Source organism: Caldibacillus debilis DSM 16016, assembly GCF_000383875.1.
GTDB classification, from domain to species: domain Bacteria; phylum Bacillota; class Bacilli; order Bacillales; family Caldibacillaceae; genus Caldibacillus; species Caldibacillus debilis.
This window is the reverse complement of sequence record NZ_KB912883.1, coordinates 1-57,671: the sequence shown is the minus strand read 5'-3', so window position 1 is coordinate 57,671 and position 57,671 is coordinate 1. Positions and strand designations below refer to the sequence as shown.

The 57,671-nt window shown below is 52.9% G+C and carries 44 protein-coding genes and 3 pseudogenes (1 of these 47 running past the window's edge); 14 read left to right on the top strand and 33 right to left on the bottom strand.

What is annotated here, in order from left to right:
• The 8 genes from A3EQ_RS0106725 to A3EQ_RS0106675 all read right to left on the bottom strand — a co-directional run.
• A protein-coding gene (locus A3EQ_RS0106725) for a hemolysin family protein (RefSeq protein ID WP_244874565.1) crosses the window boundary here: on the bottom strand, positions 1–235 show its beginning. It extends 1,100 nt beyond the left edge of the window; the window shows 235 of its 1,335 coding nt (coding positions 1–235); the start codon lies at positions 233–235; its stop codon lies off the left edge, out of view.
• 494 nt (positions 236–729) lie between these two features.
• Positions 730–1,296, bottom strand: a complete 567-nt coding sequence (locus A3EQ_RS0106710; RefSeq protein WP_020154416.1) for a TetR/AcrR family transcriptional regulator — start codon at positions 1,294–1,296, stop codon at positions 730–732.
• Between the two features lie 93 nt (positions 1,297–1,389).
• The gene (locus A3EQ_RS0106705; RefSeq protein WP_020154415.1) at positions 1,390–2,097 is read right to left on the bottom strand and encodes an MBL fold metallo-hydrolase; all 708 of its coding nucleotides are present in this window, start codon (positions 2,095–2,097) and stop codon (positions 1,390–1,392) included.
• Positions 2,098–2,559: 462 nt separating this feature from the next.
• Entirely contained in the window at positions 2,560–3,459 is a 900-nt protein-coding gene (locus tag A3EQ_RS0106695; protein ID WP_020154413.1) for an ABC transporter permease, read from the bottom strand.
• A gap of 46 nt (positions 3,460–3,505) precedes the next feature.
• Positions 3,506–4,510 carry an ABC transporter permease gene (locus A3EQ_RS0106690; protein WP_026499798.1) on the bottom strand — a complete coding sequence of 335 codons (1,005 nt, stop codon included), beginning with the start codon at positions 4,508–4,510 and terminating at the stop codon, positions 3,506–3,508.
• A 134-nt stretch (positions 4,511–4,644) separates the two neighbouring features.
• Entirely contained in the window at positions 4,645–6,243 is a 1,599-nt protein-coding gene (locus tag A3EQ_RS0106685; protein ID WP_020154411.1) for an ABC transporter substrate-binding protein, read from the bottom strand.
• A 60-nt stretch (positions 6,244–6,303) separates the two neighbouring features.
• The gene (locus A3EQ_RS0106680) at positions 6,304–7,269 is read right to left on the bottom strand and encodes an ABC transporter ATP-binding protein (protein WP_020154410.1); all 966 of its coding nucleotides are present in this window, start codon (positions 7,267–7,269) and stop codon (positions 6,304–6,306) included.
• Positions 7,244–8,257: an ABC transporter ATP-binding protein gene (locus A3EQ_RS0106675; RefSeq protein ID WP_020154409.1), complete on the bottom strand. Its 1,014-nt coding sequence runs from the start codon at positions 8,255–8,257 to the stop codon at positions 7,244–7,246. Before A3EQ_RS0106675 ends, A3EQ_RS0106680 begins: the two co-directional genes overlap by 26 nt.
• Positions 8,258–8,588: 331 nt before the next feature.
• Between A3EQ_RS0106675 and A3EQ_RS0106665 the strand changes: the two genes are divergently transcribed.
• Positions 8,589–9,983, top strand: coding sequence for an L-cystine transporter (locus A3EQ_RS0106665; protein WP_020154407.1), 1,395 nt, complete (start codon positions 8,589–8,591; stop codon positions 9,981–9,983).
• A 237-nt stretch (positions 9,984–10,220) separates the two neighbouring features.
• Here A3EQ_RS0106665 and A3EQ_RS0106660 read toward each other — a convergent pair whose 3' ends face one another.
• Positions 10,221–11,954 carry an ABC transporter ATP-binding protein gene (locus A3EQ_RS0106660; protein ID WP_020154406.1) on the bottom strand — a complete coding sequence of 578 codons (1,734 nt, stop codon included), beginning with the start codon at positions 11,952–11,954 and terminating at the stop codon, positions 10,221–10,223.
• A 1,012-nt stretch (positions 11,955–12,966) separates the two neighbouring features.
• Between A3EQ_RS0106660 and pepT the strand changes: the two genes are divergently transcribed.
• Positions 12,967–14,199 (top strand): peptidase T, encoded by a 1,233-nt coding sequence (gene pepT, locus A3EQ_RS0106645; protein WP_026499797.1) that lies wholly within the window; start codon positions 12,967–12,969, stop codon positions 14,197–14,199.
• 215 nt (positions 14,200–14,414) lie between these two features.
• On the opposite strand, the gene A3EQ_RS0106640 is transcribed toward pepT, so the two are convergent.
• The 4 genes and pseudogenes from A3EQ_RS0106640 to A3EQ_RS22450 form a co-directional block, all read right to left on the bottom strand.
• Complete coding sequence (locus A3EQ_RS0106640) at positions 14,415–15,119, bottom strand: hypothetical protein (RefSeq protein WP_120667365.1); 705 nt, start codon at positions 15,117–15,119, stop codon at positions 14,415–14,417.
• Positions 15,091–15,906 (bottom strand): ABC transporter ATP-binding protein, encoded by an 816-nt coding sequence (locus tag A3EQ_RS0106635; RefSeq protein WP_211212059.1) that lies wholly within the window; start codon positions 15,904–15,906, stop codon positions 15,091–15,093. The genes A3EQ_RS0106640 and A3EQ_RS0106635 overlap by 29 nt, the downstream gene beginning before the upstream one ends.
• Before the next feature lie 69 nt (positions 15,907–15,975).
• On the bottom strand, positions 15,976–17,514 hold the full coding sequence (locus A3EQ_RS0106630) for a M1 aminopeptidase family protein (RefSeq protein ID WP_020154400.1): 1,539 nt from the start codon (positions 17,512–17,514) through the stop codon (positions 15,976–15,978).
• A 554-nt stretch (positions 17,515–18,068) separates the two neighbouring features.
• Positions 18,069–18,197, bottom strand: a pseudogene (locus tag A3EQ_RS22450) (transposase); the annotation flags it as partial.
• Positions 18,198–18,734: 537 nt separating this feature from the next.
• Here A3EQ_RS22450 and A3EQ_RS22775 point away from each other — a divergent pair.
• Together A3EQ_RS22775 and uraA are read left to right on the top strand one after the other, a co-directional pair.
• Positions 18,735–19,040: a hypothetical protein gene (locus tag A3EQ_RS22775; protein ID WP_020154398.1), complete on the top strand. Its 306-nt coding sequence runs from the start codon at positions 18,735–18,737 to the stop codon at positions 19,038–19,040.
• Between the two features lie 355 nt (positions 19,041–19,395).
• Positions 19,396–20,673: a uracil permease gene (uraA, locus tag A3EQ_RS0106615; protein WP_020154397.1), complete on the top strand. Its 1,278-nt coding sequence runs from the start codon at positions 19,396–19,398 to the stop codon at positions 20,671–20,673.
• 418 nt (positions 20,674–21,091) lie between these two features.
• Here uraA and zupT read toward each other — a convergent pair whose 3' ends face one another.
• Positions 21,092–21,895 (bottom strand): zinc transporter ZupT, encoded by an 804-nt coding sequence (zupT, locus tag A3EQ_RS0106605; RefSeq protein ID WP_020154394.1) that lies wholly within the window; start codon positions 21,893–21,895, stop codon positions 21,092–21,094.
• 418 nt (positions 21,896–22,313) lie between these two features.
• Here zupT and A3EQ_RS0106595 point away from each other — a divergent pair, with 418 nt between their 5' ends.
• Positions 22,314–23,177, top strand: a complete 864-nt coding sequence (locus tag A3EQ_RS0106595) for a VOC family protein (RefSeq protein WP_020154392.1) — start codon at positions 22,314–22,316, stop codon at positions 23,175–23,177.
• A 138-nt stretch (positions 23,178–23,315) separates the two neighbouring features.
• On the opposite strand, the gene A3EQ_RS0106590 is transcribed toward A3EQ_RS0106595, so the two are convergent.
• The 11 genes from A3EQ_RS0106590 to A3EQ_RS0106520 all read right to left on the bottom strand — a co-directional run bounded on the left by A3EQ_RS0106590 (position 23,316) and on the right by A3EQ_RS0106520 (position 34,207).
• A complete protein-coding gene (locus A3EQ_RS0106590) occupies positions 23,316–24,257 on the bottom strand; it encodes a manganese-dependent inorganic pyrophosphatase (protein WP_026499795.1) in 942 nt (313 codons plus the stop codon).
• 179 nt (positions 24,258–24,436) lie between these two features.
• Positions 24,437–25,180 carry an SIS domain-containing protein gene (locus A3EQ_RS0106580; RefSeq protein WP_020154389.1) on the bottom strand — a complete coding sequence of 248 codons (744 nt, stop codon included), beginning with the start codon at positions 25,178–25,180 and terminating at the stop codon, positions 24,437–24,439.
• A 4-nt stretch (positions 25,181–25,184) separates the two neighbouring features.
• A complete protein-coding gene (locus A3EQ_RS0106575) occupies positions 25,185–25,904 on the bottom strand; it encodes a KDGP aldolase (protein WP_020154388.1) in 720 nt (239 codons plus the stop codon).
• Positions 25,891–26,631, bottom strand: coding sequence for a creatininase family protein (locus A3EQ_RS0106570; protein WP_020154387.1), 741 nt, complete (start codon positions 26,629–26,631; stop codon positions 25,891–25,893). Before A3EQ_RS0106570 ends, A3EQ_RS0106575 begins: the two co-directional genes overlap by 14 nt.
• Before the next feature lie 87 nt (positions 26,632–26,718).
• Positions 26,719–27,711 carry a phosphotriesterase family protein gene (locus A3EQ_RS0106565; RefSeq protein WP_020154386.1) on the bottom strand — a complete coding sequence of 331 codons (993 nt, stop codon included), beginning with the start codon at positions 27,709–27,711 and terminating at the stop codon, positions 26,719–26,721.
• Between the two features lie 116 nt (positions 27,712–27,827).
• Entirely contained in the window at positions 27,828–29,123 is a 1,296-nt protein-coding gene (locus tag A3EQ_RS0106560) for a PTS ascorbate transporter subunit IIC (protein ID WP_020154385.1), read from the bottom strand.
• 30 nt (positions 29,124–29,153) lie between these two features.
• Positions 29,154–29,420 carry a PTS sugar transporter subunit IIB gene (locus tag A3EQ_RS0106555; RefSeq protein ID WP_020154384.1) on the bottom strand — a complete coding sequence of 89 codons (267 nt, stop codon included), beginning with the start codon at positions 29,418–29,420 and terminating at the stop codon, positions 29,154–29,156.
• Entirely contained in the window at positions 29,417–29,866 is a 450-nt protein-coding gene (locus A3EQ_RS0106550; RefSeq protein ID WP_020154383.1) for a PTS sugar transporter subunit IIA, read from the bottom strand. The genes A3EQ_RS0106555 and A3EQ_RS0106550 overlap by 4 nt, the downstream gene beginning before the upstream one ends.
• Entirely contained in the window at positions 29,863–32,079 is a 2,217-nt protein-coding gene (locus A3EQ_RS0106545; protein ID WP_020154382.1) for a BglG family transcription antiterminator, read from the bottom strand. The genes A3EQ_RS0106550 and A3EQ_RS0106545 overlap by 4 nt, the downstream gene beginning before the upstream one ends.
• Positions 32,080–32,408: 329 nt before the next feature.
• Positions 32,409–33,431, bottom strand: a complete 1,023-nt coding sequence (locus tag A3EQ_RS0106535; protein WP_020154380.1) for a sensor histidine kinase — start codon at positions 33,429–33,431, stop codon at positions 32,409–32,411.
• A gap of 320 nt (positions 33,432–33,751) precedes the next feature.
• On the bottom strand, positions 33,752–34,207 hold the full coding sequence (locus A3EQ_RS0106520; protein ID WP_026499792.1) for a DUF2269 family protein: 456 nt from the start codon (positions 34,205–34,207) through the stop codon (positions 33,752–33,754).
• A 488-nt stretch (positions 34,208–34,695) separates the two neighbouring features.
• Here A3EQ_RS0106520 and A3EQ_RS20745 point away from each other — a divergent pair, with 488 nt between their 5' ends.
• Complete coding sequence (locus A3EQ_RS20745; RefSeq protein ID WP_040369204.1) at positions 34,696–35,283, top strand: GNAT family N-acetyltransferase; 588 nt, start codon at positions 34,696–34,698, stop codon at positions 35,281–35,283.
• A 288-nt stretch (positions 35,284–35,571) separates the two neighbouring features.
• Here the strand turns inward: A3EQ_RS20745 and A3EQ_RS20740 are convergent, their stop codons facing one another.
• The 4 genes and pseudogenes from A3EQ_RS20740 to A3EQ_RS0106465 all read right to left on the bottom strand — a co-directional run bounded on the left by A3EQ_RS20740 (position 35,572) and on the right by A3EQ_RS0106465 (position 41,073).
• Complete coding sequence (locus A3EQ_RS20740; protein WP_020154372.1) at positions 35,572–36,759, bottom strand: saccharopine dehydrogenase family protein; 1,188 nt, start codon at positions 36,757–36,759, stop codon at positions 35,572–35,574.
• Positions 36,760–36,833: 74 nt separating this feature from the next.
• Positions 36,834–38,309: pseudogene (locus tag A3EQ_RS20735) on the bottom strand (aldehyde dehydrogenase family protein); the annotation flags it as partial.
• 785 nt (positions 38,310–39,094) lie between these two features.
• A complete protein-coding gene (locus A3EQ_RS0106480; protein ID WP_020154369.1) occupies positions 39,095–40,264 on the bottom strand; it encodes an LL-diaminopimelate aminotransferase in 1,170 nt (389 codons plus the stop codon).
• Positions 40,265–40,815: 551 nt separating this feature from the next.
• Entirely contained in the window at positions 40,816–41,073 is a 258-nt protein-coding gene (locus A3EQ_RS0106465) for a hypothetical protein (RefSeq protein ID WP_154652829.1), read from the bottom strand.
• 1,047 nt (positions 41,074–42,120) lie between these two features.
• On the opposite strand from A3EQ_RS0106465, the gene A3EQ_RS0106440 reads away from it, so the two are divergent.
• Entirely contained in the window at positions 42,121–43,329 is a 1,209-nt protein-coding gene (locus A3EQ_RS0106440) for an acyl-CoA dehydrogenase family protein (protein ID WP_020154361.1), read from the top strand.
• A 347-nt stretch (positions 43,330–43,676) separates the two neighbouring features.
• On the opposite strand, the gene A3EQ_RS0106425 is transcribed toward A3EQ_RS0106440, so the two are convergent.
• A complete protein-coding gene (locus A3EQ_RS0106425; RefSeq protein ID WP_051091401.1) occupies positions 43,677–45,203 on the bottom strand; it encodes a peptide MFS transporter in 1,527 nt (508 codons plus the stop codon).
• 344 nt (positions 45,204–45,547) lie between these two features.
• Between A3EQ_RS0106425 and A3EQ_RS0106420 the strand changes: the two genes are divergently transcribed.
• From A3EQ_RS0106420 to A3EQ_RS0106395, 3 genes are all read left to right on the top strand, one after another.
• On the top strand, positions 45,548–47,206 hold the full coding sequence (locus A3EQ_RS0106420) for an FAD-binding dehydrogenase (protein ID WP_026499790.1): 1,659 nt from the start codon (positions 45,548–45,550) through the stop codon (positions 47,204–47,206).
• A gap of 821 nt (positions 47,207–48,027) precedes the next feature.
• Positions 48,028–48,582, top strand: a complete 555-nt coding sequence (locus tag A3EQ_RS0106400) for an RNA polymerase sigma factor (RefSeq protein ID WP_211212060.1) — start codon at positions 48,028–48,030, stop codon at positions 48,580–48,582.
• Entirely contained in the window at positions 48,575–50,236 is a 1,662-nt protein-coding gene (locus A3EQ_RS0106395; RefSeq protein WP_020154353.1) for a LolA family protein, read from the top strand. Before A3EQ_RS0106400 ends, A3EQ_RS0106395 begins: the two co-directional genes overlap by 8 nt.
• 235 nt (positions 50,237–50,471) lie before the next feature.
• On the opposite strand, the gene panF is transcribed toward A3EQ_RS0106395, so the two are convergent.
• Together panF and A3EQ_RS0106380 are read right to left on the bottom strand one after the other, a co-directional pair.
• Complete coding sequence (gene panF / locus A3EQ_RS0106385; RefSeq protein WP_020154351.1) at positions 50,472–51,938, bottom strand: sodium/pantothenate symporter; 1,467 nt, start codon at positions 51,936–51,938, stop codon at positions 50,472–50,474.
• On the bottom strand, positions 51,935–52,231 hold the full coding sequence (locus A3EQ_RS0106380) for a YhdT family protein (RefSeq protein WP_020154350.1): 297 nt from the start codon (positions 52,229–52,231) through the stop codon (positions 51,935–51,937). Before A3EQ_RS0106380 ends, panF begins: the two co-directional genes overlap by 4 nt.
• A gap of 369 nt (positions 52,232–52,600) precedes the next feature.
• On the opposite strand from A3EQ_RS0106380, the gene A3EQ_RS0106365 reads away from it, so the two are divergent.
• The 4 genes from A3EQ_RS0106365 to A3EQ_RS0106350 all read left to right on the top strand — a co-directional run bounded on the left by A3EQ_RS0106365 (position 52,601) and on the right by A3EQ_RS0106350 (position 57,071).
• Positions 52,601–53,296 carry a response regulator transcription factor gene (locus tag A3EQ_RS0106365; RefSeq protein WP_020154347.1) on the top strand — a complete coding sequence of 232 codons (696 nt, stop codon included), beginning with the start codon at positions 52,601–52,603 and terminating at the stop codon, positions 53,294–53,296.
• Complete coding sequence (locus tag A3EQ_RS0106360; protein ID WP_020154346.1) at positions 53,289–54,293, top strand: sensor histidine kinase; 1,005 nt, start codon at positions 53,289–53,291, stop codon at positions 54,291–54,293. Before A3EQ_RS0106365 ends, A3EQ_RS0106360 begins: the two co-directional genes overlap by 8 nt.
• A gap of 92 nt (positions 54,294–54,385) precedes the next feature.
• On the top strand, positions 54,386–55,147 hold the full coding sequence (locus tag A3EQ_RS0106355; protein ID WP_020154345.1) for an ABC transporter ATP-binding protein: 762 nt from the start codon (positions 54,386–54,388) through the stop codon (positions 55,145–55,147).
• A complete protein-coding gene (locus A3EQ_RS0106350; RefSeq protein ID WP_020154344.1) occupies positions 55,137–57,071 on the top strand; it encodes an ABC transporter permease in 1,935 nt (644 codons plus the stop codon). Before A3EQ_RS0106355 ends, A3EQ_RS0106350 begins: the two co-directional genes overlap by 11 nt.
• A 409-nt stretch (positions 57,072–57,480) precedes the next feature.
• Here A3EQ_RS0106350 and A3EQ_RS22770 read toward each other — a convergent pair.
• A pseudogene (locus A3EQ_RS22770) lies at positions 57,481–57,671 on the bottom strand (IS1634 family transposase); the annotation flags it as partial.

Below are 57,671 nucleotides of genomic sequence, written 5' to 3'. Positions count from 1 at the left end.
TCACGATGCCGATGAGGGTGATGCCGATTTGGATCGTGGAAAGCAATTGGTTGGGGTGTTCGGCCAATTTCAAGGCGATGGCGGCCTTCGCATTGCCTTCTTCCGCCATTTTTTCCAATCTGGATTTTCTCGAGGTGACGATGGCAATTTCCGTCATCGCAAAAACGCCGTTGGCGATAATTAATAAGAGCACAATCCATAGCGTCGATAAGGAACTGTCCAAATTAACATTCACCAATCCTTTTTCCTTTTTATTATTACCGTTTATTATACCATTATATTATATCATAGTTTCCGATTTCCATTTCCCGTTGCAGGGCGTCCGGCCGCAGCCGGCGCAAGGGTTCGGGCCCGTTTCCGCCCGTTTTGAAAACGCTTTTTCATCCGGTGCACGTCAGCATCCGGTTTCGCTTCAAATCCGCCCCCCTTTTTTCCATCCGATGGATGCCGATTTCTGCTTCCGGTCCGCCTAAAGCCGCCCGTCGGCCCGTCCGAAAATGGCTTCATACCGCTTTCGAAGCGGAACCCGCCAAAAAGGAGAGGAGCGGGAAACAGACGGCCGGAAATCAAGCGGGAACATCATTTTCCCTCCTGTTGGGGATCCCCTTGGCAGGAACAATCGGATCCTTGAAGGATGGGAACCGTCGCATTTTGCAGCCGGTCCGCAAAAAAAATTTTGGCGGCCACTCATCGTTTCTCAATTTTTCGGGCGGATCCGCGCCGGGGGTTTCACGGTTTTTTCCGAAGACCCGCCAGGAACGTGTCGATCAGAAACCGGAGCGTCGCGTCATGGTCGAGGCGGATTCTAAATTCCCCTTTCTGTTCCAAGGATGCGAATCCATGGAACATGCTTCGGAAACCGCGCACGGCATGCAGAGCCGTTTCGTCATCAAGATGGTATGCCCGAAGCACGCGCATGGTCAGATCCACAATCGACCGGCCTGCACGTTGTATATCCGGATCCAGCGGATCGGGGGCTTGCATGGTTGCTTCATACAGGCCGGGGTGGGTGCGGACGAAGGTTACATAAGCTTTGCCAAGGGCATGCACCGCATCGTCGCCGGAACGCCCGATGGCCGCTTCCGCCAAGGCGCGGTGAAGCTGTTCGAGGCCGTAAAGGGCGAGCTGTTTCCGTAAACCTTGCAATCCATCGATGTGGTTGTACAAGGAAGGGGGGCGGACGCCGAGCCTTTTCGCCAACGCGGCCAGGGTCACGCCTTCCAGTCCGTCCTTATCGGCAATGTCCGTTGCTGTTTGCAGGATCTTTGCCATATCCAAACCGATCTTCGGTGACATCTGCGTCCCTCCTTTCCCGCAAGGGCTCGTTTAAAGCGCGGTACGGTTTCGGCGGACAGGATTCCGCCAAAGAAGGGCAACCCTCCGCCGCAATCACCGAAAACGCCGTTCGGCTTCGGCGATGGCACGGTCGATCGCCGGACCCGGCTGTTCCAACATGCCGCCATGCCCCGCCGCCAGCAGCGAAGGGCGGTGCTCCCGTATTTTGCATGCGCTTTTGAGCGCCATTTCCTTATTCCATGTGGCCATTGCCGGGAAGGGGAACCATGGCCGAACCTGTCCAGATACCGCGATCCCCCCTCTTGTCTGAAACGCGTCCCCGACGATGCAGGCGCGGTTGCGCGTGTCGAGAAAGGACATCGAACCGGGCGTATGCCCCGGCGTGGCAATCACGAGCAGGGAGCCGATCCGGTCCCCTTCCTTCAGCAAAACATCCGCCCGTGTCCGCAGGTTTTTGGGCACTCCGCCGCGAATCGGCGTATTCGGTTCTTCCGGATCCAACGACCTGTCCCCGGCCATTAACCGGGCGTCCCGTTCCGAAACAAAGACGGGCGCATCGGGAAGAATCCGTTTCAGCCCATCAAGGGCCCCCACATGATCTTGGTGCGCGTGGGTGAGAAGGATGCGGGTGATCGGTTTTCCGATGGTTTCGGCCGCCTTTAAAATGCCTTTCGCGCTGTAGGGCAGGGCGGCGTCAATCAAGGTCAGTCCGTCCGGCTCATCTACCAAGTAACAATTGACGGGGAAAAGGCGCGGCAAAAATGTCAGCTGGAAAACCGTATGTTTGCGGACGATTCGCAAGTGGCTCACTTCCCTTTAAACTAATTGTGTTAGTTTTAATATAACTAATGTTAGTAGTTTTTGCAATGGCAAATTCCCATGTATGGGAGATAAATTTTCCCGGGAGCCCTCGCCTTAATCCGCCTCCGTTTGCGGCACTCCCGTCCGAGGCGGGAGCCCCCTTTTTCGGGGCGCCGGGCTCCGGTTCGCGGCACTCCGAACCCAATGCCATCCGTAAAAAGACCAGCCCGTCCCTTTCCGGAAATCCCGGCAAAAGTTAGGCCGCAGGAATCAAAGGGACGCCATTTTCTCTTTGTTCCCGCACCTTGTTGCCAAGACCACTCGCCGTGCCGGCCGGACCTTCCCGGGAAGGTGGCAATCCTTCTCTCCCGGAAAAAGAATAAGCCGCCGGGAAATCCGAAAAGATTCCAGGCGGCAGCCGCGCAAAACCCGGGTGCCGGGATCGGGCAACACCGGGTGCCGTTAAGTTTTCATCCTCGGATCCAAAGCGTCGCGAAGCCCGTCCCCCAGCAGGTTGAATCCGAGAACGGTCAGCATGATGGCCAGCCCGGGGAAGATCATCGTCCACGGGGCGTTCGTTAAAAAGTCTTTGGAATCGGCCAACATTTTCCCCCATTCCGGCTGGGGCGGCTGGGCCCCGAGCCCCAGAAATCCCAAGGCGGCCGCTTCAATGATGGCCGTGGCAATGGCCAAAGTCCCTTGCACGATAATCGGAGCCATGCTGTTCGGCAGGATATGGTGCAGGAGAATCCGGGAATCCTTCATGCCGATGGACCGGGCGGCCAGGATATATTCTTCTTCCTTGACGCTCAAAACCCGGGAACGGATCAACCGGCCGAAGTTCGGCACATTGACGACGGCGATGGCAATGAGCGCATTGCGCAGGGACGGGCCCAAAACGGCGACGATGCCGATGGCGAGCAAGATGCTCGGGAACGCCAAAAGGATGTCAAAAAATCTGGAAATGATGCCGTCGATGATCCCGCCGTAATAACCGGCAATGATTCCGAGAAAACAGCCGACAATAATCGACCCGATCACGGAGAAAAACCCGACGGTCAACGAAATTCTCGCCCCGTAAACCACCCGGGAGAAAATATCCCTTCCGAAATCGTCCGTTCCGAACCAATATTCTGCGGAAGGGCTCTGAAGGCGGGCTTCCGTCAGCTTTTGTTCATCGATTCCCTCCTTGGCGATGAAGGGGGCGAAAAGGGCGATGCAAACAAAAAACAGGACGATAAACAACCCCAGCATGGCCAGTTTATTTTTGCGGAACGTCCGCCAGGCTTCCCGCCACGGGGAGACGGCAGCCTCCGGTCCGGAAAGGACAACCGCGTCTTGATTCGGTGCAATTTCCGCCATTTTGCCTCACCTGCTTCTTTAGCCGTATGTTTTGTCAGTCCGAAGATCACCGGTACTTGATGCGGGGGTCGATGACCGCATACAAAATATCCGTAATCAAATTGATCAGGACAAAGAACAGCGCGATGATCAAGATTCCCGATTGAATGACCGGGTAGTCCCGATAGTTGATCGCATCGTAGATGTATCTGCCGATTCCCGGCCAGCTGAAAATCGTTTCCGTCAGGATCGCCCCTCCCAACAGCAGGCCGAATTGCAGCCCGATGACGGTAAGGATCGGGATGATGGCATTTTTCAAGGAATGTTTATAGACGACCCAAAACATGCGCAATCCCTTTGCCCTTGCCGTCCTTACATAATCGGTCCGCATGACTTCCAGCATGCTCGACCGGGTGATCCGGGCGATGATCGCCATCGGGATGGTGGCCAGCGCCGCCGCGGGAAGGATCAAATGCTGCAAAACATCCGAAAATTTGGCCATATCCCCCTGCAGGAGCGAATCCAAAAGGTACAAATGGGTAATCGGTTCGATGGGATCACGGACATTCTCCCGGCCGCCCGTCGGCAGCCAGTCCAGCTGGACGGCAAAAACCCATTGTTCCATCAAGCCGAGCCAAAAGATCGGCATGGAAACCCCGATCAGAGCGAGGAGCATGACGATGTAATCGAACCAGGAATTTTGGTACCAGGCGCTGATTATTCCCGCGTTCACCCCGATAAAGACGGCGATGAGCATGGCCACCACCGACAGTTCGAAGGTGGCCGCCAAATAGGGCCAAATTTGCTCGGAGATCGGGGAATTGGTGCGGATGGAATCGCCGAGGTCCCCGTGCAAAAGGTCGTTCAAATAGTTAACGTATTGGACATACCAGGGCTTGTCCAATCCCAGTTTCTTGTTCAGCGCCTCGATCGATTCTTCCGTCGCCGCCTGGCCCAAAATGATTTGGGCCGGATCGCCGGGAATGGCGCGTATCATGAAAAAGACGATGAGGGTCAAACCGAACAATACGGGAATTAACATGAGAAGGCGCCGAATAATGTATGCGTACATGCGTTTCCCTTCCTTCTTTCGTTGAGACGTTCCCGCCTTGTTATTGATCGGCATATGGAAGCAGAAAAGGGAGAGATCGAATTCTCCCTTTTCCGTCCGCTTTTCTCCTTTGCCTCTCCTTCAACCGCCATCCGTTATTTGCTGAATTCCACCATGTGCAAACGGTCGGAACCGGTCGGATGGGGTTTGAAATTGACCAAATCCTTTCTTGCCGTAAGCAGCGGCTCGGAGTGAACGAGCGGGATCCAAGGCGCGTCTTCTTTGATGATTTCCTGGGCTTTCTTATACAATTCGTTCCGTTTGTTTTCATCGGATTCGGTTTGGGCCTGGATCAAAATCTCATGCAGTTCGTCGTTGGAGTAATAGGTATAGTTGTTCGTGCCGACGTTGTCCTTATCCAAGAGGACATACAGGAAGTTGTCGGCGTCTCCGTTATCCCCGGTCCAGCCGAGCATGAAGGCGTCCGCTTCCCCTGCCGCCAGTTTTTCCAGATAGGTTCCCCACTCCATCGACACGATCTCCGTCTTCACGCCGATCTTTTCCCAATTGGACTTGATCGCTTCGGCGACTTTCCGTCCGTCCGGCATATACGGCCGGGGCACCGGCATCGCCCACAGTTTGATTTCAAAGCCGTTCGGATAGCCGGCTTCGGCGAGGAGCTGTTTCGCTTTTTCCAGGTCAAATTCATAGTCTTGGATCTCGTCGTTATAGCCGGCGACGACCGGCGGCATCGGGTTCTTCGCGGGTTCCGCATACCCTTCGTAGAAGGATTGGATGATCGCTTCTTTGTCGACGGCGTGGTTCAACGCCTGGCGGACCTTTTGATTTTTCAGCGGCCCCCTCGTCACCGTCAAACCGACGTATGCGACGTTCAACGAGGGACGGGGGATCAGCTGCAGATTGCTGTCCGATTCAATTTGTTTGACGTCGGTGTAATTGACGCCGTCGATCAAATCCACTTCCCCGGTCTTCAGCGCGTTCAAACGGGCCGAGTTATCGGGGATGCAACGGAAGATGATCCGGTCGATTTTCGGATATCCGGAATCCCAATAATCATCAAATTTTTCGAGGACAATCCGGTCGTTCCGCTTCCATTCCACGAATTTGTAAGGCCCGGTCCCCACAGGGTTTTCGTTGAATTTATCCCCGTACTTTTGAATCGCAGCCGGGCTGGCGATGGCAAAGGGCGACATGGCCAGGTTTTTCAAAAATACCGCTTGCGGCCGTTTCAATTTGAATTGGACTTCATATTCTCCCGTCGCCGTCACCGATTCAATGTTGTCGCCGAATTGGGATTGGAAGTAGGGGAAAGGAATTTCGTCGCCGCTTTTTCCTTGGTTTCCTTCTATCCAGCGGTTAAAGTTGAACACCACCGCTTCAGCGTTAAAATCCGTTCCGTCGTGGAATTTCACCCCTTGACGCAGTTGGAAGGTGTAGGTCAGGCCGTCATCGGAAACCTCCCAATCCGTCGCCAGGCCGGGTTCCAATTCCGTGCTCTGTTCTTTGAAATTGATGAGCTTTTCGTAAATGTTCTCCGTAACTTTAAAGGCTTCCCCTTCGGTGGTTTCCGCCGGATCGAGGGAAGTGGAATCCCCGCCGCGGCCGAACACCAATTCCGTCGGCTTCTCCTCTTCTTGTCCCCCTCCCGATTCTTTTTTGCCGCATGCTGCAAGAAACGAGGAAAATACCAGCATTAGTGCGATGAATAGGACAACATGCTTCTTTCTTTTCATACAAATCCCCCTTTACTGTTGATATTTATATGAATTTCTCAATTGAACCCGAAATTCATGTCAGGAATAAAGATGGCAGGCGACATAATGCCCGGGCTTGACTTCCTTCCATTCGGGCTTCGCTTTTTTGCAAATCTCCATGCACTGGGCGCAACGGGTGTGGAAGACGCACCCGGAAGGCGGGTTGGCGGGGCTCGGGAGCTCCCCTTTGATGGTGATCACTTCCCGCTCCACATTCGGATCGGCGATCGGAACGGCGTCCAGGAGCGCCTTCGTATACGGATGAAGGGGTTCCGCATACAGCTTTTCGCTGTCCGCCATTTCCACCATATGCCCCAGGTACATGACGCCGACCCGGTCGCTGATGTGGCGGACGACGCCCAGGTCATGGGAGATGAATATATAGGTCAATTGAAATTGTTTCTGCAAATCTTTTAACAGATTCAAAATTTGCGACTGGATGGACACGTCCAGGGCGGAAACCGGTTCGTCGGCCACGATGAGCTTCGGATTGGTCATGAGGGCGCGGGCGATGCCGATCCGCTGCCGCTGCCCGCCGCTGAATTGGTGGGGGTAGCGTTTCCCGTGCTCCTTTTGCAGGCCGACGATTTCCAGCATTTCATAGACCTTTTGTTTCCTTTCCTTCGCGGTCCCGATGTTATGGACGATAAGCGGCTCTTCCAAAATCCGTTCCACCGTTTGCCGCGGATTCAAGGATGCAAACGGGTCTTGGAACACCATCTGCATATGGCGGCGGGCCTTTCTCATTTTTTCTTTGGAGAAGGTCAGGATATTCTCGTTTTGAAAGAGCACCTCCCCGCCCTGGGGCTCGATCAGACGGAGCAGAAGCTTGCCGGTGGTCGATTTGCCGCATCCGGATTCGCCGACCAGGGCAAAGGTTTCTCCCTCATTCACGGAAAATGAAATGTCGTTTACCGCTTTTACGGATCCTACCGTTCTTGAAAATATGCCTTTTTTTATCGGAAATTCCTTTTTCAGGTTACGAACTTGCAACAACGGTGTCATCTGCGGTCTTCCCTTCCTTTTCGTGCAGCCAGCAGCGGGAACGGTGCTGATTTTCTAATTCATAATAGGGAGGATCTTCCAGCCTGCACCGTTCTTCACGGAACATGCATCTGGTGTAGAAACGGCAGCCTTGCCGGATCGAACCCGGTTTCGGAACGTTTCCGGGAATGGAAAACAGCCTTTCTTTTTTCGTCCGTATATCCGGAATGGATTGCAGCAGCCCTTTTGTATACGGGTGTTTCGGATTTTGAAAGATGGTTTGGACGTCGCCCTCCTCGACAATCTTCCCCGCATACATGACGATCACCCGTTGGCAAACCTGGGCGACGACCCCAAGATCATGGGTGATCAGCAAGATGGCCGTATGCAATTTTTCGTTCAGCCTTTTCATCAAATGCAAAATCTGGGCCTGTATCGTTACATCCAATGCGGTGGTCGGTTCATCGGCGATCAAAACCTTCGGGCCGCAGATGAGCGCCATGGCGATCATCACCCGCTGCCGCATCCCGCCGGAAAGTTCGTGGGGATAGGCGTTCATCAGTTCTTCCGCCCGGGGAAGCCCGACCAGCCGCAGCATTTCCACGGATCTTTGGAAGGCCTCTTCTTTGGAAACCTTTTTATGTACCCGCAAAGCTTCCATGAGCTGATTTCCGATTTTAAACAGGGGATTTAGAGAGGTCATCGGCTCCTGAAAGATCATCGCGATTTCATTGCCGCGGATTTCCCGCATCCTTTTTTCCGATGCCTTGACCAGATCCTCATCGCCGAGGAAAATGCTCCCCGCTTTGATTTTGCCTTGGGGCGCGGGCAAAAGCCCCATGATGGACAGGGAGGTCACGCTTTTTCCGCATCCCGACTCGCCGACAATGCCCAAAATTTCCCCGGGATAGACTTGAAAACTGATGTTGTCGACGGCCGGGATCTCGCCGTCATCGGTAAAAAATGACGTTTGCAGGCCTTCCACTCGCAGTATCGGTTTCCTTTCCATGCGCATCCCACCTTGTCTGGTTGCATATATATGATATTATTTCACTATTTAATTATTATATCAATATGTAATTTTATGAAATATTTCATTTTTTCCTTTTCGCGGTTTATTTGGATATTTCCCGAAATTACCTTTATTCCGTTAACGGTTAAAGCGTTTACAGGGGCGGAAGAGGCCAGGGGGAAGAGAGGGGGCCGTTTTTGGAGCGGGGAGTTGTCAAAATTCTTTTTCTTCGTCTTTCCCCGTATTTCTTACTTTATCTATCGGATTTTCCGTATTATAGTATAATTTGCATGCAGTAAGCTCATCATTTGAATGAAGGAGGAAAAGAATGGACACGCTTCTCGTCATCGTTAACATTCTTATTTTATTGGCACTCATCGGCATTTTGTTTTGGCAGCAAAAAAGGCATGTCTCCTTTTCCAAGCGGGTCTTCACCGGCCTCGGACTGGGGATATTGCTGGGGCTCATGATCCACGCCCTGTACGGCACCGGCTCAAAAGTGACGCTAACGACGATCGATTGGTATAACATCGTGGGCGCCGGCTACGTGAAACTGCTGCAAATGATCGTCATGCCCCTCGTCTTCATCTCGATCGTCGGCGCCTTTACGAAATTGCGCGCGACCAAAAACCTGGGGAAAATCAGCTTCCTCGTCATCGGCATCCTTTTGGGAACGACGGCCATCGCCGCCGCCATCGGAGTCTTTTCCGCCCTCGGTTTCCAGCTGGAGGGCATCCAATTGACCGAAGGGAAAGCGGAGGCGGCCAGGAACGCGGAATTGAGCGAAAAGATGGGGTCCATCCAAGATATGACGCTTCCGGGCCAGATCGTGGAATTTTTGCCTGCGAATCCCTTCGCGGATCTCGCCGGCACCCGCCCGACCTCGACGATCGCCGTCGTCATTTTCGCCGCATTCATCGGAATCGCCTATCTCGGGGTGAAGAGAAAACAGCCGGAACAAGCGGAATTGTTCGCGAAGATCATCGATGCCCTCTTCGCCGTCATCATGCGCATCGTGACGTTGATTCTCCGCCTGACGCCCTACGGCGTGTTGGCCCTGATGGCAAAGGTGACGGCAACCAGCGACTTCGACGCCATCGTTAAACTGGGGACATTCGTCGTCGCTTCCTATGTGGCGCTGATCCTCATGTTTGCCGTCCATCTGCTGCTCATCGGCTTGGCGAAGTTGAATCCGTTCATCTACGTGCGGAAGGCGATGCCCGCCTTGACCTTCGCCTTTACCTCCCGCTCCAGCGCGGGAACCTTGCCGTTAAACTTAAAAACGCAAACGGAACAGCTGGGCGTTCCCGAATCGATCGCCAATTTTGCCGGACCCTTCAGCCTGTCGATCGGGCAAAACGGGTGCGCGGGGATCTATCCGGCCATGCTGGCGGTGATGGTCGCTCCCTCCGTGGGGATTAATCCCCATGATCTCGGCTTTATCCTGACCGTCATCGCGGTCGTCATGATCAGCTCCTTCGGCGTGGCCGGCGTCGGCGGCGGGGCCACCTTCGCCTCCCTGATCGTCCTTTCCGTTTTGAACCTGCCGATCGCCATCGTCGGCCTGCTGATTTCCGTCGAACCGCTGATCGACATGGGCAGGACCGCATTAAACGTCAGCGGCAGCATGGTGTCCGGCCTGTTAACAAGCCGCGTGACAAAAGCATTGGACACGGGGGTATACAACGACCGGAATCTGGCCGAATTAAAGGTGGACGAATAATAAAAAGACGGAGGGGAGATCCCCTTTGCGGGGCGATCCCTTCCGTCTTATTTTTTGCTCCTTGGCCTTGAATGAATAATGGGCGAATCATAAAAGACGGAAGGGCCCCCCTGCGGGCGAGCCCTTCCGTCTTATTTTTGCTCCTGAGCCTGAATGAATAACGGATGAATCATAAAAGACGGAAGGAAGCTTCCCCCTGCGGGGCGAGCCTTCCGTCTTCTTTTCTTGTTTTTGCTCCTAGCGGGCAGCCGGTTCAAAGGGATGGAATTGGGCGCGGTACATCCGGGCAAACAGGCCGTCTTTCTCCAACAGCTCTTCCAGGGTGCCTTCCTCCGCGATCCCCTTTTCCGTTACAACGACGATGCGGTCGGCGTTCCGGATGGTGGCGAACCGGTGGGCGATCACCAACGTCGTCCGGTTTTCCGACAGCTCCTCCAAGGCGTCCTGGATCATCCGTTCCGTCTCCGAATCGAGGGCGGAAGTGGCCTCATCCAAAATCAGGATGGGCGGATTTTTCAAAAACATCCGGGCGATGGCGATCCGCTGTTTTTGCCCGCCGGACAGCTTCAATCCCCTTTCTCCCACCTGCGTTTCATAGCCGTCCGGAAGCGACTCGACAAACTGGTCCAAACGGGCTTTCCTCGCCGCTTCCCGGATCTCCGCTTCGGTGGCGTCCAGCTTTCCGTAAGCGATATTTTCCCTGATCGTTCCCGTAAACAAAAATACGTCCTGTTGGACGATGCCGATTTGTTTCCGCAACGATTTTTTCGTCATGTCCCGGACATCGATCCCGTCGATGGTGATGGAACCCTCATCCACATCGTAAAACCGGGGGATCAGGGAACAGATCGTCGTTTTCCCCGCGCCCGACGGACCGACGAAGGCCACCGTTTCCCCGGCGCGGATATGGAGATTGATGTTTTCCAACACCTGCTTATCCTTTTCGTAGCGGAAAGAAACATTGGAAAACCGGATCTCGCCGCGGAGACGGTCGACGTTGACGGCGCCCTCCCGGTCCTTGACATCCGGTTCCCGGTCCATGATCTGGAGGAATCGCTTAAAGCCGGCCATCCCCTTCGGGTACAATTCCATCAGGGAGCTGATCTTGTCGATGGGCTTGAACAAAATATTGACATACAGCAGGAAGGCGACCAGTTCCCCGTAGGTGAGCTGTCCCTGATAACATTGCCACGCCCCGTAAATGAGGACGGCGAGGGTGGATATCCTCATCATGAAATAGATGCCCGAATTCGTATAGGCCATCACGTGATAGGCTTGCAATTTCGCCCGCCGGAACCTTTGGTTGTCGGTTTTGAACCTCGCAATCTCGTAATCTTCATTGGTAAACGACTGAACGACGCGGGCCCCCTGGACGCTGTCCTCCACCCTCGCGTTGACGTCGGCAATCTTTTGGTACATCTCACTCCAGGCCCGGTTCATCTTGATATTGCAAATCCAAATCAGCCAAATCAACAGCGGGACGATCAGGACGGTAACCAAGGTCATTCGGGGATTGACGGAAAGCATGATGGCAAAGGCGCCCAAAAAGGTCATCACCGAGATGAAAAAATCTTCCGGGCCGTGGTGGGCCAATTCGCCGATATCGAACAAATCGTTGGTAATCCGGCTCATGATGTGCCCCGTCTTCGTATTGTCAAAGAACCGGAAGGATTGCCTTTGCACCTGTTCAAACAATTGCTGGCGCAAGTTCGTTTCGATGTTGACGCCGAGCATATGGCCGTAGTAGGTGACGATATATTGCAGCACGGTGTTGATGAGATACAACGCCAGCAGCCCCGCGCCGACGGAAACGATTTTTCCCCAGTTCCCTTCCGGGAGAAGATCGTCGACAAACCATTGGACGGCAACCGGAAAGGCCAGTTCCAAGACGGCGACGACGACCGCGCTGGAAAAATCGAGGAGAAACAGTTTTTTATGGGGCTTATAATATGAAAAAAACCTGCGGATCATACCGCCTATTCCTCCTTACTGGCAAAACCTTGCGGAATGGAAATCCCATGAGGAAGATCAACCTCTTGGATCCGATGAAACATCCGGGCAAAACTTTACGGAATAAATCCCGTTCCTTCCCATGGATTTGCCTTCTCGGTTCCGTTCATCGAACGGATGTTTCCCCTGGCGGCGATATGCTTTTAATTTTACCCGAATCCGCGGAAAATTTCCATTATTGTCTCTGACCGAAGGGCGACGCAAAAATTCCCGGGATCATCGGCGCCTCATCCGATCGTCAGAACCGTTTTTTAACAGGATCCCGGAGGGATTGCCGGTAAGACGCGACGGGTCCCAACCTTCCAAGTTTTATGGGGATTTCGGGGAAGAAGCGACTGGTTCAACTCCATCTTTTCCCGGTATGTGCAGAGACTGAGGCGCGAGTCAGGGGCTCCGGCATTTCCGGCCGGACGGTCATGGACCGACATGGAAAGTTTTTCGTTCAACATAGGAGGAATATCCGACATTCTGTATTTCCGATCCGGAATGTCCGCCATTTTTTCTTCGTGACCGGAAATGTTCTGCATTTTTTGCACAATGTTCAAACAACGATACCGTTTGTTCAACATATTGGGTAAAACGTTCGACATTCCTTTTGGCTTTCGGGACGGACGGTCCAACATTTCAACCGGATCGGTCCATATCTGAAAAAAATCGTCCAACATCGCATGGGACTGTCCGACATTTTCAACGATCGGTCCAACATTGGAAAATTTTTGTTCAACATGGAAAAAATTTGTCCGACATAAAAGAAAAAATATCGATCATCACGAAAAAAACGTCCGTCACCGGACGAAAAATGTCCATCATCCTTTTCGGTGTCCAACATCCGCTGCGGTTTGTCCGAAATCATGACCGAAACGGGAAACGCCGCCCGGGCAATTTTTCCTCTTCAGCGCCTTCCATTTGTGATATGATATTTTTATCTGATGGCAAGTTTCGAAAGTTCTGCAAAAAGGAGTTGAAAACGGGAATGAAAGAAGAATTGATCCGTCGTTTCACATCCTATGTCCAAATCGACACCCAATCCAACGAGGACAGCGCCACCTGCCCTTCCACACCCGGCCAGCTGGTGCTGTTGAACAAACTTGTCGATGAATTAAAAGAAATCGGCATGGAAGAAGTAACGATCGATGAAAACGGATATGTGTTCGCCACCTTGCCGGCCAACACGGATAAGGACGTGCCGACGATCGGTTTTTTGGCCCATGTGGACACGGCCCCCGATTTCACCGGAAAAAACGTGAAACCGCAGATCATCGAAAATTACGACGGCAAGGACATCCTTTTGAACCGGGAAGAAAATATCGTCCTTTCGCCGAAAGAATTCCCTTCCCTAAATCTTTATGTCGGCCACACGTTAATTACGACGGACGGGACGACTTTGCTCGGCGCCGATGATAAGGCCGGCGTCGCGGAGATCATGACGGCGATGAACTACCTGCTGCGGCATCCGGAAATCAAGCACGGGAAAGTCCGGGTCGCTTTCACCCCCGATGAAGAAATCGGCAGGGGGCCGCACAAATTTGACGTGAAAAAATTCAACGCCAAATACGCCTATACGATGGACGGCGGCCGCATCGGCGAATTGCAGTACGAAAGCTTCAACGCGGCCAGCGCCAAAATCACGATCAAAGGAAACAACATCCACCCTGGCACGGCGAAGGGAAAGATGGTCAACTCCATGAAGATCGCCATGGAATTGCACCGCATGCTTCCGGAAAAACAGGCGCCGGAATATACGGATGGATATGAAGGATTCTACCATCTGCTTTCCTTCCAAGGGAATGTGGAAAAGACCGAACTGTACTATATCATTCGCGACTTCGACCGGCAGGAATTTGAAAACAAAAAGAAGACCTTGTCTTCCATCGTGGAAAGATTGCGGGAAACATACGGCCGGGACAACATCCTTTTGGACATGAAAGACCAATATTACAACATGCGGGAAAAAATCGAACCGGTCAAAGAAATCGTCGACATCGCGCAACAGGCGATGAAAAATCTGGGGATCGAACCGATCATTTCCCCGATCCGCGGCGGTACGGACGGCTCGCAGTTGTCCTACATGGGCCTGCCGACGCCGAACATCTTTACCGGCGGCGAAAACTTCCACGGCAAGTACGAATACATTTCCGTCGACAACATGATCAAAGCGACGAACGTCATCATCGAAATCATCAAGCTGTTTGAACAACGCGCTTGAATGAAACGCGGCGAGCCATTCGATACCCGGCGTTTCATCATGTGACCCACATACCGCATCCGCCTGCGCTCGGCGTCCCGTTCCGGGTCCTGCGAGGAGCGCGGCGGATGCTTTTTTAACGGAACATGAAACGGCCGGGTTAGAAACACCGCGGGCACTTATCTTGAAGCGGCATGGGCGCACCCACATCCGCGGCCATCCGGATGCCGGCCACCTCAACGGCGTTGATAACAAGCAAGGCCTAAGAAACATCCGGCGGCCAAACAAAGCAATAAACGATTGAAAAGATAGTATTCCGGCGAGATGGCATAATAAAAATTCGCCGCATTCGCCCCCATGGAAAAGAGTTTGAAAAATCTTCCCTGCGAAAACAGATCAAGGATATAATAGACGAGCGTCACGAAAAGACCGGCATAGCTGTTCTTCGTTAAAGCGGTGACGCACAACATGAGCGCGGAAAGAAAAACAATATTCGGGAGAAAACGCACGCTCAAGAAAAAGCCAGTCAGGCCGAAAAAAGAAACATTGCGGTAATAGAATCCCGCTGAAACAAACGAGCCGATGCAAAAGAGGAAAACAATGATCGCCCAACGGTAAACCATTGGACGGTTGAAGGGGCCCGGATGATAGTAACCCAGAAACCGGTAGGTCTGATTCTTATAATCATTAAAAAACGCAAAAGCGGTCATCAAGGCCGCCAAAAGCGGCACGGTATAATCATACAAACGATCGACACTAAATAGACGGTATTTCGCCCTTAGGGATAGGAGATAGTTGGATGGAGCGGGAAAAAAAACAGAATAAACGAACAGGAGCAAAAGGAGCGCAGCGGTTATTTTCAATTTGAACCCGCGAATATCATAGATTTTAAAGTAATGCTTGAAAAAGACGTTATCGGTTTTGAAAATAGATGTACGCATTTTCCAACGAAATCTCCTTTTCTTGATAACTGCCGGCGACGTCCTGTTTATCCTTGATAAACCGGATCCTGTAACGATCGGTGCCCAGCCGTTTCTCTTCAATGATGGTCACCTTTTTCCGCAAGTCCATCAATGTCGCGAAATCCGTTTCAAGCGTTCGTATATTCGTGATACTTTCGGCGATCATTTCTGCGACTGAGCCGTTAAAGGCAATGGAATGATCTTTTAATATGACGATCTGTTGGCTGTACAATTCGACATCTTCAATGATGTGGGTAGATATCAGTGTAATGGAATCTTTGCTGATCTCGGACAGATACTTCCTAAATTGCGCCCTCTCCTCCGGATCCAGGCCGGCTGTTGGTTCGTCGATGATCAGTAAGGTCGGTTTCCCGATGACAGCCTGGGCGATGCCCAATCTTCTTTTATAGCCTCCCGAATACTTTCCGATTCTTTTGTTGATGACGGACGTCAAGTGGAATCGTTCGACGACTTCATCGATCGTTTCTTTTTTGTTCTTTTTTATTTTTTTTAAATCAAAAACATAGGACAGAAGATCATATCCGGTAACATTGCCATACATATCGAAGTTTTGCGGCAAATAGCCGACCTGATCGATGGGGTAAGGCTTTGTTTTTAATAAATCGATGCCGTTCAACATGACTCTTCCGTGCGAAGGTTTATTCAATCCCGTTAAAATATTCATTAATGTGGTTTTTCCCGCTCCGTTATTTCCCAATAGGGCGGTGATCCCGTCCCGACAGGTAAACGAAATATTATCCAGCACCGTATTTTTTCCATATGAAAAGGACACGTTTTCAATTGATAATCGGTTCCCCATCTCCATTAAACCCCTTTACTCCATATAGTTGAAGAAGAGCGTATTTCCGACCAACTGAATATCTCCGTCTTTTGCATTATAGGGCCAACTTCCGACGATCACCGTTTTGTATGCCCTGTCCTGTAAGAATTGAATATCCGATGTTGTTAATGTCCGATGTTTTTCTTTTGTCTTTTCTTGTATAAGAAGATCAAGTCTTGATTGAAAATTTTCCAAATTGTAATTTATTGGAAGAATGTAAGTCAGCCCATTCTCCTTCAGCGTTTGATATTGTCCGGCAAACAGGCTTAAACTCGACGTTTCCCCTTCCCGCTCGGTTTCGCCGGTGAATATTCCCAAATTGGAATAAATCTTTGTTGAAGCGTCCAAGTGAACATCATAATAGGAAGGTTTTGGTTCGGGCACGGTGGGATACCACGCAAAGAGCCATCCGGGGAGATTGACGGCATCGCTCGTCACATAATAAATCGGCACACCCAATTCGTCTTCGATTTGGACATCGCCCCCATAGGAAACGACGACCTTTTTCGTCTCGTTTGGCCGATATGTAGCAGATATGGTCAAAACATTATTTTTATGGGTAAACTTTACGAGGGAATCGTTCACTTTCACCGAATCGATTGTGAAACAATCGTCCAGCAGCAACTTGATATTGTCGCCGGCGGCAGAAAAAGACATTTCTAACTCCGCCGTATTTTCCAACCTATTCGTCAAAGCCAGGTCCATTTTATAGGTTTGAACGGCATAAGGGACATGTGCGAACTCCGCAGCGGGATACTTCTGGATTTTTTGCACGTTTTTTTCACCGGAAATGGCGACCCCCTCCATGGCCAGCAGGGCCAGAACCGCCAACAGGATATATGCCGTTTTTTCCTTACGATAAACGCTATAAGTGATCAATAACAAGAATAACATCAATAAAATCAAGAACAATTTGTCCAAAAAATAATTCAGGTTAAAGATCGTGCCGGACATTGTATTGGTCATGGCTTGCATATGATCGTCGAAAATATTTAGGAGTTTCTCCTGATAGGTAAAGGACATATTCATCGATTTCCACAAAAAGAAACCATATAAAAGTAAAGAAAGTAAGATGGATGCCCTGTGTCGCACTAAAATTCCAATGGTCGTCCCGATCGTGGCCGCCAGCATGTTCGAGATTGTCCATAATATGAAGAAATGGACCAGGCCTTTCCATAGAAAAGCCCCATCCGTCAGCGGGTTTTTAAAAGTGACCATGGCTGCCATCGGCAACAGGGCGACGACAGAACTGATAATGAAAGCAGAAAAAAGCAACTTCCATTGTTTTTTCAACACATCTCGTTCTAAGAAAACAAACGTTTCATACTGCTTGGAAATCACCCACGCCGCGGAAATCAAAAGAAATAAATTGGAACAAATGTAACCATGAAAAAAGAGCGTAACGAACCGAAAAATGGTAATTTGCAAAGAATCTTTTATAAAATATACGAAAAATAAAACAAATGAAAGATAAATAAAAAAGATAGGGTTTTTTATCATGGCTTTAATATAGAATGTGGGAAATCCGTTCATCGCTCACATCGAGTAACGGCTAACGGTTACTCGTCTCCTTTCTTCAATGGAATTAGAAAACGAACACAATGGAAGGAAAAATTCCCTTCTATTGTGTTCGTTTTAATATCATTCATCTGTTATTTTTAAGTCAGCACTAGCTTTTGAGGAATTTCCCTTCCATCTAATGTAATAGGATTGATTTTCACCAGAATCCGTGGTTGCAACTGCCCGAAAAGAAACACTGGCACTATTTCCCTTCGACAGGGAAAAACTAGCTACGGCCTTATTTTTCTAACGCCCAATCTCTGATGGAATTATTTTACCTTTATTTTCTAAATATGTAAATATTAATATAAATATAATTTTTCCTATTTTTCTACAAAATCCGTCACAATTATTAAAAAAACTCCATTTGATTATAAACCTAGGAACCGATTAGTGATTTGTGATCTTCTATTTATAAAATTCAAATAGCTTCTGATCAACGAGCAGGTTGAGGAATCGCTGGGGATGGCACCCCGGAATCGCTGCGGCCATTTGATCGCAGTTTTTTCGTTCAATTGGCATCAACAGACTGGACAGCTTTTCCCCTGCGAGGTGACGAATTGGCTGATGACAACCACCTGGCAATTACCAATTTTCCCGAGGGTTCCCGAGTATTGCCGGGCAACGCCCACCGATCGGTCTCCTTTTTTCGGAATCAGTGCGAATCGGATGGACAGGTTGCCTTCAACGACATGAAAGTAAGCGAGAAATGTAAATATGAATAAAAGACCAGATTTGTCAATCCTACCCAGCTTACCGGCGGTCAAAACACACTTTTATTGGAACAGAGGAACGGCAATCGGAATGGTTCGCCAAAGCAGAGACATTGAGCGCAGACCGGGGATGCGACGATACCAAGCTGATCGAAAAGTGTTGGGGACCGGTACGGCATCAAACCGGTTATTGACATTCGGAATTCTTGGAAGACGGGGAAAGCACCCGCCAATTAAAGGAACCCCACCTACAATTACAAAGGCAATGTCCATTGCCAATGTCCGAAAAACGGGAACGGGAAGAGAAAAGGTATGCGGAGGCTTTGAAAAAGCCCGGAATACGCTCAAAAAATTATGTCCCGCCCACCTGTGCGGAACATGCGACATGCCCCATTGCCAGCGGGATACGGATATCCCTTCCCGAAGATCGGCGGATCTTTACACCCATGGACCGGGCTGGTTACAAATGGGAACGGATTTATGCCAAAAACCGCGGCGGAACGGGTAAACAGCCGACTGGACGTATCGTTCGGATTTGTGATCTATACGATCCGAGGCATGAAAAAAATGAAGGTGCGCTCCGGGCTTGCTCTTTGCGTCATGCTGGCGATGGCGATCGGCCGGGTTAAAGAAAAGCAGGGCGATCGCATCCGAAGCCTTGTTAAGGCGGCGCAAACCAATATCCACAAGTGGATAAGTTGGAAAGGAAAAAATCCACTAATGCGAATTGTGGATAACGGGTGGCTCATGCCTTTTTTGGGAAGCAGGAGAAACTGTTGGATTTAATCCGATCAAAAGGACCGCTTTACGGAAATCCGTATATCAAGCAAGGAAATTTGGCGTCGTAAACCCCAAAATCGCCAGCATCGCAAAAAGCTCGGCGAAAAAATTTATTGACAAATGAAAAAATAGTTGCCATAATGACTAAGAAAAGTGAACATTCTACCTTTAAAAACAGTCCTGTGAGGCTGGCAAGGTAAGAGATCATACATGGCAAATGCATGTAGAGGGGCGTTTGCGCACTTCACAAGCGGCAAACACCTTGCCTGAAACAGGCAGGGTGTTTTTTTGTGCCGTCCCCCGGTCTCTTCCGAGCTGTTTTTAAAGGGAAGACTTGAAAAATGGAGAGGGGAGATTGCAAGTGGAAAGAGAAATTCAAGTTCACGAACGCCTTCCATTCTGGAAAAGCCTTCCTTTAAGTTTGCAGCACCTGTTTGCCATGTTCGGTTCGACGGTGCTGGTTCCCATCCTCTTTCAGGTGGATCCGGCGACGATTTTGCTGATGAACGGAATCGGCACGCTGCTCTACATCTTCATCACGAAAGGAAAGATCCCCGCCTATCTCGGATCGAGCTTCGCCTTTATTTCCCCCGTGTTCGTCGTGCTGGGGAACTACAGCGGCGGGGAGGGATACAGCTACGCGTTGGGCGGGTTTTTGGCCGTCGGCGTCGTCCTCGTCCTGATCTCGTTGATTATCAAAATCGCAGGCACCGCCTGGCTGGATGTGATTTTTCCCCCGGCCGCCATGGGGGCGATCGTCGCGGTTATCGGCCTCGAGCTTGTGCCGGTGGCCGCCCAAATGGCCGGATTAATCAAACCGGGTGATGCCCCGGCCGGCTGGACCCCGGATTTCGAGACGGTGGCCGTATCCTTGCTGACCCTCGGCATCACGATCGTATGCTGGGTCACATTGCGCGGGTTTCTTAAGATCATCCCCATACTGATCGGAATCGTCAGCGGGTATGTGATCGCGGCGGCATTCGGAATGGTCGACCTGTCCAGCGTCAAGGAAGCGCCTTGGTTTTCCCTGCCGGAATTTTACCGGATGAAATTCCATTGGTCCGACATCCTGGTCATCCTGCCGGCGGCCCTCGTTCTCATCCCTGAACACATCGGCCACCTGCTGGTCACAGGGAATATCGTCAAGAAGGATCTGGCGAAGGATCCCGGCCTGGACCGCTCCCTCTTGGGGAACGGATTGTCCACGATCCTGTCCAGCTTTGTCGGCTCGACGCCGAACACGACATACGGGGAAAATATCGGGGTGCTGGCGATCACCCGCGTGTATTCCACCTGGGTGATCGGCGGCGCGGCGGTCATCGCCATCTTCCTGTCCTTCTTCGGAAAACTCGCCGCTTTGATCTCGAGCATTCCCCAGCCGGTGATGGGCGGCATATCCTTGCTCCTCTTCGGCATCATCGGCGTGAGCGGGATCCGGATGCTCGTCGAATCGAAGGTGGACTACAGCCGCTCGCAAAATTTAATTTTAACTTGCATCGTCCTGGCCATCGGGATCAGCGGCGCGACGATCCATATCGGCTCGGTGGCATTGAAGGGGATGGGTCTGGCGACGATCATCGCCATTTTGATCAGCCTGTTTTTCCGGCTGCTGGAGAAGTTCCGGTTATCCAATGAATGACGGCAAGCCCCGCCCTTTGGCGAACGGCTCCGGCCGGATCTTGCATCCCGCCTCTTTCGGCTTCAGCAAAGGCTGCGGAAGACCGTTCCGCCCGGCCGCGGCGCCCCTCCGGCGCGTTTCGCTCCCGTCCTTCGTCCATACGGCGGGAAAACCGCAGCGCTGAAGAAAAAGGCGGAAGTCAAAAATTAAGAAGGGAAGCGCCAAAACGGCAGCTTCCCTTCCCGTTTTTTTCACCGGAACACCGAAGTTTTCATCCGGGCAAGGGCAAGGCGGCCTGAACCCGCGCCCAAAGCGAAATGCCGGTGTCCGAATAAGGCCAGGCCGCCCTTCCGCCGATCAAAGCGCCGGCCTGGGGGTTAGATAAACAAAAGCAGACTGACGGCGAATGGAATTCCAAACGATTCCGTCGATACGCAGGTTATATAAACAGGAGCAGACTGACGGCCATGACCGCCATCCCGCCCATCAATCCATAAATCGATATATGGGCCTCATCGTATTTTTTCGCCGCCGGCAGCAGTTCGTCGAGGGAAATGAATACCATGATCCCCGCGACGGCGGCAAAGAGAATGCCGAAAAATATCCCGTTCAAAAAGGGCATGAAAATCAGGTAAGCGCATAGGGCGCCCACAGGTTCCGCCAAACCGGAAAAAAAGGAGAGCTTAAACGCCTTTTTCCGGTCGCCCGTGGAGTAATAAACGGGAACGGAGACGGCAATTCCCTCGGGAATATTATGGATCGCCACGGCAACGGCAATCATGATTCCCAGCCTGGGATCCTGCAAAGAAGAGGCGAAGGTGGCGATGCCTTCCGGAAAATTGTGAATCCCGATGGCGAGGGCGGCGAAAAGCCCCATTTTCAGAAGTTCGGCATTTTGGGCGGGACCGGCATCCATTTCTTCCACCTTTTTAATCTCATGGGGATTCCGCTGGGTCGGAATAAACCGGTCGATCAGCGCGATCAAAACCATTCCCCCGAAAAAGCCCAAAACCGTAAGCCAGCTGCCTTCCACCGTCCCGACGGCTTCCACCAAAGACTCCTGCGCCTTAAAAAAGATCTCGATCATCGAGACGTAAATCATCACACCGGCGGAAAAACCGAGGGAAAACGATAAAAACTTCGTGTTCGTCGTTTTCGTAAAAAAAGCGAGCACGCTTCCGATCCCGGTGGACAATCCGGCAAACAGAGTCAGTCCGAAAGCGGCCAATACATTATCCGGCATTCGTCCTCTCCCTCTCTGCAACCCATCGATGCATCTTTCCCGTAAAATCTTCCAATCTTCCGTTTTCGTTGGAGCAACGGGCAAAATTTTCGCTTGGTAAACATTTTAACGCTTAACCAAAATCCTTTTCAACGCTTTTGATCCTGATTTCATACATTTTTCCAAAGGAAGCGTTTCCATTTCACCGGAGTTTTTCCGGCCTTCCGCAGGCCCCCATTGTCCCCGAACCGGATCAATCCCCTCCCTGCGGAACGAATTTGTTTTTTGCAATGATGGGGAGGAACCGTGCGTAAATTGCGGCTTCCCGCGGAACGAAATTTTTTGGTGCATGTCTTTTGACCTTTGTTAATTTAAAAATTATAATTACTTACGAAAAGTAACTTTAGCGCCCAATCTAAGGAAAGGAAGAACGATTTTCATGGCGATTGATCCGCGCGTGCATTTAGGTCCCGTTTGTCTGAAAGTCAAAGATTTCGGCGTCTCCATCCCCTTTTATGAAAAAATCATCGGATTGCGGACGATCCGGCGGGAAGGGAACACCGCCGTCCTTTCCGCCGACGGGAAAGACCCGCTGCTCTATTTGGAGGAATTGAAAAACGGCGAGAAAAAACCGCCGCGCACGACCGGTCTTTACCATTTCGCCCTCCTCTTGCCCGGGAGGAATCATTTGGGCGCCGCCCTGGCCCATCTGCTGGCCGCCGGATATCCGCTGACCGGGGCCTCCGACCATCTTTTCAGCGAGGCGATTTATTTGTCGGATCCGGACGGGAACGGGATTGAAATCTATGCCGACCGCCCCCGCGATACGTGGCAGCGGGATGAAGAAGGCTATATTCTGTCGGCGACTTTGCCCTTGGATGTGAAAAGCGTTTTGTCGGCAGGAAAGGGCACCCCGTGGACAGGGATGCCCGAAGGGACGAAGATGGGCCATATCCACCTGCATGTCGCCGATCTGGAAGCGGCGGAACATTTTTATGCCGGGATTTTAGGGTTTGAAATCCAATTTTCGCCGCAAATGAAGGCCATGTTTCAAGGACAGTTCGTTTCCGCGGGAGGGTATCATCATCACATCGGTTTTAACCTTTGGATGGGGAAGGGCGCCAAGCAGCCTCCCGAAAACAGTTTCGGCCTGAAACATTACACGATCCGATATCCGGATGCCGATTCATGTCATCATGCCCTCCGCGCCTTGGCCGGCGAAGGGATCGAGGCCGAACCGGTTCCCGGCGGCCATCTCGTCCGTGATCCGTCCGGCATCCCCATCCTCCTCACCCATGCCTGAAACCAAAAGACCGGGCGGACAAGGAGCGGCAAAGGCAACAACCGGCCGGGAAAAAGCGGGAACGGGATGCCGCTGCCCGCGCCATCCCGGAGAAAACAAAGGGGTGATCCGTTCCATTCGGATCACCCCTTTTCGGCGTTATGATTTCTTTCTTTTTTCAAAGGCATTCGTCAAAACCGGCACGACTTGCTTCTTCCTCGATACGACGCCTTTCATGAAGAGGGTGTTGTTTTCCACCTCGGCGGCGAAGGCTTCCCCGGCCGCCTTCTGTTCCTTGCCGAGGGCGATGCCGATCGAATCGCTGTTCAAAATGTCGGTGATGACGAAGAGGAACAAATCCAGCCCCTTCCGCTCGATGACCGATTCGATCGCTTTTTCGAGCTCCGCCTTTTTGGCGAGCACCTCATTCGGATCGACCGTATTCACCTGGGCGATTTCCACATGATAACCGCCCATGTGGAATTCCTTCGCATCCAAGGAAATGAGTTCCTCGGCCGACTTGCCGCCGACGTTGGCGCCGGCCTTCAGCATGGCCATGCCGTAACTTTCCAAATCGATCCCCGCGATTTCCGCCAATTCCCGGGCGGCTTGAACATCCTCCTCCGTGCAGGTGGGAGATTTGAACAGGAGGGAATCGGAGATGATGGCGGACACCAAAAGCCCGGCAATCTCCTTTTTGATCGGGATGTTATGTTCCTTGTACAATTTTTTCAGGATCGTGGCCGTGCAGCCGACAGGTTCCGCCCGGTAATAAAGGGGATCGGCCGTTTCAAAGTTGGCGATCCGGTGATGGTCGATCACTTCCAAAATCTTCGCTTCCGCGATGTCGTCCGCGCTTTGCTGGCGTTCATTATGGTCCACCAAAATGACCGTTTTCGTTTCGTCGGTTACTCTCTTCACAAGCCGGGGCGCGTCCATGCGGAAATAGTCGAGGGCATACTGGGTTTCCCCGTTCACCTCGCCGAGGCGGACCGCTTCCGCGTTCATGCCGAGCTCCCTTTTCAATGCCGCATAGGCAATCGCCGAACAAATGGAGTCCGTATCCGGATTTTTATGGCCGAAAATCAAAACCTTTTCCATGTCTTCCACTCCACTTCCTTGATTTGCATGTCAATACTATATGTTACATGAAAGCAGGAACTTTAACAATATTTTACATGGTCCGTTCCGCCAAAGGAAGGGAAAGGAAAGGGAACCCGTTTTTCCCCGGCGGCCCCTTCGCGCGGGCCTTGCGGCAGGCATCCGGGCGGCCGCCTTTTCTATAAACCTTTCGTCAATAAAGGAATCCTGTCCTTGTACTTTTCGATGAGGGCGTTGTTGTGTTGGTCCGCCCCTTCCAGGTTCCCGCTCAAGAAGACCGGGACATCGAACCCGTCCTCGGCCATGCGGGCGATCGCCCCCGCAAAGACGGCGTTCAGGATAAAAACGCCGGTGAGGGTCGAAGTCGGAGTGAAGGGCACGGCCACCTTTTCATGGGTCAATACCGCATCGCCGATGACGGAATGGTTGTCGATCACCAGATCGGCCGCTTCATACAGCCTTTTTCCGCTCACGTGCCGCGACGGCTGGCTGTCGGAATAGGCTTTGGAAGTCACGGCAATCACATAGGCGCCCTTTTCTTTTGCGAGGTAAGCCGCGTCGATGGGCACCGGATTCCTTCCCGAGGTGGAAAGGACAAAGAACACGTCCTCCGGCCGGATATCCACGTCCTTCATGAAATTTTTCGCGTAGTCATTTTTTCTTTCCAGCCGGGATGACAGGACGGCCCCCTCGTGCAGCATGAGCGGCTCGTGGAGCACCGGGTTCACGGGAACAAGCCCGCCGGCGCGGTAAAACACTTCTTCGGTTAAAATATGGGAATGGCCGCAGCCGAACAGATGGACGATTCCCCCTTTTTCGATCGAATCGGCCACCTTCGCCGCCGCTTCTTCCATCTTTTCCCGTTCATTTTTTAAAATGAGTTCCAGCCTTTCCTGAACCTTTGCATAATATTGATCGATCATCGTCTTACCTCCTTTTCAACAGACGGAACAGGTTTTCGACCTTCGCCGGATCCGACCTTCCTTTTCCGGCGAGAACATCGCCGAAAATATGGGGCATGATCAATTCGATTTTCGTCTTTTTCAGCGCCTGATACAAAACGGGCAAATGTTCGGATTTAATTCCGCCCGCCGGCTCGATCCCCCTGATGCCCCGCTTTGCCGCCGCTTCTGCGATGAAGACAAGTTCCTCCAGATGAGCCAGCCCGTTCACCGGCATCACTTTGACGGAAACGATCCCCAAGGCGGCCGCCAGATCCAAAAACCGCTCCGCTTCCATTTCCATCCCTGTCGCCAGGCGGACTTTGCCGATTTCGCCCGCCGGGGAAACGAGGGCGTTGATGACCGGATGTATCCCTTCGGCCGCCAAATAGCCTTGAACGAAGGGCGCTTTTTCAAAGGGCTGGTTAATATGTTCCGGGCGGGCCCGCTCGGCGATTTTCAAAACCCGCTCCCACTCGCGGAAGCTTCCGCCGCCCCCGAGGCCGACGCTGACGGCGGGAGCAGCCTTCTTCAAGGAAAGCACCCGCCCGACGGCCCCGTCGATTTCCGGAAAATCGGCCGCGGCGATCCCGGGAACGACATACCCATCCCCGGCTTCCAACACGGCCGCCGCGTTCTTTTCGTCTTCCGCCAGGACGTTCACCAACAGCCGTTCTTCAAATCTTTCCAGCTCAAACAAGTTCATCTTTCGCTCTCCTCAATATATCGGCCATTCGTTCCAGCGCGGTTTCCACGATCACTTCCCCCTTTTCTTTTGTCGCCAGCGTCGCATCCCCCAAAACGGCCGTTTTCGTAAATTCCTGCCAGGGTGTCGGGGTGTAATCCGCCTCCTCCGGAATTTGCGGAATATCGCGAATCGCCTTCTCCATATCGGTAAACTCTTCGGCCAGATAGAGCATGATCGACGTCTCCAGCTCGCAGGCGTGGAAATAGGTGGAATGGACGGCTTCCGTCTCCCGGATCCCTTTGGCCACCGTATTCATCCCCGGATAAAAAAAGTAGAAGATTTTAAAATCGGGATGCCGGTCGTAAAGGATCCGGGCCGCTTCCTTCAACGCCGTCTGGTTCCCGAGGTGGGCGTTGACCATCGCCCATATGCGGAATCCCTGGTTGTAAAGGCTGGACCCGATATCGACGAGAAAACGGATCAGCGATTCATTGGATACGGTGATGCTCCCCGGAAAATCCCGCAAACTCCAGACTTGCCCGTAAGGCAAAGTGGGCAGGACGAAGGCGCCGACCTTTTCCGCCAGCCGTTCGGAAAGCCGTTCCGCCAAAATATTGTCCGTGGCAAGGGGGAGATGGGGCCCGTGGGCTTCGACGGCCCCGATGGGGAGAATGGCGATCTTGACCTCTTCGATCTTCTCTTTCACCCCGAAGGAATTTTCATAGGCATATCTTCGGTTCATCATGTCTTCCCTCCTTCCCCGATCCGGGTCATGGTTCGGAAAGGGACGGCCATTTATCCGATTTTTCCGCCGCCGCTCAAAAAGGCCGGTTCATTTCTTAAACGCGAAACAGCGGGCGGGATTTTCCACGAAAAACAACCGGACTAACCGCTCCCCGTCGAAGCCGGCCCGGTCCGCTTCATCGATGAAGCGGGGCACCCATTTGGCAATGATGTACGCCAGACCCAGTCCGTAATCGTAATGTTTGTAATAGGATTTTCTCGCCGTATCGCCGCTGATCAGGATCTGGTTTTCATAGCCTTTTTTGACGAGTTCCAAAATGCAGCGGATCCGCATGCTTTCCGGGCCGTATTTGATTTTGCCGATGCCGTCGAAACTCAGGAACGCACCGGTTTTGGCGATTTGTTCGTGGTAGTACGGATCGGGATTCCGGTCCATATGGCCGAAGCTGACGAAGGACAGATCCACCCCTTCGCTCTTTAAAATTTCGATTTGTTCGAGGGCCATCGTTCCCGCTTCCGTATGGGAGTGGATCGGGGCCTTCGTTTCATGGTGGGCCCTGGCCACGGCCCGGATCGTCTTTTCTTCCAGCGGGGTAATCCGGTTGTAGCCGGTGCCGAACTTCACCTGGCCGGCTTTATACGGCGTCCCCTCCAGACCTTCCTCCACTTCCTTGATGACAAATTCGGCCAATTGACGGATGGAGGCCCGGTCGATCCATTCGTAATAGGTTCCGTAATTCCCGACGGCCGGTTTCAGCTTCTCGGGCAGCTTCGCTTCCCATAAAAAGCTTTTGTTGAATCCGGCCGTTCCGATGACGTGAACACCGGCCTTTTTGGCGATTTCGCTCACCGCCTCCACGTCCCTGCCGTAATCGACGGCGGTGGCGTCCACGATCGACCGTCCTCCGTGTTTGGCAAAATCCAGCACATCTTGCAAAGATTTTTCCTTATCATCCAACAGGAGGTCATCTTCCCCCTTTTCCGCCCAGTAAGGCGGGCGGCAGACGATATGCTCGTGGGAATAGGTAAAGCCCAGCTGTTTCGGATCGATATCGCCGTGCAGCGTGCGAATGAAGGACAATTGCGTTCACCTCTTGAACCGGTTTTCCATGCAGCTCGCTTCATTACGAAGATGGATTCCAAGAATAGGAAGAGGCCAGGAAAATTCGTCCTGACCTTTCAACCGTAACATTTTTTCTAGAACAGCACGCCCGCCAGCAGTTTGATAAGCGGACCGATGATAAACATGTCGGAATCCGCCGCCCACATGGCCGTATCCGGGATGGTGCTGGTAATCAGATAACGGACCATGATAAATTGGCCCCAGGCGACGACGGTCGAGGTAATAAACCCGCCGATGAGCGCCCCGCGGACGCCGCCCGTTGCGTTTCCGAACACGCCGGCGGTCGCCCCGTGGAAAAAGAGGACGATCATCGTCGGAACGAAAACGTAGGCGACGGTGTTTCCCAGAACGACGAGCCAAAGAAGCGCCCCGGCAAACGCCCCGACAAATCCCAGAATGACCGCGTTGGGAGCGTAGGGATAGACGATCGGGCAGTCGAGGGCAGGCTTGGCCCCGGGAACGAGTTTCGTGGCGATCCCGTTGAATGCGGGCACGATTTCTCCGATGAACATGCGGACGCCCATCAGGACAACGGCAATACCGCCCGCAAAAGTAAAGGATTGGACGATGGCGTAGACGATGAAGTTTTGATTCCCCGCGCTGGCGACCAATTCCCGGGCACCCGGCGTGTCTTTAAATAGAACGATCGCTGCGCCGATGACGAATAAGGCCCCCATCGTCAGAGCGGTGATGACATTGGAATCCCGCAGGAATTCCAGACCTTTGGGGAGTTTGATCTTTTCCGAATCATTCTCTTTATTTCCCAAGTATTTCCCCAAAATGGCCGCCAATAAAGATACGGAAGCCGAAGTGTGGCCGAGGGCGATGTTGTCATTGCCCGTGATTTTTCTCATGAACGGCTGGGTCAAGGCCGGCTGGATCGTCCAGTACAGGCCCATGATCAGCGACAGGACGATGACCAGTTTCCAATAGGGAACGTCCCCGGCTTCATGAACGATGATGCCCGCAAAGATCGTCGTCGTCCAAAACATCATGTGGCCGGTCAAATAAATGTATTTCAATTTCGTAAACCGGGCGAGGAGCACGTTGATCAAAAAGCCCAAAGTCATCGCCAAGGTTACAGCGCTTCCAAATTCCGCATTAAATTTGTCCTGGCCGAGAAACCCGGACAAGTTTTGCGCCTTCAAGCCGAATACTTCCTTCCACAGCGGTTCGAAAACGCCGAGGGAGCCGACAATGACATTGGCCCCTGCACTGATGATCAGAAAGCCGATCACCGCCTTGAACGTTCCGCTGATCACTTGGCTCAAGGTTTTCTTTTGCAGCAAAAGACCTAAAAGAACAATAAATCCCAACAAGATTGCCGGTGTGCCGAAAACGTTGTCGGCGATCCATTTAATGACTTCCATTTCCTTTCAACCCCCTATCTTCTTTTCCCCTTACGATAAATTTTCTTTAAGGGCCTTTTTGATTTCTTCCACGTCAAAATAATTGTTAACGATAATGATTTTCGCGGAAGCGTTGGTCAAACTTTCCGCCAATTCCCGGTTGGTTACGATGTAATCGGCTTTCGTGCTGGATGCGCTGGAAACATCGGTATGTTCCACATCCGCCTGAACACCCATGCCCCGCAAAACATTTTCCACATTCATCCGCAGGATCAGGCTTGAGCCTTGGCCCAAACCGCAGACGCAAAGAATTTTCATCCCTCTTCCCCTCCTTTCCGGATCAAAGTTTCTATATCTTTATAGCTGCTAGCAGCTATTAAAGATTCCACCCTTTTCCGATCGCTCAGCAAATTCATCAATTTTTTCAGCACAGCCAAATGTTCCTCGCTGTTGGATGCTCCCAAGGCAAAAACGAGCCGTACCGGATCATTGGCGGAATTCCCGAAGGAAACCGGCTCCGCCAATTGAACCATCGATACCGACGCTTCATAGACCCCGTCTTCGGGGCGGGCGTGGGGCAACGCGATTTGCGGTGCCAGGACGAAATATGGCCCGTTTTTGCGGTAAGAGTTGATCATCGCATCGACGTAGGCTCCGGAAACATAGCCCTGTTTTTGCAGGAGGCTTCCGGCCTGGACGATGGCTTCAACGGGTGTCGCAGCTTTCGCATGAAGGGACACGATGTTTTCCTCTAAAAATTTCATGAATACGAAATCCCCTTTTCCATTGATGTCTCATGTGATGTCTCATGAATTCGCTCCCGCAGAAGCTCCCATACCCCCTCGGGAGCGCTACTTTCTGTCAGTTTTTCAACCGTTTGCGGATCGGATAAAACCTCCGACAGCTGGGATAGGGCAAACAGATGGGTTTCCTGATCCACCGACGCCAAGACGAAGATCAGCTGCACCCGGTGCCTTTCTTCCCGAGAAAAGGAGACGGGCCGTTTCAGGACAAGCAGGCTTATCCCCGTTTTTTGCACCCCGTCCTCCGGTTTTCCATGGGGCAGGGCGACCTTCGGTGAAATAATCGGGTAGGGACCGTACGTCTCGATGTACCGGATCATCGCCCGGATATAGCCGGAATCGATGTAGCCGTTCTGCAAAAGGGGGAGGGAGGCCGTTTCCACCGCCTGTTTCCAGTCGGAACAGGTTTCACGGACCTGGATCAGGGGGAGCTGCAACAGATCCATCAGCCCCGGCTTCTTCCCCTTGCCTGCGGATACTTCCGGCCGATATAAATATTCCCTGATCGCGGCCAACAAACGTTCTTCATCTTCAATGGCCGCGTGCTGCTTGACGATCTCCACGATCGCCTCCGCCGAATATTTCGTCATTTTCCCGGCGTCTTCGGACAGGGAATGCACCTTTTTCAAAAGCCGTTCCTTGTCGACGTCCGTCAGGATCGGATGAACCGGAATGATGATGTGCCCCTCCCGGCGGATCGGGACCGTCGAGATCGTGAAATCGATGTCCTCCAGGCTCCTTTTCTCAAAATCCCTGACCGACAGCGTCTCGACAAAATCGACCGTGGAAAACAGCCCTTCCAGCTGATGTTTTAAAATGGTCGAGGTGCCGATTCCGCTCGGGCAGACGATGAGCGCTTTTTTCCGTTTCGGCGGTTTCAGTCCTTCCTTTTGCAGCCAGCCGCCAAAATGGAGGGCAATCAGCGCCGTCTCATCGTCCTCCACCTTTTTCCCGACCAGCGTTTCAAAATGATGGATCACCTTTTTCGTGATCAAAAAAATCTCCTTGTATTCGCTTTTGATTTGTTCCGCCAGTGGATTCTCCGCCTTAATGCCGTATTTGATCCGGTAATAGGCCGGCTTCAAATGGATGAGGAGATTTTTTTCCACCTCATTCCGGTCGGAAAAGGTGACGCAGGCGGCGGACTGGAAGTCGGTGACCATCTTCCGGGCGACCACTTTCAACGGCCGGATGTCGGCATTGTCCCCGTCCCGGTTGGTTTGCTGGATTTTTGCGCTCAATAAATGGGTGGTCACGTAGCAGATTTCGTCATCGGAAAAGGAAGCGGGAAATATGGACGAGATTTTCCCGATAATATTTTTTTTGGCAAACTGGAATTCCTTCGTCTGGCGGATGATTTCCTTCTCCACCGGATCCATCGTCACCTGGTTGCCTTTGACGACCCGCTTCCCGAAGAGCCAAAGGCGCAGAGCCAAATGATGCAAGGCCTCATCGGCGAACTGGATCCCGATTTCCCGCTCGTATTCGTTCAGGATGGAAATGATTTCCTCCAATTCTTTCAAAAACCCGTCTTTCGCACGGGCGTTTTTTTGGAACAAATCCCGGACATTGGCGATAAATGCCTGCCATTCCTGGCCGGGCGGGATGATTTTGGAAGTGAAATAGACGATCGCCTTCCGTTTTTCGTTCTCATCGCCGTGGATGAAATACCCTTTTTGCCGGTGAAATCGGAGCGACAAAGAAAAGGTTTGCAGTTCCTTTTTCAACTTTTTCAAATCGTCGATGGTCGTATTCCGGCTGACCCTCGTTTTCTTGGACAGATCATCAAGAAAGAGCGGATGTTCCTCAATGAACAAATAAAAAGCCAGCCAGCCGATCCGTTCGTCCGGAGTATATTCATATTCCCATTGTTTTAAATGGGCCAGTTTCTGCGGAACAGCCTTCCTTGCCTCATCCGTTAAAAAATACCCGTGGGAGCGGATGTATTGAATGGGCTGCAAATCGTTCTTCCGCAGCCAAGCGTTGATTTTCCCCAAGTCGTAATAGATCGTCCTCCTGGAGATCCGGAAGGTTCTTTCCAGTTCCCGGATGGACACGTAATCATTACGGTTGGCAAGAAACAACAAAACGGCGCTGCTGCGTTTGTCCAGATACAAATGCCTTTCGCCCCCCTTTTGCGAGGAATGACGGATGAAGCCGGTTCCTATTTCCATGGTAACGTTCCCCCGGGGAAATTAGAAGTCCAAATCCCCCACAGAAAAACCGTGCAAAATTGGACGAAAAAAAAGAGGCCCCATGCCGATTCCTTCCTTTCGCCGGACAGCCTCCGATCTTCCCCCTATTTGAATGCCTTTCGTTCCTTCCGGAAAACGGACACGCGGGGCACTCCGGAAAGAGCCCCTGTTTCCGTCCCCATTTCCCGGCCAACATCCGTCCCGGATCCGGCCCCATTATCCGGTTTCCGGGTTTGTTCCTCTGAGCCGCCGGAATCCTCCTTCCGAATATTTCCGTCGGAAGAAGGCCGCCGATTGGTTTCTCCGGATCATTCCTTCCTTTCCCCGGGGAGATTTTCCGGCGGAAAGGTATGGGGAAGCTGGATATGGACGATGCTGCCCGCTTCCTTTTCCTTGTGAAAAAAAATTTTTCCGTCGTGGCCGGTGATGATCCGGTTGATGATGAGCGATTCGAACCCGCCCTTTCTCCCTTTGCGGCCGTTCAAGGAGCCCCCCGGTTTTTTCCACCCGGATTTGGCGCCTCCGTTTCCGTTGTCGGCGATTTTTATGTCGATCCCCTTTTCCTTCGCGGAAATTTGCACGGAGATTTTGGTCGCCTTGGCTTCGATGGCATTCATCAGCAAATTCCGGAACACTTCTTTGATCAATGAGCCTTCACAGTAAAATTCTACTGGCCCGATGGCGGAAACGGCAATATGTACCTTTTCGAAATAGCCTTGACCCGACAGCTGGGAAACCGTTTCATTCATCAGTCGATTCAAATCGGTCAGCGCCTTGTTTTGAATGGGCCTTCTCAACAGGATAAATTGGGAAACGATCTGTTCGATCTGTTCGATTTCTTTTTTGGCGATGTTTATGTACATCTCCCTGTTTTCGCCATCGGGCCGCTGCATGAGTTCCAAGAAGCCTTTGACGGATGTCAAGGGGTTAAGGATCTCGTGGGCAAGCCAAGCCGCCATTTCTTCCAGCAAATCGGAAAACTCTTCCTCCATCCGCTTGATCTCATTCACGAAGAATTGGATATAATTCGGATTTTCCACCAACGGTATCCCTGTAAATTTCAAATAAATCGATTCCCCGTTTTTCGATAGCCACTTCTCCCGGAATTCCAAAGGAAAATCGACCGGATTCCCGGAAAACAGTTCGCACGCGCCAGGCAAACATTGATATACGGGTTTATCGATCAAATCGGCAATGCTTTCTTCCTTCAACAGCTGAACGGCCCGTTCGTTGGCATATATCCATCTTTCCCGGTCCGTGACCAGGTAGGCGATGGGAAACTTGGCGTAAAAATCCGCGTAGATCTGGGGAAAATCCATACGCTTGTCCATCGGGTCATCTCCTCAATTTCATGAAATAAGCCTGCAGGTTCCAATAAATTAAAGAATATTCAGACATTTATTCGGAAAAACAAATTTTCCGCTTGCCGGGTCGAAAAGAAACGTTTTTTGTAAAAAACCCGCATAAAATGTCATATCTTGATATTTACTTTTATATTAGTCTACTTTTTATTCACTGGCAAATGGGAAATTGAATGAAACTTGAATTTTTATTCACTTTTTCAAAAATATGGATCCTGCCCGGCCCCCTCCGGCGGGCGGGCGCCCGGATCTTGCCCGCCGTCCGGAAGCGCCGCTTCAGCGAAAGGGAGCTAAAAGGGTTTTGCGATCATTAAGGCAATGATGACAAGGAATATGAAATTTTCCAGGTATTCCGCACGAAACAGGGATTTGGCCAATTTTTCGTATTCCTCGGGAATTTCCTCCCCTTTGTGAGAGGCCAGCAAGCGTTTGATCGGTTTTGTCCTCGGGCTCAAGACGAAGGGGCCCATCGCCAGGGCAATCAGATAAAGGGCTAAGCTCGTCCAATACCAGCCGGCGCGGAACAAACCTCGATTCAAAAATCCCATGGAAAGGCCCGTAACGAGGAGCAAGGTGCCGCCGATCATCACATAAACGTGCAACTTATGCCTCAAGGCGAACGCATGGCGCAGCTCCGTCATGTTTTTTGCCGATTTTGCCAAGGCGGTCAAATAGAACCCCGGCCCCATCCCTAAAATGGCGGAAAACACATGGACAAAGACGAGCAAACGGTAGATCGGATCCATTCCTTTCCCCTCCTTTCCTTCTCTGCGGGAAAACCGAAAGGAAGGGGCTCCCCCTTTTATCCTTATCGGTTCCTCCCGCCTTTTCATTCCTTCTTCGTTCAGGCCATCGGAGAAATTCGCGGAAGCGGCGCGTTTTTCGTTTTCGCGGCCCTTTGAATCCTCTTTCTTTTCCCGGCCCCAAGGACCGGCAATCCGGCGCCCGCCTTTCCGGCAGGAAATCCGGGCTTCCCTGCCCCTTGCGGGGGAAAAAAGGCGAAACTGTCGCAAATTTTCCGAAACCCGGCGGCTCCCAAGAAAACCTTGCCTCCCTTATTATATCCCTCCGGCGAAGATCATCGTGTGATTTCCATCACCTTGCCCCGGCCGGCCATCCGCCGAAAGATTTTTCGCCGCAAAAAGGAATATTGGAATTCCCTTGGAATTTCGCTATAATGGATGAAAATATTCCGAGAAAACGGCAAGGCGATTTGCGAAACGGAGGAGAGGCCGTGTTTCGTTTGCGTGTGGATGAGGAAATTCTCTTGCGTTCCCCGGAAAAGCGGGATGCCAAACCAATTTTCGCTTTGATCGATCAATCGCGGGATTACCTGCGGGAATGGCTGCCTTGGCTGGATTCGACCAGAAGGCTGGATGATACGGTTGCTTTTATCCGGTCGGCGGAGGAAGAATTTTCAAGGAAAAAGAGTTTAACGGCCTGCATCCTGTACAAAGGTGAGATCGCCGGAATCATCAGTTACAATTATTTCGACTGGTATAACAGGACCACTTCCATCGGCTATTGGCTCGGCGAGTCTTTCCAAGGCAAAGGGATCATGACGAGGGCCGTTGCGGCGCTGACCGATTTCGCCTTTCGCGAACTGAAACTGAACCGGGTGGAAATCCGGGCAGCCACGGGAAACAAAAAAAGCCGGGCGATCCCGGAAAGGCTCGGGTTCCAACGGGAAGGCTGCTTAAGGCAGGCGGAATGGCTTTACGACCATTACGTCGATTTGGTCGTCTACGGCATGCTGGCGGAAGAATGGGAAGAAAAAAAGCGGGAAAGGATCGAAAAAGAAGGAAGGGGCCGGAAATCCTGACGCCCTTTTGCCGGTTCTTCCGGCAGGAACCGGGGAAAAACGGACCGGTCCGTCCGGGAAACGCAGGGCGGAAAAGGCGGCGGCCCGAATATCAGGCGGGCGGCCCCGCCTTCCGGGAGGAACGGGTTCCGGTGTGAAGAAACTTTGCGCCGGCGAACGGAAAAATCTTTTCAGCGGGCATGGCCGCGCCAAAAAAAAAAGCGAAAACCGCTCCCGGCGTCTCTTGCGGGAACGGTTTTTTCGCGGGAACGTCCATCCATGCGGAAAGATATTCCTTTGCTTTTACGATCACGCACGATCAAGGGCGGGTTCGGTTTCCGGCCCGATCGGATATTCCTGTTCGTTTATGATCACGCCCCTTTTGGCCATTTCCTCCAGATAAACGTCCCCCGGCACGATTTGTTCGGGAGGATAAACCCCCCGTTTCCGGATGATCCCGCCGCCGATCATCTGGGCGACCGCCGACAGGGTGCCGGCGGTCGTTCTCGCCATCGCGGTCACATTGTTTTCCCCGTCCTTATAGATTACCGATTCGTATTCATACCGGAAGTTCCGGCCGTTTTTTCTGCCGCCGACGAGGACCTTCAGCAAGACCACATCCTCCTTATCCTTCAAATCGAGGAGCGGTTTTAATACGGCGAGGAGCACGTCCCGCGGTCTCACCCGCATCTCCCCCACCTTCACTTCATAATCCTTCCTCGTCAAATTCAAATCCACGAGCAGCCGGAATTTTTCCGCATGACCGGGGTAGCGGACCGTTTTATATTCCAGGCAGTCCAGCGACGGGAAGGAACGGGACAGGGTCGACGTGCCGCCGGAAGTGTGGAAGGCTTCCAAGGGGCCGAATTTCTCGAAATAGACCGTTTCGATTTCGGAAAGGGAAGGGATCTCCCGCTTTTGCCCGCCGCGGATGATCAGCGACGGGTCGGTATAATGGTCGAACAGGCCTTCCAATGAAAACACATGGTTGTAACCGAGGGGCGGTTCGGGCCGGAGCGGGATGCCCCCGACGTACAGTTTGACCGACTTGACTTCGTCCAATTTGCTTGCCCCGTACCCCGTTAAAATATTGATCATGCCCGGGGCCACCCCCAGATCCGGGATGATCGTCACTCCTGCCTTTTTCGCCTCTTCGTCCAAATCCAACACCCGGTCGGTAATATGGCCGATATGGCCGCCCAAATCGACGGAATGGACGCCCGCGCGGATCGCCGCTTTCGCCACGGTTTCGTTAAAGGCGTAATACAGCGCGTTGAGGACGACATCATGCTCCTCCATCAGTTTTTGCAGCCGCTTCTCATCCCCCGCGTCGATTTGCCTCGCTTCAAGTTTTTCCGAACCGATTTGTTCCGCCGCGGAAAGGGCCTTCCCTTCATCCACATCCGCCAGGGTGACGCGGTTTGTCCCGCCGCTGTTGACGAGGTCGCGGGCGGCTTCCTTCCCCATCAGACCGGAACCGAGCACCAAATAGTTCATGCCTTTCCCCCTTCCTTCCCAATGCCGGCATCCCCTTGCGCCGATTCGGGATTTTCCTCCCGGCCGCTTTCCGGATCGATATCAATCTGCGCCCGCTGCAATTTCCCGCTGAAATCGACGTAGACGCTCCTCCACTCGGTGAACACATCCAGGGAGGCCGTTCCGGAATCGCGGTGCCCGTTTCCGGTGCCTTTCGTGCCGCCGAAGGGGAGGTGGATTTCCGCCCCCGTCGTTCCGGCATTGATATAGACGATCCCCGTATCCAAGTCCCGCATCGCCCGGAAGGCCCGATTGACGTCTCGGGTGAAGATGGCGCTCGACAATCCGTAATCGACGGCATTATTGATCGCGATGGCTTCTTCCAGGCTCCCCGCGCGCATGACGGAAAGGACCGGTCCGAAGATCTCCTCTTTGGCGATGCGCATGTCCGGCTTCACGTCGGTAAACAAAGTCGGCGCGTAGTAAAAGCCCTTGGCCAGTTCCCCTTCCGCGAGGATCTCGCCGCCGGCCAACAGCCTCGCCCCTTCCGCCTTGCCGATTTGCACGTATTCGTGAATCTTCTTTAAAGCGGCTTCGTTGATCACCGGCCCCACCTTGACCGTTTCATCCAAGCCGTTGCCGACCTTCAGCGTTTTCATCGCCTCCAGCAAGCGTTCTTCCAATTCTTCTTTCACCTTCTCGTGGACGATGACCCGGCTGCAGGAAGTGCATCTTTGTCCGGACGTGCCGAAGGCGCTCCAGAGTATCCCCTCGACGGCGAGGGAAAGATCGGCATCGTCCATGACGATGACCGCATTTTTGCCGCCCATCTCAAGGGAGACTTTTTTCAAGAGGCGGCCGCATTTTTCCGCGATGCCCCTGCCGACCTCATTGGAGCCGGTGAAGGAGATGGCCCGGACGTCGGGATGTTCGACGAGGGCGCTGCCGACGGTCGGCCCGGTCCCGTTTACGACGTTGAACACCCCTTTCGGCAGGCCGGCCTCTTCAAAAATTTTCGCCAATTCCTGGGCCATCAGCGGGGTTTCCGACGCGGGCTTCCACACGACCGCGTTGCCGGCGACAATGGCGGGGAAGGATTTCCACGTGGCGATGGCGATCGGAAAATTCCACGGCGTGATGATGCCGACGACGCCGACGGGGACCCGCACGCTCATGGCGAACTTGTCCTTCAATTCCGACGGGGTGGTTTCGCCGAAGAGGCGCCGCCCTTCCCCGGCCATGTAAAAGGCCATGTCGATGCCTTCCTGGACTTCGCCGCGGGCTTCTTCGATCACCTTCCCCATTTCCATCGTCAGGATCCGCGCCAGCCGTTCCTTTTTTTCCTTCAGCAGGAAGCCGACTTTATACAGGACTTCCGCCCGCTGGGGAGCAGGCACGAGGGCCCATTCTTTTTGCGCCGCTTTGGCCGCCCGGACGGCCTGGCGCACGTCTTCCTCCGTCGACAGGGTGACGTGGCCGATCGTTTTCCCGTCGGCGGGATTGATGACCGGAGCCGTCATGCCGCTTTTCGATTCGCACCACGCACCGTTAATATAATTCAGCGCCTTCATTGCCGATTCTCCTTTCTCTTGAAAAAGTTTCCATTCATCTTTATATGCCCCTGAAGCTATTCGATTCACGGAAACGGAAAAAAATGACCCGGGCAGTTTTTTGAAATGCGCCAAGCGGGATCCACGCCTCGTTTGTAATCGCTTACAACAGAAGGGATACGGACGGAACAGGCGAAAGGAGGCGAACCCGTGGTGCTCCGTCCGGAAAGTCCGCGGCCCGTTTCGGGAAAGACGCCGTCCCTGCCCGTTTCCGGACAACCTCTCCTCCCGTACCGGGCGGTCTTGCAAAATGCCGCGGAAAAAGCGGGTGATAAAGAGGATTGACTTATTAAAATTTTCCGTAAATTTTGGTCGTTCTTCCTTGACGGTCCCTTCGTTAACGGCGTTCGCTGCGGTTTTGCGCGTGCCGGTTCGCCGGTTCGGGGGAAGGAAAACCAAGGAGCGGGCTTTTCCGGAACAAGGCCGTTTTCTCCGCCGGATTTTAACGGGTTCCGGCAGCAAAGATCCTTTCCGCCCCGGCAACATCCGGCGCCCGGGGCGGGATGGCGTCGCATCTTGCCAATGGGCGGCCGGCCTTCCTTTTTCGCCGGTTCGGAAAGGCCGGACCTTCCTTTGAGCCGTCCAAGGGCCTGAAAATCATCCCTGCCTCGCGAAGATCCTCCCGCTCCCGGTCCCCGGGGAAGCCCCGGGAGCCGAGCCGCTTTTCCAGCGCCAGCCGGTTTTACCCGGCGGCGGGTCCGCCCCAAGGGACGATGCCGGACGCATCCTTTCCGTCGCCAGTCGGATTAATCCTGCCAATCGAGCCGTTTCAGGCGTTCGATGGCTTCCCGGATTTTTTCCACCGGCTTCGTCAAGGAGATGCGGAAATAACCTTCCCCGGCAGGGCCGAAGGCGGTTCCCGGCGTGACGATGATCCCCGCTTCTTCCATCAGTTTTGCGGTGAACTGTTCCGTCGTATATCCCGCCTTGACGGGCGCCCATATATAAAAGGTGGCTTCCGGCGGCCGGATGTCGATGCCGATCGCCTTCAATCCTTCCACCATCGCATCCCTGCGTTCCTTGTAAATCCGGTTCAATTCGGCGACAAATTGACGGTCGCTGTTCAGCGCCGTCGCCGCCGCCTGCTGGATCGGGATAAATTGGCAGGTGTCCACGTTGCTTTTCAAAGTCGCGAGCGCCTTGATGATGTCCTTGTTGCCGACGATGTACCCGATCCGCATGCCGGCCATGTTATAAATCTTCGAAAGGGAACCGAATTCCACGGCGACTTCCTTCGCCCCTTCCGCCTGCAGGATGCTCGGCTGGACTTCATCGGTGAAGGTAATAAAGGAATAGGCGGAATCATTGCTCACGATGAACCGGTATTTTTTGGCGAGGCGGACCGCTTCTTCAAATACGTCCAAGGTCGTCGTGGCCGCCGTCGGATTGCTCGGGTAGTTCAAAAACATGAATTTCGTCCTTTTGTACACATCCTCCGGGATGTTTTCAAATTCCGGCTGATAGCCGTTCTTTTCGTTCAAAGGATAATTGTACCCTTCGCCTTTGACGAGATGGACGGCCTTCCAATAAGCCTGGAACCCGGGATCGGGAACGAGGACCGTTTCCCCCGGATTGACAACGGCCTGCAACAGATGGACGATCCCTTCCTTGGATCCGATCAGCGTCAATACTTCCGTATCCGGATCCAAGTCCACCCCGTATTCCCTTTTATAAAAGTCGGCCACCGCCTGCCGGAACTCCTTGATCCCGATATAGGGGGAATAGGCGTAGTTCACCGGATTGTCCAATTCCCTTTTCAACCGGTCAATGACAAAGGCAGGAGGGGGAAGGTCGGGTGAACCGATGCCGAAATCGATGACATCCACGCCCTTCTTCTTCAATTCTTCTTTTCTTTTTTCAAAGATCGAAAACAGATACGGGGGCAATGTTTTAATCACGTCTGCCGTAAATTCCACTGCAATCCCTCTCATCCGTAAGTAGTTTTGGCATGAACAACCGGAAGGTCGCAAATTCCGCTCCCTTTTCCAATTTATTCATCGGGCCCGGAAAATTCCATTTCCAATGGGGTCCATCCCCAAAAGGAATTCTTTTTGGCTCCCCCGACCCGGCGGGCCGGAAAAGCGGAGGCCGCACCCGAACGGGGAGCCCCGGTATTTGCCGATCCGGAAAAAGCCCGCTCCCTTCCTTCACAAAGAATAATAAAAAGGCCAGTGTAATCATTCCCCCATGATTAAACTGGCCGCTGCCCAGTTCCCGGCCGTCCGCGCATCCGGACGTTGAAGACAGACTCCGCAGTTTATCCGCCTTTTTAATTTATAGTGATTGTATTATAAGTGAAGGCAAAAGTCAATGCGATTCGGCGCCGCCGCCCGATCCCTCCGGATCGGGACCTTCGCTGTTTTTTGTCCGGGCGGGCCTGGGCTCAAACGGAAAAAATTGCAAATCGCCGCCGGGAAAATGCGGTTTGTTTATGCGGGATTTCGCACCAAATACATCTTCGATCAGCTCAAATTTTTACCAAATCTTTTTTCATAATAAGAAAAATCACGGAAAAATTGCCTGGCCGCCCGTCTTCCTGGTTCACCGCATAATAGTCGATCGGGAACGGAAATATCCGCCCGGTATACATAAAACCCATCCCATCGGAAAGATGGCACGCATCGATTTGCGGAAGATGGGCATGATCCATTAATTCTTTCGTTGCCTCCCGGACCGTGCGCAAATCCGATCCCAAGTGCAAGCCGGCATTCTTGGGGTAATCCACGGTTAAGAACCTGCAGCTTGGCGGGTTATTAACGTAAACCGTATAATTTCGTCAAATGACGGCTTGGAAGACCGATCGTCCAACCGAATCGTCAGCTTCAGCTGATCCGCCTGGTCCTCCGCCGCCCGGGCAGTGCCGGAATGAACTCCCTCCCTGTTTTGAGTTCAATGTCCTCGGGTGAAACCGTTGGAGATAAAGACACCCAAAAAGGAAGGCGCAGCCGGCGAGAATCCCGAAAAATGCCAGGGTTGAGTGAAGCGCTTTCGGAAAAACGGCCACCTCTATCCTAGAAAATCGATTGACGGCCATCGATGAAATGACCGACGGCGAATCGAGAATCGCGTCCCCTCCTATGAAATCGGCGGACGGCGATCCCCCGATGATCGTCGTCCGGTTGGCCGCCCATTTTTCCGCCGCCGGCGGTCCGGAAAGGCCGGCCACCGAAGTTCATTGGGTTCATTTTGGGCCGCAACCAAATCCGCTCGGTCAACATCCCTCATGAACGGAAGGAACCGGAACCCCGGATACCGGCCAAACGGCTTCTCCAGGAAGGAAAGCGAAACCGCCGAGGCATATGCCGCCGCCTGCAAAAATCCCCCGGCCTTTTCCTGCAGTTCCCATAAGGGAAATCCCGGCTGCCGGATCCCCATCGGCCGCTTTCTTTTCCGCTATCCGCTGCCCCGGCGCCCCGGTTCGCGGCATCCGTCCATGTTTAGGAATGATCTGATTATTATTTCGTTTTTCATCATCATAAAATTTTCATGAAAGGATCGTCAAGTTCGAAATCCCCGGCGCGCCTGCCGCGTTTTCCCGAAGGCCAATGCCCGTCTTTGTTGAATGCCCGCCTTCAACGCCGGGGCCGTTTCCTTTTCCATAAGGCATCCCGGCCGGCAAAATCCGAAGCAAAAAAAGGAAACGGAAAGCGGTTTCACGAATTATAGATAAAAACATGACGGATCCGGAGGCGGAACACGGGCTTCCCCTTTCGCAAACTTTAGCGCCCTTCGTTTCAGGCCTCCGGAAAAATCGGGGGAGGGAAAATCCGTGATGAATTTTGATTTCACGCCGGAACAGGAAATGTTGAGGGAAACGGTGCGGAAATTCGTCGACAGGGAAATCATCCCTTACATCAAGGAATGGGATGAAAGGGGGCAGTTTGACCGGAACGTCCTGAAGCGCCTGGCCGAATTGAATCTGATGGGCGTCTGCATCCCGGAAAAATACGGGGGGATGGGAATGGATTACAATTCCCTGGCCATCGTCTGCGAGGAATTGGAACGGGGCGATACGGCCATCCGCACCGCCGTTTCCGTCCATACCGGCCTGAACAGCTTGACGCTCCTCCAATGGGGAACGGAAGAGCAAAAACAAAAATATTTGGTTCCCCAAGCCAGAGGAGAGAAGATCGGGGCCTATGCCCTGACGGAACCGAACGCGGGTTCCGATGTAGCCGCCATTCAAACGACGGCCGTCCGCAAAGGGGACCATTACGTCTTAAACGGGCAAAAAACCTGGATTTCCCTGTGCGACATCGCCGACCACTTCATCGTTTTCGCCTATACGGATAAAGGGAAAAAACATCGCGGCATCTCCGCTTTCATCGTGGAAAGGACCTTTCCGGGATTTTCCTCCCGGGCGATCAAAGGAAAATTGGGGATACGGTCCGGCAATACGGGCGAATTATTTTTCGACAACGTGAAAGTCCCGGCGGAAAATTTGCTCGGCGAAGAGGGGGAAGGGTTCAAAATCGCCATGTCCGCCCTGGACAATGGCCGTTTCACCGTGGCCGCCGGCGCGGCCGGGCTCATTCAAGCCTGCCTGGAAGCCTGCGTCAAATATTGCCGGGAACGGAAGACCTTCGGCAAGGAAATCGGCCGCCACCAACTGGTCCAGCAAATGATCGCCCATATGGAGGCGGGCCTGCAAATCAGCCGTCTGCTCGTCTATAGGGCGGGCTATCTGAAAAATTTGGGGAGGCGGACGACGAGGGAAGTCTCCCTCGCCAAATGGATCGCCTGCGATTTTGCCAACAAGGCCGCCGATGACGCGGTGCAGATCCACGGCGCCTACGGCTACGCCAACGAATACCCGGTGGAACGGTACTTGCGCAATTCGAAGGCGCCGGTCATTTACGAAGGGACGAGGGAAATCCATACCCTCCTGCAGGCGGAATACGCCCTCGGCTACCGGAAGGATAAGCCGCTGCGGAAGACCTTGCCCCCATGGGAAGGGACGGGATCCGCGGGGACTTCTTAAGCGACGGAGGGGGCAAGAATCCGGCCCGCGCCGCCTTCCCTCATCTCCGGGTTTCTTTCCGGTTCAAACGGAGCGGATGAACGTCAGCCGAAACTTTTTATCCCAAACCTTTGGCGGCAAAACCGGGCCGCCCTCCTTCCCGGCGGCAATCGAAGCGCCGGGGCTTGACGTTCCCCTTCGCTGCGGACGTCAGGTGCCCGCAACCAAAAAACGGGATGCCTGATGGACAGCGGCGTCACATATTGCCGTCCGGAAAAATGCCCCCGGCCAAAAAGGCGCCGGAATCCGTCCAAGAAAAAGCTGCCTGAACAAACCAGTCGCTTGTTCAGGCAGCGGAATCCAGGACATTATTTTATTCCTTGCATTTTTTCCTGAATGGCGGGGGAAATGAGGAACATCAGAATCCCGAGGACGATGGAAACCAGGCCGATCGTCCCGAAATAAACCATTTCCGACGCCTCCGTGTAAAATTTCGCCAATTGGGCGTTGATCGCCTGCGCAGCCGCGTTCGACAAAAACCAGAGGCTCATCGTTTGCGCCTGAAACGCCTCGGGAGCCAGTTTCGTCGTCGCGGACAGCCCCACCGGGGACAGGCAAAGTTCCCCGAATACGACAATCAGATAGCTCAAGACGAGCCACATCGGATTCACCAGCGCGCCTTCTCCCGCCATGTAGCCCGGCACGATGATGACCAGGAAGGACAAGCCGGCAAATACCAGGGCGAGGGCAAATTTTTTCGGAATGGAAGGCTGGCGTTCACCCATCTTCACCCATAACCAGGCAAATACGGGGGCCAGCGTAATGATGAACAAAGGATTCAACGATTGGAACCAGGCCGGATTGATCCGGATGCCCCAAAAATCCAATTGGGTCCGCTGGTCGGCGAAATTGGCCAATACCGTCGATCCCTGTTCCTGGATCGCCCAAAACATAACGGAGGCAATAAACAGCGGAACATAGGCCAGCAGCCGGGAACGTTCCACCGGTTTTGTCTTCGGGCTGCGGTACATCACCACGAAATAGGCGATCGGAATAAGGATGCCAAGCAGCCCGACAAGGGCGACAAAACGTTCGATCGTCAACCAGTTCCGGGAAATGGACAAGGGCAGGATAATCGCTAAAATAATAGCCGAAACTATGAATATTTTCAAAAAATTCTTTTTCTCTTCCGCACTCAGCGGATTGTGGACCTGGGTTCCCGCCAGACCAAGATTTTTCTTTCTCGTCAATACAAACATGATCAGTCCGATAAACATTCCGACAGCCGCTACCCCAAAACCGGCATGGAAGTCGTAACGGTCGCTGAAAAAGGACACGACCAACGGCGATAAAAAGGCCCCCATATTGATGCCCATGTAAAAGATGCTGAATCCCGCATCGCGCCGGGCATCCTTTTCGTCGTACATTTCTCCGACGACACTTGAAACGTTCGGCTTCAGCAGTCCGGTCCCGATGACGATCAAGACCATCGACAAGAAGAAAAAGGCAACATCGCCGGGAACAGCCAGGGCAATATGGCCGAACATGATCAAGATGCCGCCGTAAAATACGGCATTGGATGTTCCGGTGACCCGGTCGGCGATCCAGCCGCCCAAAATTCCCGACATATAAACCAAAGAACCGTATATGGACATGATGGCCAACGCCACGTTTTCATCGAGGCCGAGCCCGCCTTTGGAAACTTCGTAATACATGTAATATACGAGAATGGCCCGCATGCCGTAATAGGAGAATCTTTCCCAGAACTCGGTGAAAAACAGGGTGAACAAACCTTTCGGGTGGCCGAAAAATCCGGTTTGAGGCACGCTTTCTACAATTTGCTTTCTAGTATACCTCTGCAATACTCTTTCCTCCTTCCATATACCATTTATCATAAAGCTTTTTCAATATTATTGTCAAAAAGTTTTTTGGTAATGGAAATTATTTTCAAAGATTATTTAAAGAATCTCAGTAATTCCAATAATAAACAACATAAAAATATTTGGAATAATGGAAACTTGCGAAACTTTATTTGCGATAAATAATATATCAATATAATAAATTCGGAATTCCCGGCAGGTGCGGGCCCCCAGCCGCCGCACCGGGACACGGATAAAGGGGGACGATGCCGGTTTTTTCTGAACATTCGCTCCCCGATTTCCATTTTCTTTTTTATAATAGGGGGTAAATCGGACAGTTTGCGCGGAAAAATCGGAAGCGAACGAAGGGGGATGGGATGATGAAATACGATGCGATCGTCGTCGGCGCGGGGCTGGCCGGCCTCGTCGCCGTGACCGAACTATTGAACGGGAAAAGGAGGGTGCTTTTGCTCGATCAGGAGCCGGAGACGAACTTCGGCGGACAGGCCTGGTGGTCTTTCGGCGGGCTTTTCCTCGTCGATTCTCCGGAGCAGCGGCGGCTGGGCATTAAAGATTCCCGGGACCTGGCCTGGCAGGATTGGCTCGGCAGCGCCGGATTCGACCGGACCGGAGATGAGGATTATTGGGCGATCAAATGGGCGGAAGCCTATGTGGATTTCGCCGCGGGGGAAAAAAGGGCGTGGCTCCGCTCCCTCGGCGTCCGTTTCTTCCCGATCGTCGGCTGGGCGGAACGGGGAGGCCATCTCGCCGACGGCCACGGGAATTCCGTGCCCCGCTTCCATATCACTTGGGGCACGGGCCCGGGACTCGTGAAGCCCTTCGCCGACCGGGTCCGGGAGGCCGTAAAAGCGGGGTTCGTCGATTACCGGCCTCGCCACCGGGTCGATGAAATCATCATGCGAAACGGTGCGGCCGCTGGGGTAAAGGGTTCCGTTCTCGAGCCCGACGGCCGGCCCCGGGGCGAGGCGACATCCCGGACGGCAATCGGCGAATTCGAATTCTTTTCCGATATCGTCCTTCTCGCCAGCGGCGGAATCGGAGGAAATTTTGACCTGGTCCGGAAAAATTGGCCGGCATGGCTCGGTAACCCGCCGGAATCCTTCCTTTCCGGCGTTCCCAAACATGTGGACGGGCGCATGCTCTCCATCGCCGAAAGGGCCGGCGCCCGGATCGTCAACAAAGACCGGATGTGGCATTATACGGAGGGGATCCGGAATTGGAACCCGGTCTGGCCCCATCACGGAATCCGGATTTTGCCCGGTCCTTCCTCCCTTTGGCTGGACGCGGCGGGCAACAGGCTTCCCGTTCCTTGCCTGCCCGGATTCGACACGTTGGGGACGCTGAAAGCGATACTGGCGACCGGATTCGATTATTCCTGGTTTATCCTGACGGAAAAGATCATCGAAAAGGAGTTTGCCTTATCCGGTTCGGAACAGAACCCGGATCTGACGGAAAAAAGCATCCGCAAGGCCTTGCGGCGCGTCCTCCCCGGACCGACCCCGCCGGTGAAGGCCTTCATGGAAAAGGGGGAAGATTTCATCGTTGCCGATTCCCTGGAAAAACTCGTCGACGGCATGAACCGCCTGACCGGAACGGGCCTGCTCGATTACCGGGAGATCAAGCGGCAGATTTTGGCCCGGGACCGGGAAATGGACAACAAGTTCACGAAAGATCTGCAGATCGCCGCTCTCCGCAACGCCCGCCACTATATGGGCGACAGGCTGGCAAGGGTGGCCAAGCCCCATAAAATCCTCGATCCGAAAAACGGGCCGCTCATCGCCGTCCGTCTGCATATCCTGACCCGCAAGACCCTCGGCGGCCTGCAGACGGATCTGTCCGGGAGGGTGTTGGGGAAAGACGGGCGCCCGGTGAAAGGCTTGTATGCCGCAGGAGAGGCCGCCGGCTTCGGTGGAGGCGGGATGCACGGCTACCGGTCGCTCGAAGGCACCTTCCTGGGCGGCTGCCTGTTTACGGGCAGGCAAGCAGGACGGGCCATCGAACAGGAATTGAGGGGATAAAATCCCTTCACCGGCGGGAAGGGCGGCTCCCCCTTCCCTCCCGCCGTCAAACAAGGGGATCAGCCTCCCCCGGCCCGTTGAGGGACGGGCGCAGGATTCCCCGCCAAATTCATTTTCAGAAGGATGTGATTCAAGGCCATCCGGAGAATCCTCTTTTTCCATCCCCCCGGGCTTCATCCTTTCCCTTGAGGAGGACGTTTCGCACATGGCTTCCCCCCGGAGCGGACATCCGGCCGCCCTTTTAAGACTTTTTTCTCCTCAACGTCCATTTGCCTTCCCGCCGGATATCCTCCATTTTCTCCTTCCTTTCGACTTCGGATTCTCCCCTTCGGCCCCGGCTGCTTTCTGTTTTCCTCCTCCGACGAAACCGGTGCGGGTGATCCTCCCAAAAAGCCTGCCTCACCTTTTCCGAAAAAAGAGGGGTGCGTCCTCGTCCATTTTTGAAACCGCCTTTGACGGCACGGGAATTCATCCATTCTCCGGATCTTCCCGGCCGGCCGTCACGGTTGAGGCCTCCGGGCCGGATCCCCGCTTTCCGCTTTTGCATCTCCCCCGGTGACGGAACTTCTCGCCTTTGAACGGACCGGACGGATCGGCATTCCTTTTTGGATCTTCCCCTTCAAGGAGCCGCAGGGAGACCAGGGCGTCCGCTCCGCTTAGCTTACTCGATGCCTCCCCCTGTTTTTTCTAAGGGCCGGGAGAAAGGGATAAGCTTCCTTTGCCTTTGGGCAAAAATAAAAGAAATTCTTTTGTAACGGCGGGAACCGTCAAACGTTGATATATATTGAACAGCCGTCCCGGAAAGAAGGTGCGCACCCTTGGTGGGATTTAAAAATTCGCAAAACCCGGATGATGTCGATCCCGGTTTCATCGAAAGCATTTGTCAATCGACTTGGAAAACGATCTACCGGTTTATTTACTATAGAGTCCAAAACCGTGAAGAAGCGGAAGAACTGACCCAGGAAACCTACGTGAAGGCCATCCGTTTTATGCAAACAAAAAATGTCCGCCCGGAAAAACAGATTCCCTTTTTAAAAACGGTGGCGCTGAATTTGATGCGCGATCAATGGCGGAAACAAAAGCTCCGAGGGAAAAACATCGGCATCGACGCGATCAACCCGTCGGAGGCGGCGGTGGCCGACTCCTCGGAGCGAAGCGCCCAGCGGCTCGTGATCGAACAGGCCCTTGACCAACTGAAAAAGGAAGAGCGGATGGTTGTCGAATTGAGGATCCTGAAAGGGTATTCCGTTGCCGAAACCGCCGAAATCTTAAACAAGCAGGAGGGAAACATCCGTGTGATCCAACACCGCGCCTTGCAAAAACTGGCCGAAATCCTTAAGCCGAAAATGGAAAGCTGGGGGGAAGCCGATGGTTAGCAGCGAAGAAAGATTATCCGATTTTATCGATCGCCTAAATGAGGAACGGAAACCTGCGGAAAATGAATATACGACGGAATCGGAAGAATTGAAGGATCTTTTCTCCGCGGTAAAGCTTGTCCGCACCTTGAAAGAACCGGCCATGCCCGAAGCGGGCTTCGAAAGGAGACTGATCGGATACGTCACGGAAAAGCTGGCGCCGAAAAGCCGGAAAAACATGAAAAGCCGGATGCGAATGGCCGTACTGGCCGCGGCGGCCACCCTCCTCTTCCTGACGGCCGGGATCTTGTTTCCGTTCAAGGAAAAAAACATGGTCAGCGCCATGGCCGAAGCCTATCAGGACATAAAGGCCTACCGGGGAATCCTGGAAATCAAATCCTCCAACTCCGCCGGCGAAACGGTGACCCAGGCAAAACTGGAAGTATGGGCGGACAAAAAGGGGCGCTATTACGTGAAAGGCTTGGAAGGCGCCAATGCGAATATCATCACCGTCAACAACGGCAAAAGGAAATGGCAAATCCGCCCGGATCAAAAACGGATCTACCTGTTTTCCGCTTTTCCCGACAGTTACCGTTTCATCTTTGAAATCGGCAAGGAAATCGACGAGGCGGAAAACGCTTTGGACGTCCGCCGGGCCGGCGAAGCGAAGATCCACGGCAGAACGGCGGAGGTTTTGGAAGTGACGCCCCGGTCCGGACTTCCGTACAAAATATGGGTCGACAAAAAAACGAAGCTCCCCGTGCAAAAAGAAACGGCGGCGCAAAACGCCGTCCGCTATACGGTTACTTACGCCGAACTGGATTTTTATGACGCCATTCCTGAAGATCTGCTCGCCTATCAAGCCCCGGCGGCCTATGAAGCGGTTGAAAAGGATGCGGAACTGGCCGTCAACGATTGGAAAGAAGCGGCATCCGTCGCCGGGTTCGCTCCGCCGCTGCCCGGTGCCCTCCCGGAAGGATTCATGCAGGAAGGAATCGCCGTCGTCCCGGAACGGAAACTGTTGAAGATTTACTACGCCAAGGATGGAAAAAAAGCCGCCTTCATCCAGGGGAAGGTCGAAAGAAAATTCACTCCCTCCCCATCGGCCATGCTGGGAGAAGTTGACGGCATCGTCGCCGAGATCCAGTCTCCCCTCTATGAAGCGGAAGGCATCCTAAGCGGCGGAAATGTCTACGCAGGCAACACGGATCTCCGCTCCATCCGCTGGCAAAAGGACGGATTTGAGTACGCCGTCATCGGCAACGTTTCTTTGGAAGATTTGGGCACTTTGACGGAGGCGGTCACCGGCTGGAAATTTTTCATGCCCGCCGCGGAAGGGAAAACGTGGGAACCGCAGGTGAAAGTCCCATACGACTTGAAAATCGAAGAAAATACCCAAAAGGGCGTCGACGCCGGGAGCATGCCGTGGAAACTGGATCCGGTTTATACCGCCCAAGTGTTTGTCAACCTGGAAATTTCCCCGGAAGGCATCAGCGGAGACGGGCCTATCGGGATCGAAGATTTCAAAATGATCCATAATGACGGAAAATTGGCGGTCGTCAGCGTCCTAAGCGACAAAAGCCCGATCGAAAAGGTCTATTTGAAGCGCCTCGTCAGGCAGGACCCGACGGGGATTTGGACGGTCGTCGGTTACGATCCCGCCGGCAAAAATTAATCCCGGATCAACGGAAACCGCAAGGTCCGCCTTGCGGTTTTTTCCTTTTCCCAAAATGAATCCCGTTTGCCGGCCGGGATTCCTGTTCCGGATCTTGCCGGGGCATGCCGATCACCGGCGCTAGGTATTCCGCATCGTTTGAAGGAGCCGCCCGTCCCTTCAGCGGAAGGGCGTTTCAAGCCCGCCGAAGCCGGCATGCGGCGATTCCGCACGGTCCGATGCCATCCCTTTCCCTTCAAACCTTATGGATATTTTTTTCCGGGAATTGATAGGCCTCCCCCTTCGTCAACAGGCTGAACAGGATGAAGGCCGCCAGCGACAGGAACACGGGAACGGTCACGGTATGGACGCCGAACAGCGCCGGATGGCTTTGATTATAAAAATGGATGGCGATATAGGAGCCCATGCCGGCAATCATCGCGGCGATGGCGCCGGTCTTATTGGCATATTTCCAATAGAGCCCCAACACGATGGGCCAGATAAAGGCCGCTTCAAGCCCGCCGAAGGCAAACAGGTTCAAAAAGATGATCAGATCCGGCGGACTGACCGCAATGAGGAAGGTGACGGCACCGATGACCCCGGTCACGGCCATGCTGAATTTTTTAATAAAATCCGAGCTGGCATCGGGATTCACATAATTGATATACACATCTTTAACCACGGTTGAACTGACCAAAATCAGCAATGAATCGACGGTGGACATGATCGCCGCCAGCGGGGCGGACAACGCCACCCCCGCAACCCAGGGGGGAAGGATCTCGAGGGCCACCAGCGGAATCACTTGATCCGCCACTTCGATCCCCGGCATGATAGGCCTTGCAAAAACGCCGATCAAATGCATGCCCAGCATGATGAACCCCACCACGGCAGTCCCGATCAGGATCGCCCTGTGCATCGCCTTGGCGTCCCGGTAGGCCATCGCCCTCACCGCGATTTGCGGCAGGCCGACGACCCCGACGCCGACAAGAATCCAATAGGAGGAGACATATAAAGGCGTCAATTGGCCGTCCTGGCCGAAGGGAGTAACCAAATTCGGATTGATGGAAACCAGTTCCTCAAAAAGATTCGGCAGGCCGCCCCCGGCGACGATCACCGCGATCAGCAGGGTCAAGGTCCCGCCCACCATGACGAACCCCTGAATCGCGTCGGTAATGACGACGGCGCGATATCCCCCGACAACCACATAGACCAAAACCGATAACGTAAAAATAAACAAGGATGCCAGATAAGATAACCCGGTAAGCGACTGGATCAGATAGGCCCCGCCGATCCATTGGGCGGCCATGGAAGAAAAGAGGAAGACGATGATGCTGAAAGCCGCCAAGAAAACGACCGTTTTGCTCCGGTACCTTTCCTTCAAAAAATCGACCAGCGTGACGGCATGATATCTCCGGGCAACGATGGCGAACTTTTTTCCCAATACCAAAAGGACAAAATATCCGGTTACCACTTGGATCATGGCCAGCAAAACCCAACCCAGCCCGATCGAATAAGCCGCCCCGGGACCGCCCAAAAAACTGGAGGCGCTGCCGTATGTCGCGACCATCGTCATCGCCAGGAGCAAACCGCCAAAATCCCGGTTGCCGATAAAATAGCTGCTGATGAACCCTTTCGATTCATCCGTTTTCCGATTCGACCAGACGCCGGCGCAAAAGACGACGGCCATAAACAAGAGCAGGGGAATGATCACATTCCATTTCATGCGGATTTTGCCCCCCCGTTTTCATCATCCCGGTCATCCAGCGGCACGTCCTTTAACAAAAACTTCACCGTAATGAAGACGAAAACAAGCATCACGAGAAAGCCGAGGATAGAGCTGAAGAAAAACCAGGCCGGGAACCCGAGGATATACGTATAATCTTCCGGTTTTTCCGAACCAAGGCCATAGGCGAATCCGTACCACCAGGCAAAATTGATGACGGCCAAAACGCAGCCGATGACCGCTTCCCTTTCGGCGACGGCAAATCGGGGATCCTTCTCCGGCTTTTTATCCATCAACAAACGCTCCTTTCATCAATGCAGATTTTCCTCCGTGATCGGGTGTCTTTTCTTATTTTAATTCCGGATCGCAACTTTTCCAAATCCGGCATTTCCTTCGGGAACAAAATCCCGGCAAAATCATCGGGCTCCCGAGGAAATCGGAGAAACATTGGAAACGCCGGATCACCGTCCGAAAGAATGGGCCGATTCCCGGGAAGGATTTTACGAGAAACATATCCCCTGCCGCCGGGACGGCATTGAAAGGCTGCCGGCTGCCAAAAAAACCGGCGGAAAGGCCGCACCCCGCCGCAAATATTTCCAACTGAAACGCCCAGATTTGTATTATAATTAACGGTAACAACGGAAAAGCCGTGGTGATCCTCCGTGTTCAAAATTCTGCTCATCGAAGATGACGCCACATTGTTTCAGGAAATCAAGGAACGGTTGTCCCAATGGTCGTACGATGTCCGGGGGATCCGGGATTTCGGCCGCGTCATGGAGGAGTTTTCCGAAATCAAACCGGACCTCGTGATCATCGATATCCAGCTGCCGAAATTCGACGGCTTCTATTGGTGCCGGATGATCCGCTCCCACTCCAACGTGCCGATCCTCTTTTTATCCTCCCGGGACCACCCGGCGGAAATGGTCATGTCGATGCAGCTCGGGGCGGACGATTACATCCAAAAGCCGTTCCATTTTGACGTGCTCATCGCCAAAATCCAGGCCATCCTCCGGCGGGCATACAATTACAGCGCGGAACCGGGCGGGCTGAGAACATGGCGGGGAGCGGCCGTCGATTTTGCGAAAAACACCGTCACCAACCAAAAAGGGACGGTCGAGCTGACGAAAAACGAGATGCTGATCCTGAAACACCTGCTGGAAAGAAAAAACCAAATCGTCAGCCGCACGGAACTGATCAAAAGCCTGTGGAACGACGAACGGTTCGTCAGCGACAACACGCTGACGGTGAATGTGAACCGCTTGAGGAAGCGGCTGGATGAACTGGGGCTGGGGGCCTATATCGAAACGAAGGTGGGACAGGGCTACATGGCGACGGAAGAGGCGGAAGCCCATGATTAGGAAGTTTTTCCTCGAACGGGCGAGCTGGATCCTGTTTTTTCTCTTTGTCGAGTCGTTTTTTCTCTTCATCGCCTATCTGGATGCCGCGGTTCCCTTCGATTCCATCCTCTATATGGTGTTTTTGTCTTCCATCTTATTTCTCCTTTTTCTCGCCTTCCGTTACCGGAAGGAAACGGAATTTTACCGGAATCTGGAGGAACGGGAAGGCGATCTGGATTACGCGTCCGTCCCCGAAGGGGAAAGCCCCTTTGAAAAAATCGTGTCGGAGAAAATGCAAAGCCTTTTGGACGATTATAGACGGAAACTCGCAAAAAACCGGCTTTCCCTGGAACAGGAAAAAGACGAGCTGCTGTCATGGATCCACGAGATGAAAACCCCCCTTTCCGCGATGCATCTGATGATCGACCGGGTGGCGGACGAGACGCTTCGGGATCAGCTGACCTACGAATGGCTGCGCATCCATCTTTTGCTGGACAAACAGCTCCATCAAAAGCGGATTGCCACCATGGAAAACGACGTGTTCATCGAACAGGTGGCGCTGGAGCCGGTCATTTTCCAGGAAATTAAAGCCCTGCGGTCCTGGTGCATCAGCAAAGGGATCGGTTTCGACGTCAGCCTGGAAGCGGAAGACGTGTTGACCGACGGGAAATGGCTTTCCTTCATCCTCCGGCAGATCTTGACGAACGCCGTGAAATACAGCGAATCCGCGGATATCCTCATCAAAAGCGATAAAAAAGGGGAACATGTCCGGTTGGAAATCACCGATTTCGGCCGCGGCATCGATCCGAGGGACCTGCCCCGGATCTTCGACAAGGGCTTCACGTCGGCAAAGGACCACCAAAACAGCGGCGCGACGGGAATGGGGCTGTATCTGGCCAAAAAAGCGGCGGATTTTCTGCATATCCGGATCGACGTGAAATCAAAGCCCGGGGAAGGGACGACGTTCATCTTGACCTTCCCGAAAAAAAACGAATTCGTCCGCCTTGCAGGCATGTGACAAAAATGTCACATGCTTTTCCTTTTTGTTCGCCGAATCGAAGGAAAAAGGGAATAAAAGCCGGTACGATGGAATTGCAAGGAGGGAGAAAGATGTACATTCTCGAAGCGAAAAAAATTTATAAAAGCTACGGAAACAAATTCAATCGGCAGGAAGTTTTAAAAGGGCTGGACATCCAAGTGCGCAAAGGGGAATTCCTCAGCATCATGGGCCCCTCGGGATCGGGGAAAACCACCTTGCTGAACGTCCTTTCCTCCATTGACCGGGCCAACGGGGGAACGATCACGATCGGGGGCCGGGACATTGTCGGAATGAAGGAAAAAGAGCTGGCCGAATTCCGCAAACGGCATTTGGGCTTCATTTTCCAGGAATATCATTTGCTGGATACGCTGACCGTGAAGGAAAACATCCTGTTGCCTTTAACCATTACCAAAACCCCGAAACGGGAAGCGGAAGAAAGGTTCCGGGAATTGGCCGCGGAATTGGGCATTTTTGAACTCAGGGACAAATATCCGAATGAAATCTCCGGCGGGGAAAAGCAGCGGACTTCAGCCGCCCGGGCCTTCATCCATAACCCGAGCGTGATCTTCGCCGACGAGCCGACCGGGGCACTCGACTCCAAGTCCGCCTCCGATCTTTTGAACAAGCTCCAGGAATTGAACCGGAAAAGAAACGCCACCATCGTGATGGTCACCCACGACCCGGTGGCGGCCAGTTTCTCGGAACGGGTCATCTTCATCAAAGACGGCCAAATTTACACCCAGCTGGTGAAAGGGAATGAAACGAGGCAGTCCTTCCTGAAGGACATCATGAAAACCCAGGGTGTGTTGGGCGGTGTCCAATATGAGCATTAACCGGATCATTTTGCGCAGCCTGAAAAAAAATTTCCGAAACTATTACCTGTACGTATTTGCGCTCATTTTCACCGTCTCCCTTTATTTCGCCTTCGTCACTTTGCAATATGACCCGGAAATGGACCCGGCGAAAGGATCGGTTAAGGGTGCGGCCGCATTCCGGGCGGCATCCGTCTTGCTGATCGTCATCGTCGGCGTGTTCCTGTTATACGCCAACCATATTTTCATCAAAAGGCGCAGCAAAGAAATCGGCCTGTTCCAATTGATCGGAATGACCAAAGGGAACGTCTTCCGCCTGCTTTGCATCGAAAATTTCATCCTTTATTTTCTCTCGCTGTTTGCCGGAATCTTCATCGGGTTCGCCGGTTCCAAATTTTTGACGATGATCCTGTTCAAACTCACCGGCGTCCGCGCCGTCGCCGACCTGACCTTTTCGCAGGAAGCCTTCCGGCAGACCTTGGCCGTTTTTGGCGCGGTCTTCCTGCTGATCATGGCGATGGAATACTTGTTCATCAAGAGACTGAGCATTCTTTCGTTATTTACCGCCGCTTCCGCCGTCGAAGCGAAAAGAATATCCCTTTTGCAGCTGCTGATCGGGATCTTGGGCGCCGCCCTCATCCTCTTAGGGTATTATGTTTCGTCAAAACTGTTCAGCGGCGAATTTGCGACGATCGACGAACTCTTCAAAGCCATGATTTTCATCCTCGCTTCCGTCATTTTCGGCACCTATTTGTTTTACAAGGGGACGGTCAGCTTTCTCTTCTATCTTTACCGGAAAACGAAGGGCGGCTATTTAACTATCCGGGAAGTGATGTCGCTGTCGTCCATCATGTTCCGGATGAAGTCGAACGCCCTGTCCCTGACGATAATCACCACCGCTTCCGCCCTTGCCGTCGGCCTTTTGTCCTTAAGCTATATCTCCTACTACTCTACGGAAAAGAGCGCCGGGCAGTATGTGGCCGCCGATTTTGCCTTAACGGACCAAAAGGATGCGGAACAGTTTAAAAAGGCGTTGGACCGAAAACATATTCCTTATGAGGAAACGGTGACCCAAGTCATGATGGTGAAGGCGAATATCAAGCCTATTTTAAAGGGGAAACTGGATCAATTAAATTTCGATCCAAAAAGCACGCCCCTTCCCGTCATCAGCGAAAAGGACGCGGATTTCGGCGATCTTTCCCCCGATGAAGCTTATCTTTCCGGCTACCATGACGCCCTGAAAAAATTTATGCCTTTGAAAACCTCGGGTCCTCTCACATTAAAGGGGAAAAGCGCGGAAATCCGGCAAAACTACTTGGGGCTGAAAAAGGAATTCCTCGTGTCCTATTATTTCACCAACGGGGGCATGCCCGTCGTAATCGTCGACGAGAAGGTATTCGAACGGTTGGCCGAGGATATGGACCCGAAGATCCAGAAGGAAGGGACGGTCCATATCGGCATTCACATCAAGGATGAGGCATTGACGGATGAAGCCAACCGCTTATTTCTGGCCGAAGAATTCGCCAAACCCGCCTTCTCTAAGTTCGAAATGATTAAAAACAATAAAAGGACTTACGGCCTCTCCATGTTTATCGTCGGCTTTTTGGGCTTGACCTTCCTGATCACATCCGGCTGCATCCTTTACTTTAAACAGATGGGCGAATGCGAGGACGAAAAGGGGATCTACACCGTTTTACGAAAACTCGGTTTCACACCGGAAGATCTCTTAGGGGGGATCCGGCAGAAACAGCTGTTCAATTTCGGCATCCCCTTGCTCCTCGGCATCTCCCACGGCTATTTTGCCGTCCGGTCCGGCTGGTTTTTCTTCGGGACGGAATTGTGGACGCCGATGCTGCTCGTGATGGGACTGTACTCCGCCCTGTATTCGATCTTTGGATTCCTGTCCGTCCAATACTACCGACGGGAAATCCAAAAGGCGCTTTAGGGGGGCCCGACCCCAAGGGAGGCGGGAGGCCTCCCCTGCTCCCGCGGCCTGCCGGGAAAAAAGCCGGTAAATTTCCGCCTATTCCATCAAGCGGCCCGCATAAAATTTCCCCGTCTCCGCCAATTATTTTCAGGGCCGTCCGGATCAAGGGGCTGCCGCATCCGGCGAAGCCCAAGAAACGGGGTCAGGGAACTCAAGAATTTATAAAAAGAACCGTTTTACGGCTATGCGCCGTCCGTTTTTTTACACAAACGGCAAGTGTGCCGCCGGGTGAAAACCGTTTTATGTCTATGTCCGTCCGCCCTGCAAAGATTCATGCCGGCGGACGGGCTTTTTTCCCGACTTTTACAGTTCCAGAAACAAAAACTCCCCGAAAACAGCGTCATGATCGCGTTTTTTGGGGAGTTCTTTATTTTTTGGTATGTAGATATGTTTTCGTCCTTTTATCTTTAACCCCATATGCGGGGATATCTTCTAGCCCAAATGCCTTTAAAATATCGGAAAATACGTCGTCAGATTTATTTTTTATAAAGATTTCTTTTCCATCCAAGTGCACTTTCGTAATCGTCGCACTCCGGATGGCATCCTGGATTTTTTCTG

What these genes read in the sequence shown, in the direction of transcription:
- A3EQ_RS0106640 (WP_120667365.1), bottom strand. Translation starts at nt 15,119, where the DNA reads ATGCGTACATCTATTTTCAAAACCGATAACGTCTTTTTCAAGCATTAC.
- A3EQ_RS0106560 (WP_020154385.1), bottom strand. Translation starts at nt 29,123, where the DNA reads ATGGAAGTCATTAAATGGATCGCCGACAACGTTTTCGGCACACCGGCA.
- A3EQ_RS0106550 (WP_020154383.1), bottom strand. Translation starts at nt 29,866, where the DNA reads ATGAAATTTTTAGAGGAAAACATCGTGTCCCTTCATGCGAAAGCTGCG.
- zupT (WP_020154394.1), bottom strand. Translation starts at nt 21,895, where the DNA reads ATGCCGGATAATGTATTGGCCGCTTTCGGACTGACTCTGTTTGCCGGA.
- A3EQ_RS0106380 (WP_020154350.1), bottom strand. Translation starts at nt 52,231, where the DNA reads ATGGATAAAAAGCCGGAGAAGGATCCCCGATTTGCCGTCGCCGAAAGG.
- A3EQ_RS0106675 (WP_020154409.1), bottom strand. Translation starts at nt 8,257, where the DNA reads ATGGAAAGGAAACCGATACTGCGAGTGGAAGGCCTGCAAACGTCATTT.
- A3EQ_RS0106360 (WP_020154346.1), top strand. Translation starts at nt 53,289, where the DNA reads ATGATTAGGAAGTTTTTCCTCGAACGGGCGAGCTGGATCCTGTTTTTT.
- A3EQ_RS0106695 (WP_020154413.1), bottom strand. Translation starts at nt 3,459, where the DNA reads ATGGCGGAAATTGCACCGAATCAAGACGCGGTTGTCCTTTCCGGACCG.
- A3EQ_RS0106350 (WP_020154344.1), top strand. Translation starts at nt 55,137, where the DNA reads ATGAGCATTAACCGGATCATTTTGCGCAGCCTGAAAAAAAATTTCCGA.
- A3EQ_RS0106660 (WP_020154406.1), bottom strand. Translation starts at nt 11,954, where the DNA reads ATGATCCGCAGGTTTTTTTCATATTATAAGCCCCATAAAAAACTGTTT.
- A3EQ_RS0106440 (WP_020154361.1), top strand. Translation starts at nt 42,121, where the DNA reads ATGAATTTTGATTTCACGCCGGAACAGGAAATGTTGAGGGAAACGGTG.
- A3EQ_RS0106535 (WP_020154380.1), bottom strand. Translation starts at nt 33,431, where the DNA reads ATGGACAAGCGTATGGATTTTCCCCAGATCTACGCGGATTTTTACGCC.
- A3EQ_RS0106575 (WP_020154388.1), bottom strand. Translation starts at nt 25,904, where the DNA reads ATGAACTTGTTTGAGCTGGAAAGATTTGAAGAACGGCTGTTGGTGAAC.
- A3EQ_RS0106685 (WP_020154411.1), bottom strand. Translation starts at nt 6,243, where the DNA reads ATGAAAAGAAAGAAGCATGTTGTCCTATTCATCGCACTAATGCTGGTA.
- A3EQ_RS0106595 (WP_020154392.1), top strand. Translation starts at nt 22,314, where the DNA reads ATGGCGATTGATCCGCGCGTGCATTTAGGTCCCGTTTGTCTGAAAGTC.
- A3EQ_RS0106680 (WP_020154410.1), bottom strand. Translation starts at nt 7,269, where the DNA reads ATGACACCGTTGTTGCAAGTTCGTAACCTGAAAAAGGAATTTCCGATA.
- A3EQ_RS0106425 (WP_051091401.1), bottom strand. Translation starts at nt 45,203, where the DNA reads ATGATAAATGGTATATGGAAGGAGGAAAGAGTATTGCAGAGGTATACT.
- A3EQ_RS0106710 (WP_020154416.1), bottom strand. Translation starts at nt 1,296, where the DNA reads ATGTCACCGAAGATCGGTTTGGATATGGCAAAGATCCTGCAAACAGCA.
- A3EQ_RS0106520 (WP_026499792.1), bottom strand. Translation starts at nt 34,207, where the DNA reads ATGGATCCGATCTACCGTTTGCTCGTCTTTGTCCATGTGTTTTCCGCC.
- pepT (WP_026499797.1), top strand. Translation starts at nt 12,967, where the DNA reads ATGAAAGAAGAATTGATCCGTCGTTTCACATCCTATGTCCAAATCGAC.
- A3EQ_RS22775 (WP_020154398.1), top strand. Translation starts at nt 18,735, where the DNA reads ATGCCAAAAACCGCGGCGGAACGGGTAAACAGCCGACTGGACGTATCG.
- A3EQ_RS0106580 (WP_020154389.1), bottom strand. Translation starts at nt 25,180, where the DNA reads ATGATCGATCAATATTATGCAAAGGTTCAGGAAAGGCTGGAACTCATT.
- A3EQ_RS0106545 (WP_020154382.1), bottom strand. Translation starts at nt 32,079, where the DNA reads ATGGAAATAGGAACCGGCTTCATCCGTCATTCCTCGCAAAAGGGGGGC.
- A3EQ_RS20740 (WP_020154372.1), bottom strand. Translation starts at nt 36,759, where the DNA reads ATGAACTATTTGGTGCTCGGTTCCGGTCTGATGGGGAAGGAAGCCGCC.
- A3EQ_RS0106395 (WP_020154353.1), top strand. Translation starts at nt 48,575, where the DNA reads ATGGTTAGCAGCGAAGAAAGATTATCCGATTTTATCGATCGCCTAAAT.
- A3EQ_RS0106570 (WP_020154387.1), bottom strand. Translation starts at nt 26,631, where the DNA reads ATGATGAACCGAAGATATGCCTATGAAAATTCCTTCGGGGTGAAAGAG.
- A3EQ_RS0106690 (WP_026499798.1), bottom strand. Translation starts at nt 4,510, where the DNA reads ATGTACGCATACATTATTCGGCGCCTTCTCATGTTAATTCCCGTATTG.
- A3EQ_RS0106420 (WP_026499790.1), top strand. Translation starts at nt 45,548, where the DNA reads ATGAAATACGATGCGATCGTCGTCGGCGCGGGGCTGGCCGGCCTCGTC.
- A3EQ_RS0106555 (WP_020154384.1), bottom strand. Translation starts at nt 29,420, where the DNA reads ATGAAAATTCTTTGCGTCTGCGGTTTGGGCCAAGGCTCAAGCCTGATC.
- A3EQ_RS0106590 (WP_026499795.1), bottom strand. Translation starts at nt 24,257, where the DNA reads ATGGAAAAGGTTTTGATTTTCGGCCATAAAAATCCGGATACGGACTCC.
- A3EQ_RS0106630 (WP_020154400.1), bottom strand. Translation starts at nt 17,514, where the DNA reads ATGAACGGATTTCCCACATTCTATATTAAAGCCATGATAAAAAACCCT.
- A3EQ_RS0106665 (WP_020154407.1), top strand. Translation starts at nt 8,589, where the DNA reads ATGGACACGCTTCTCGTCATCGTTAACATTCTTATTTTATTGGCACTC.
- A3EQ_RS0106355 (WP_020154345.1), top strand. Translation starts at nt 54,386, where the DNA reads ATGTACATTCTCGAAGCGAAAAAAATTTATAAAAGCTACGGAAACAAA.
- panF (WP_020154351.1), bottom strand. Translation starts at nt 51,938, where the DNA reads ATGAAATGGAATGTGATCATTCCCCTGCTCTTGTTTATGGCCGTCGTC.